Here is a 57,671-nt window from a genome sequence, read left to right on the forward strand (position 1 = left end):
GGGCTTTTGATATCGCGTCATCACGGATTTGTGCACCCGGATGACCTTTACCTAAATCCGCTGCATGGGCTGCAATTTTGTAGGTAATGATGCCGGTTTTGACGTCATCTTTATTTGGCAGACCGAGATGCTCTTTTGGCGTGACATAACACAGCATCGCCGTGCCAAACCAGCCAATCATGGCTGCACCGATACCAGAAGTAATATGGTCATAACCAGGTGCAATATCGGTCACCAGTGGACCCAAGGTGTAGAACGGTGCTTCATGACACCACTCCAATTGCAGATCCATATTTTCTTTGATCTTATGCATCGGAACATGACCCGGACCTTCGATCATGACTTGCACATCATGCTTCCAGGCAATCGTGGTCAATTCACCTAAGGTTTTTAATTCCGCCAGCTGGGCTTCATCATTCGCATCAGCCTGAGAACCGGGACGTAAACCATCCCCTAATGAAAATGACACGTCATAGGCTTTCATGATTTCGCAGATATCTTCGAAATGCGTGTAGAGGAAGCTCTCCTCATGGTGAGCCAGACACCACGCTGCCATAATCGAACCACCACGTGAAACGATACCTGTTGTGCGATTGACGGTCAGAGGAATATGAGACAAGCGAACACCCGCATGGATCGTGAAATAATCGACGCCCTGCTCAGCTTGTTCAATCAAAGTATCTCTGAACACTTCCCAAGTCAGATCTTCAGCCACGCCATTAACCTTTTCCAGTGCTTGGTAAATCGGCACAGTTCCTACTGGCACAGGTGAGTTACGGATGATCCACTCACGGGTTTGATGGATATGTTTACCTGTCGATAAATCCATAATGGTGTCACCACCCCAGCGGGTGCTCCACACCATTTTTTCGACTTCTTCCTCAATTGAGGAGGTAGTCGCTGAGTTACCAATATTGGCATTTATTTTTACCAGAAAATTACGGCCGATGATCATCGGTTCGGTTTCAGGGTGATTGATATTGGCTGGGATAATGGCGCGACCTTCTGCCACTTCTTTACGGACAAACTCTGCCGTAATGTAGTGTTCCATATTCTCAGGTAACTCACCACGCTGGGCTAACGCTTCACGTCCCATACTTTCACGAATAGCAATGTATTCCATTTCTGGTGTGATAATACCTTGGCGTGCATAGTGCATTTGGCTGACGTTTTTACCGGCTTTCGCTTTGCGTGGTAAGCGACGATGATCGAACAAAGGAATATCAAAGTCCTGAGCATCTTGCTCACGTGTGTAGGCTGAACTGAACTCGGCTAATTGTTCAGTATCATCACGCTCATCAATCCACGTTTGGCGAATGAGTGGCAATCCTTTTTCAATATCAATGGTTGCTTTGGGATCGGTGTATAAACCTGATGTGTCATATACGACAACAGGCTCGTTGGGAATAGCCGCCAATTCAGGATTGGCATTTGGTGTATCAGTCAAATGAATCTGACGAAATGGCACTAGTAAGTCGTCGCGACTACCTTTGATGTAAAACTTCTCACTCCCCGCCAAAGGCTCAGTCGTAATGCCGCTACGGTCTTTAATGTTAATAACTTTATTGGATTGTGTAGACACGTTTCTTCCCCTAAATGAAAACCACGACGGGGAAGATGAGATCGTTGCGCGAAAGCGAACAAGAAAACAGACACCAAACGAAAATGGATCTCGAGTGCAAAACAGGTGTCCTGCTTGTTTCCTACGGAGGTTCTAGCCTCTTCAGGTTCAACGGGTTTCATCTCAGCCTTTCCGGATTATTCCGGTCGGGCACCCCGACAAGTGCTTCGCATGGTAAATCAAAAAGGATTTTTTACACAAGCCTCATCTGGCACAATGGTCTACTATTTTTTCTCCAAACACGCAGGCAGCATCAGGTTCATGGCTAATAAAAAAGACGACTCTGAAGAAGATGAATTTGCATTATTCCGAGAGGAAATGCGCGATGCCATCCGTATACGCCAAAACCGTCTGATTCATAACAAACCGAAACCGGTTGCTAAAGCCATTCGCCAAAAAATCATGGATGATGAATATCAGGGAGAAACCTTCTCAGATATGTTTTCTCCAGAGACGGTTGGTAATGAAGAATATCTTGAATACCGTGGTCCAGGAATTCAACACAAACTGTTTAGTAAGCTTCGTAATGGCAAAGTCCATATCGAAGCAGAGTTAGATTTACATGGCATGACCATTGCCAAAGCCGAACCATCATTGTCTGAGTTTCTGGAGTTTTGCCAGCGACAACAAATCCGCTGTGTACGCATCATCCACGGAAAAGGCTGGGGTTCGCGTGATAATAAACCCGTCTTAAAAAGCAAACTGAATCATTGGCTGCGCCAAAGTGAGATTGTGCTTGCGTTCTGTAGTGCAACTATCGACGATGGCGGCACGGGCGCGTTGTATGTTCTTCTGAAAAGGTTGTTTCAAGAATAAGTAACCTAATAAGCCATACACAACAAAGGCATGAAAAATGGATTCATTGAGTACAGGCATCGGAAAAGTAGCACTTAGAACGGCTCTAGACAAAGTAATAAAAACTTATAGAAACAATAAGTTTGATAAATTAATTAAACGATTAGAGACAGGTGAAATAAATTTAACTGATAATGAACTCCAATCAGACGATTTTATTGCTTGTTTCATTAAAACCATTGATGCTATTGATAAAGCTATTTCAAAAGAAAAGGTAGCTATTTTAGAGAACTTGTTTATTAATGGCATCGAAACTCAAGTAATTCGAAATACACCCACGTTGTATGAAGAGACTCTTACTATCATTTCTGACTTATCTATTCGCGAAATAGAAATCCTATTCATTCTAAGTGAAGAGCTAAGCATCGAAGAAGCTCAAGAAGAATCAACCATTGTTCTTGAGCGTAATCAAAAAGCAAAAAAACGTATATGCCAACGCTATAATATTTCTGCTGTTTATACAGCGGCTTTGCTGCATCGACTAGAAAGAACAGGCTTGATTGTTGATGGCAATTTTATTGGTGGTCCTGAGTATTTTATGTCTCCTCTCTACCAAGAAATCAAAAAATTAATCCACTATGAAATCTGGCAAAGTTAAATAAATCATCTTTATTTATCTGATTGACTGGAAACAACAAAACAAGGCTGCTTGTTCTGCTTAAGAAACAGGCATAGTTTTTTTGCCTCAGGCTTAGCTGCAAAATTACCCAGTTGTAGACGATAAAAATCTGGCTTAACAGTATCTTCAACGGGTTCGGTAATGGTGGTTTGGTATGTTTGCCCTCTCAAAGCAGCTTTGTTTGTTAGTTGGGCCAAGGCGATATTAACCTGTTCTCTAGACTTAAATGCCCCTACCTGCACACGATAAACAGTCACTGCTTGCGGTTTGTCATCAGACACCTTTTGTTCGGCTTTAACTTTATGAGTCTTTTCGGGCTTTTCGGTTGTGAGCGTCGTTAATTTGTCAGGCGCTGTTTGAACAGTAGATCGTGCCATTACTTCTGCCGTTGGCTGAACGACCTTAATGTCAGATTTTTCTGTGATTTCAGGTAATCCCGGTGGCGCATCGTTAATCGAATGATTGTCACGGTTAGTTAACATCAAAGCATTCGCTTTTTCGATCTGGCTAGCGCTTAGATCATCTTTCAGTTGTGCTTGTTTCACAATAGCCTGTGGGTGGTTTTGTTGACTCGCCAAGCTAAACCAGGAATAGGCAGTAACGTTATCCTGCCTGACACCATCGCCACTTAGTAGCATTTCACCCAGTTGGTATTGCGCATGAGCATCGCCTTTTCTGGCGGCTTTTTCAAACCATTGAAAGGCTTGTTCTTTTTGCTGTTTTATGACTGTTTTTGAGGTTTGTTTGTCTCTGAATGCCGCCGTCAACATATCTGCTTTGGCTAGCTCTTCAACCGTTAATCGGTTTCGTATTGCTAGTCGATCAATGGAGGCTTGTTTATGTTTCTTTTCACTGGCTAGGGTTAACCAGGAATAGGCAGCGGCATTGTCTTGTTTCACTCCCTGGCCGTTTAATAACATAATACCTAACATCCATTGCGCCTCAGCGATATTCTGCTCTGCCGCTTTATGCCATGCTTGATAAGCAGTATGAAAATCTCTGTTTTTATATGCCGCAATGCCATCCTGAACGTCGTCTGCAAAAGCAACGCCAGTATAAAACGCAAGTAGCAGCAATACGCCAGAAATTGACCATCGTGTTCTTTGCAGAGATGTTTTCATTGTGATGTGAACCTTCTCAACTGGCTGCTGAATATGAGGGATAGCGTAAAGACTTTTTCAACTAGTGAGAAGACGTTATTATTCTGACAATCCATCTGGGCAGTGAAACGATGACACCTGAACAACTACAGCAGTACCTGTATCAACACATTCCTTTATCAGCAGCCATGCAGGTTTCTGTCACAAGCTTGGCAGATGACCATGTCACACTCCAAGCCCCCCTGACGCCCAATATTAACTACCATGAAACCGTATTCGGTGGCAGTGCCTCAACATTAGCCATCTTATCTGCATGGTCACTGTTAAATACACGACTCCATAACGCCGATTTGGACTGCACACTAGTCATTCAACGAAACTCGATGGAATATGAAAAGCCAATAACGGGCGAGTTTACTGCGACTGCGTACATACCCATCACTGAAAACTGGGAAAAGTTTTTACGTACTTTTGCAAGAATGGGAAAAGCACGAATTACTGTGGTATCGACACTAAGACTTGAGACTGACCGTGTGGGTTTGTTTCAGGGTGAATTTGTGGCTCTGCAACGCTAACCATTAACACCATCTACGAATAGATCAAGTACAATCGTCGATTTTTTATTCTCTATAATAAACAGAACTCATCATGGCTGACGCAAGACCGATTGGTATATTTGACTCTGGTATCGGCGGCTTGCCTATTGCCAAACAGATTAGAGAACGCATGCCTAACGAGCATCTCATCTATTTGGCTGATACGCTGCATGCACCCTACGGTGAAAAAAGCGAAGCCTACATCCTCGAGCGTTCCGTCACGATTACCGAAGAGTTACTCAGTCGGCAAGTCAAGGCCATTGTAGTCGCTTGTAATACGGCGACACTGGTCAGTATTAAAACTCTTCGGGAACGTTATTCATTGCCGTTTATCGGCGTGGAGCCAGGGTTACGCCCGGCTGCATTGAATACAAAAACGGGCGTCATCGGTGTGTTAGCCACGGCAAAAACACTCACCAGCCAGTCATTTCATGATTTAGCTGAGCGCGTCGCTATGGGTGCTCGGATTGAAATACAACCCTGCCCTGATCTGGTGATTTTAGTAGAAACATTAGCGTTAAGTTATAAGGACACATACAACACCATTCAGCGTTATATACAGCCATTACTGGATAAAGGTGCCGATACGCTTATCCTTGGTTGTACGCATTTCACTCATCTCAAAGCCGTTATACAACAGGTTGCCGGACCGAATATCACCATCATCAGCACGGAAGAGGCTGTCGCCCGCGAGGTCGATAGACGATTAACCATGGACAATCTTCACGCTGAAGTATCTGATCTGGGTTCGGTACTGATGTTAAGTAATAGCCATAAAACAGGTTTTGAAAAACAAGTGACAACGTTGTGGGGTAAGGCTGATATACAACTTTTTTAAAGGCTTCAATTCATTCTGCAGGTAATGTTAAGTCAGTGAAGACGTGATCAGCTGCTTGTCTCATAAACACATCTTCTCTAAAGTTATCTACAAAACAGGCGTTTAGCGTAACATCCTCATAAAGCCAATAGATATAGCCACTTTGTTCTACTCGGCGACGCCAATTATATCGACACTGCACCCATCCCTCTTCCAATGCTGAAATCAGCCTGGGTGCAGACTGTGCTGTTTTATATGCCAATGTCCGCTCAGTCAGAGAAAAATGAAAGCGGTCAATATAAAAATCCTCAGTGTCTAAATGAAACTGAATACGCTTATGCTGCTCAGGCTCACCATGCATATCCAGCACAATGCGTTCATCCGCTAGTGTATTTGCTGAAGCAAGACACACCAAGGCTCTGTCAGGCTGATGCAAACGCTGTCGTTTATCAGCTTCACTGCGCTGACTTTTATCCCACTGTGTCAAGAAAGTTTGTACGATAAGCATATGATGATTACGTTTTGGATAAATCCATCTCAGTCAAATGCCCTTTTGTAGCCAACGCTGATGTTTTTGCTGCAATTACTGACAATTTTTCACCATCAACAAGCCCGGTTTGACGAGCTTTAGGGGCTTTTCTGTATGGGCGTCTCATGTAAGCTTCTTGGCCAGGCGGTTATCAGGGCTTTTAATAATGTTGCCAGTGGAATGGCAAAGAAAACACCCCACACACCCCATATTCCACCAAAAAACAAAACGGCAAGAATGATAGAAACAGGATGCAAATTGACAGCTTCTGAAAATAAAACCGGCACTAACACATTGCCATCAAGCGCCTGAATAATACCGTAAGCAATCAATATATAAGCAAACTGTTCGGTGAGCCCGAATTGAAATCCCGCTACCGCTGCAACAGGTAATGTAGCGACAGCAGCACCAATAAATGGAATTAACACAGAGAAGCCCACCAAGACAGCCAACAGTGCGGTGTATTGCAAGCCAAAGAATGAGAATGTCGCATAACTCACCGTACCAACAATCGCAATCTCGACCACTTTGCCACGCACATAATTAGCAATTTGATCATCCATTTCACTCCAGATGCGGTTCATCAGCCCACGTTTTTCCGGCATGAATGACAGTACAAATCCAACCAGTTTTTCCCGATCTTTCAGCATAAAGAAAACCAGAATAGGCACTAATACCAGATAGATAATCAAACCAATCACATTACCCAGCGAAGCAATAGACAAAGACACCGCCCTTTGCCCATAAACCGTGAATTGTTTTGCGGTGCTGGAAATCCAGCTTTGAATTTCATCAGGTTTGATTAAATTAGGATAATGATAATGAAGGTTGACCAGCCAGTCCTCACCATTGGACAACATGTTAGGCGTTTCCTGCACCAGGTTAACCAACTGATTCCACAACAATGGCATTAATAAAAAGCCCAAAGCCAACATCAAACCGATAAACCCGAGGAAGACTATGGCTACCGCCACCATATTGGGTACACGCCTGCGGGTCAGCATATTCACGACCCCCTGTAACAGGAAAGCAATCACCAACGCCGTAAAAAATGGCGCCAACATCCCGCCCAACCAGATAACCACAGCAAAGCCCAGCACTAAAACAATGAGCAGAATAACGGCTTCTTCATCAGAGAAATAACGTTCTGTCCATTTGCGTAAAATTGATCGCAGTGTCATTGGTCGCTTTATCCTCAGCTATAATTGATTCGCAATAGCGATATTCTGTCACATCAGAACTTAACACGTTGAGAAGAAATCAGCGATGACATAGATATCGTTCATCTTGAACCATGGAGTAATTATGCACAGCCTGGGGAAGAATATAAGCTACATTGATGGTGATAGCGTCCGCTTTTATACCCTCCCATACACCACGCGAATGGTCGTCATTCGCTTAGCAGATGGTTCGCTATGGTTGCATAGTCCCATTCAATTCACGTCTGATTTAGCTAAACAAATAGATGCACTGGGTGAAGTACGTTATTTGGTTGCACCCAATAAATTACATCATTTATTTTTAAAAGACTGGCAACAGCATTATCCATCAGCCTTAGTATTTGGCACAGAACAAGTCTGCCAGAAACGCCCGGATATTCACTTCAATGGTGTACTTACTGCTGATTGGGTTCCACCATGGCGTGATGACATATCACAGCTCTTATTTACAGGCTCAAAGGTGATGCAGGAGTGTGTGTTTTTTCATCGCAGCAGCAGAACACTCATTGTGACCGATTTAATTGACAACTTTCAGGCACACTCTTTCACTCCTATCAAGCGCTTGCTCGCTAAAATCGCCGGTGTTTTAGCCCCTAACGGCAAGATGCCGATTGACTGGCGATTAACGTTTAAGAAGCCAATTGCCCGCCAGCATCTGCAGCAAATTATTGACTGGCAGCCAGAAAAAATTGTCATGGCCCATGGTGAAGTGATTGAGGAGCAAGCAGTGACATTTTTAAAATCCTCATTTAGCTGGTTAAATCTGAGTTCCAGTACTAAGTAATCATGACGCTGATGAGTGATAATTTGATGATGTTTATAGTGACATCGATAGTACTGGCCCTTGCACCTGGGCCGGATAATCTTTATGTCATCTCACAATCAGCATTATACGGGGCCAGAACTGGGCTCATCATCACGCTGGGCTTATGCAGCGGTTTGATTATTCACATTGCGGCGGTAGTGTTTGGCCTGGCTACCTGGTTAATCACTTCACCCATGACATTTGTATGGCTAAAAATCATTGGGGCTGGCTATTTGCTCTATCTAGCATGGCGTGCATTCAGGACACCAGTAATAACAGCTTTGACTGATACAAAGAGATTAGACACTTCACTCAGCTTGCTTAGAATCGGATTCTTAATGAATGTCAGCAATCCTAAAGTAGCGCTTTTTTTCCTGGCATTTTTACCACAATTTATTGATACATCAGGCGTATCTGTATCGTGGCAAATTGTCTATTTAGGGCTGATATTTATGCTGACTGCATTGATGATATTCAGCGTTATGGCATTGACTGCAGCCAGTATGGGTAGGTGGTTAATTGCTTCCAGTCGAGCTCAGCGCATCTTGCAGTCACTCACCGCCCTTATCTTTACCTTATTAGCGGCTCGATTACTGTTTTATCAGCTATAACTGTCTATCGTAGTGCCAACTTTGGTGTCCGATGTAGCTTCTGACGAATTGACCGTGGTGTTGGATGGCGTAGCAATGGCTTGATCTTTTTCTGCTGCTTTTTCTTGTTGTTTTTTCAAGGCTTCCAGCTGTTGAATTTGAAGCTGAAGTAATTGAATTTGTTGTTGTATGGCTTCTGCTTGCTTTTCGGAATCTTCACCAGGATTTTTCAACAATGCTTTGAGCTCATTAAACAAGTCCACCATCTTTTTCTTTAAAGCCGCTATACGCGCCTCCAGAGATGAGCCTGTTGAGGCAGCGTGTTTAGTCGTCCCATTGCTTCGAACAGATGACAGATCAATATTCATATATGACTCCCTACCATGCCTCATTAGCGTCCATTATGTTTTGCATCGACAACAACATGTATTTCTTTAACATTTGTTTGAAAAAAACGAAAACATCTCTTTCTGCCATACACGATTTATGTGACAAAAATAGGTCTTCATAACTGAAATTATTTGCTCTATATTGATAGCTGTCACACATTAAATAGTTCAATAAAGACTCATATCGACCACGCTTGAAAACCTTTCCGCTGAATGTCGTGCCGTTCATATCACTGATGATTTTTATATTGATAATCAATATGTTGATATGGTTATTTTCTATTTTAGTGTTACATAAACAAAGACGATGGGATGCTCGCGTCGGGATACAACCGTGCTAACGACAGCACTATTACATGCGCAATCAATAAAATTGATGCGCCAAAAAGCGACTGCGTTTATCACATTAACAATTAATCATCAGCGATTAAGGGATAGAAAATGAGTGGAAATGAATCTCGCCTGCAAGCGATTTCAAACATTACAAACCGTCAAAAAACAACTGTTCACAAATCTGAACCGATAGATAAAATCTGGGCGACAGATGTTTTCAATCTGGCAAAAATGGAGGAAGCATTAAATAAGTCTGCCTTCAAAGCCTTTAAACAGACTGTTCAAACAGGTGCCCCATTAGATCCAGCCGTTGCCGATGTTGTGGCTGCAGCCATGAAAAACTGGGCCTTGTCTAAAGGTGTGAAGTTTTTCTCTCATATTTTCTACCCGATGACCAATATCACCGCAGAAAAACACGATGGTTTTATTGTGACCAATGCTGAAGGCAATGCGATTACAGAATTTTCTGGCAGCTTATTGATTAAGGGCGAGCCTGATGGTTCGTCTTTCCCTAACGGTAGCTTACGCATGACCAATGCGGCTCGAGGCTATACTGCTTGGGATCCAACCAGCCCTGCGTTCATTATGCACACAGAAAACGGCTCTACGTTGATGATCCCAAGTGTTTTCATGTCATGGACCGGTGAAGCACTTGATAAGAAAATCCCATTACTACGGTCCATCTCAGCCATGGATCGTGCGGCCAGGAAAGTGCTGGCTTTAATGGGTGAAACCGAGATTGCGCCGCTTAACTCAAGCTGTGGCGCTGAGCAAGAATATTTCCTGGTCGATAGTAATTTTGCTCTAGCACGTCCTGACCTGCTTTTAGCTGGTCGAACATTATTTGGCGCTGCACCAGCTAAAGGCCAACAGTTTGATGACCATTACTTCGGTGCTATCCCGGAACGTGTCCAGGTCTTTATGCAAGACTTCGAAGACCAGTTATACCGCTTAGGTATTCCTGCCAAAACGCACCATAACGAAGTCGCTCCCGGTCAATTTGAGATAGCCCCTTATTTTGAGTCAGCCAATATTGCTGCAGACCATCAACAATTAATGATGACCTTGATGAAAGCCACAGCAAAAAAACATGGCTTCATGTGTCTGCTACATGAAAAACCTTTTGCTGGTGTTAATGGCTCAGGCAAACACGTTAACTGGTCGGTCAGCAATGCCACACAAGGTAATTTATTAGATCCAGGTAAAACACCGCATGATAATCTGAATTTCTTATTATTCTGTGGCGCAGTTATTCGTGGTGTACACAAATACGGCCCCTTGCTTCGTGCGGTGATTGCTTCTGCTTCAAACGATCATCGTTTGGGTGCTAATGAAGCGCCTCCAGCGATTTTATCAGTCTATCTTGGTGACCAGTTAGAAAAAGTATTCCAGGATATTAAAGCGGGTGATATTGCGACCTCGAAAAAAGGTGGCGAGATGGATCTGGGCCTGTCACAAATTCTAAAATTTGAACGTGATCCAGGTGATCGTAACCGTACATCCCCTTTTGCTTTCACTGGTAATCGCTTTGAGTTCCGTGCTGTGGGTTCATCTCAATCGGTATCTGGCCCCTTAGTGGCCATGAATACAATGCTGGCTGACTCGCTTGACTGGATTGCTGAGAAATTAAAAGCTGAATTAGATAGCGGCAAAGATCAAACCACCGCAGTACTGGCCGTTCTGAAAGAGTTAATGGAACAACACGGTAATGTGGTATTTGGTGGCGATGGCTATTCTGAAGAATGGCACAAAGCGGCGGTAGACGTGCGTGGTCTGAAAAACTTACCGACTTCTGCTGATGCTCTGCCTTACCTTCGTGATGAGGCTATCCGTGAGTTATTCTCTCGCACTGGTGTATTCACACCTGTCGAACTGGAAAGCCGCTTTGAGGTATACGCCGAGCAATATATTCTTTCTATTGAAGTGGAAGCCAAGCTCGTAGTTGAGATGGCAAAAACGCTGATTTACCCATCCGCATCGCAGTATCTGACAGAACTGTCCGTCACCCATACCAGTATGGCGGACATGGGAATAGAGATGAATAATTCCGTGGTGAGTCTAATTGCTCAGGAAACCAATGCTATGTTGGCCACGGTCAGCGAACTTGAAGCGGCTTTAAATAAGCATGACTTTGATTCAATTGAAGCACATATGAACTTCTGTGCAAATGATATCCGTCAGTTGATGGATAAAGTGCGTTTACATGTTGATACGCTTGAAGGTGAAGTGGCTGACGACTTATGGCCACTGCCTAAATATCGCGAGATGTTATTTATCAAATAACTGATGTCATTGCTATTAAGGCCGCTTTAAGCGGCCTTTTCTTTTAGTGGTGTCATATCGTTTCTACAGATACTGCCAGGAGAATTCCGGTGCCACATTGTATTATCGAATATTCAACGAAACTGGCTGACATCACTTCAGCTGAGACATTAGTGAATACTGTTCATCAGGCAGCGATAGATTCTCTTTTATTCAAACCTGAGCATATCAAAACACGCAGTATTGCTTACCAAACGTTTAGGCTCGGCGATCATCACACACACTTTTTGCACGTGACTGTCAGACTGCATCAAGGGCGCACCCTGGAGCAAAAGAAACGTTTAAATAATTTAATCGTTGAACGGCTTTGTACAACATTACCTTTATTCGATATCACTATCACCGCAGAAACGGTGGAGATGGACACAACCACATACGTAAAAACAACATTAGCCTAACCCAGCGTTATGAATGACGTAGTTTCATCATGCCGGCAGCAAAAGATATTGCAACGCGTTTATTGTTTGAATGTTAATCTTAAGTCATACAGTAGCCGTCATGATTAAGCTTTAAAGTAAACATGACTTCATACTCGGAATGACATCTAGAAAAAAGCCTATTTATGAACCAGCAACCTAACAACCCACTGCATGGCATCACCCTCGAAACCATTGTCACTGAACTGGTCGATCATTATGGCTGGGAAGGTTTCGCTCATAGAATTAACCTGAACTGTTTTAAAAACGACCCTTCTATTAAGTCGTCATTAAAATTTCTGCGTCGAACAGATTGGGCAAGGAAAAAAGTCGAGCAACTTTATATCACTACATTCAAAAGGTAAGTCAGTGCCACACTGGATATATCTCGCCATTGCCATCATCGCTGAGGTCATTGCGACCTCAGCGCTGAAAGCCAGCCACGAATTTACGCGACTTGTTCCGACACTTATCGTTGTTACGGGTTACCTGACTGCTTTTTATTTTCTGACATTGTCGTTAAGAGTGATTCCTGTCGGTATTGCTTATGCTATCTGGGCAGGCTTGGGCATTGTGCTCATCGCTATCATCTCGTGGATAGTATATGGGCAAAAACTCGATTTACCTGCCCTTCTCGGCATGGGCTTAATCATCTCAGGCGTACTTGTCATTAACTTATTTTCTAATACCGGCGGACACTGAATTTTTTATAAAAACATGCCGCCAGACGCCTCGATACGTTGACCCGTAACCCATGAACTGTCATCACTCACCAGCATGGCCAATGCCTTAGCAATATCATCGGGTAATCCCACTCTGCCTAATGCAGTTTGATTAGCGATACTGCGGTTCAACTCAGTGTTATCACGAACAGCACCACCGCCAAAATCAGTTTCAACTGCACCGGGCGCCAGCGTATTAACCCGAATCTGTTTAGTAGCGAGCTCTTTTGCCAGATAGCGCGTTAATACCTCCACTGCCCCTTTCATCGTGGCATAAGCCGTATAACCAGGCAGTGAGAAACGCGCCAGACCTGATGAAATATGAATGATTTGACCTTGAGGAGCGATCATAGGTAATAACAATTGGCTGAGAAAAAACGGCGCCTTCAGATGTGTATTCATTAAAATATCAAAGTCGGATTCGGTGGTGTCTTCAAAAGATTTATATATGCCCATACCTGCATTATGAATAATGACGTCCAGCTCTTTTCGACTAAACTCTGATTTAAGCTGAGTCTCTACAACATCAGCAAAGTGACTGAATGTATCTGTTTGGCTGACATCCAATGCCAACGCTGTCGCGCTTCGACCTATTTCTTTAATCCTGCTAACCACGTCATCAGCTGCGTCTTTATTTGAATGATAAGTGATAATGACATCACAACCTTTTTCAGCCAGATAAAGCGCACTTTCACGGCCTATCCCTCTGCTACCACCTGTAATTAATACTAATTTATTCATTGATTACCTCCTTTCCATTGAATGAGGTGACATCTTATGCCGCTATTAATTCATGATAAACAGACAAAATCCGATATCATTGTTCGTAAATAACTAACAGTAGAAGAAAAATGGATAAGTTTGAATCAATGAAGCGGTTTGTCACAGTGGCACAAGTCGGCAGTTTTACCCGAGCCGCCGAGATGCTTGGTTTACCGAAGTCCAGCGTATCGGCTTCAATAAAATCACTCGAACAACAAATCAATACACGCCTATTACAACGAAGTACCAGACAGATAAACCTCACACGTGATGGCGAGCGCTATCTCACAAAATGTCTTTCCATTCTGGAGCAGGTAGATAGTCTTGATAGCGAGTTTCAACAGCCTTCATTAATCTCTGGTTGCTTGCATGTTGACATGCCCAGCCGCTTTGCAGCCAATATTCTTCTGCCTCATTTAAACAGTTGGTACGAGCGTTATCCTGACGTCTCAATCAAGCTGCGTTGCAATGACCAACGGGCAGATTTGATCAAAGATGGTGTGGACTGTGTTATTCGTGCAGGTCACCTTGGCGATAGTGAATTAGTTGCCATGCCATTGACTCAGTTAACCGTGATTAACTGTGTTAGCGCTGATTATGCAGAGAAGTATGGTAAACCCCAATCAGTAAATGATTTAGCACACCATTACCTCATCGATTATGCACAAAACCTGCAAACACAGACCGCTGTATTTGAACATATTGCTCAACATCATCTTCAGCTAGTTGAGATGAAAAGCAGACTACAAGTCAACAATACGGATGCCTATTTATATGCTTGTTTATCCGGACTGGGTATCGCGCAACTACCCGCCATGAGTGCAGAGCCGTACCTTGCACGTGGGGAATTAGTCGAGATTTTGCCTGACTATCCCGCCCCGGTCATTCCTTTATCCATTATTTATGCCTCTCGTCGTCAAGTACCTAAACGTCTGAGTTTATTTATGGCTTGGTTACAAGAGTTAACAAACAATGCTGTCAAGACGAATTTGACCATGCTGGAGAGAAGCAGACAATCTGCGACAAAATAGACAGCCATTTTTTTCTGTGCTAAAACCATTTGAACATTACGTGTTTTCAACTAGATAATTGAAAACAGATAAAAAATGCTCACGAAATGGTTATGTAGAGAGGATTTTTGCGCTTGGATACAAACACGGTTTCATTACTCCCTAGCGAGCATGATGAAAAAATGGCATTGAAAGTCGATATCATCAATATGCTCTATAGCAGCAATCTTAAATCCGTTATCGTGGCCAGTCTTGTTGCCTTCACATTGGCTTTTGTTGAGTATGACCAGGTTAACAAGACAATCTTAATCGCTTGGTGTCTTATCTTTAGCGTTGTTTATGGATTACGTCTGTACTCCACCATTTATTTCAAACAACACAACACCAATAACTCAAACCCTGACACTTGGCTCAATATCTTCCGTTTATCCACTTTAGCTTGTGGCATGGCATGGGGGCTGGCTGGTTATTACTTTCTTTCAGAAACCAATGATGTCGCTCATAAAGCCTTTATCACACTCGTTATTGTCGGTGTCACAGGTGGTGCGATGGTCGTGTATTCAGTCGATGCGATAACATCGAAATTATTTTCCGGGAGTATCTATTTACTGTCATTACCCGGTTTTTTTAGCAATGAAACAGAATTATCACTGGCCATGGCGATTTTACTCGCCGTATATATTGTTTATATCTCTATTGCATCATCAAATCTGGGTAAAAAACTACATGAGAATATCTTGCTGCATCATGCGGCTATAAAACAACAAGCTGAAATTGAGAAGTTATCACAACATCAACGTATTCACTTAGACCACACACCGATGGGAGTAATTGAGTGGGACCTCGGCCTCCAGGTTGTGTCATGGAATGCTGCAGCTGAGCAAATATTTGGCTATCAACAAGATGAAGCAATTCATCAGCATGCCCGTTTCTTGTTGCCAATCGACATTCAGGATCATGTCATCCAAAAAATGGAGGAATTTATCGCTGAGGGAAGCTCCAGTCATTGTCAAAATGAAAATTTGACCAAGGAGGGTGACATTATTTTCTGCGAATGGACTTACACCGCTTTGCGTGACAATCATAACCATGTCGTTGGCTTGGCAACCTTGGTTCAAAATAAAACCGAGTTTAAAAAGAGTCAGGATGAAATCCAATATCTGGCTTACTATGACACGCTAACAGATTTGCCCAACCGACGTTTGCTGACCGATCGCGTCACACAGGCCATGCACACCAGTAGTCGCAACCAATCTCACTGTGCCGTGTTTTTTATTGATTTAGATAACTTCAAAAACATTAACGATCTTCATGGGCACTCAGTGGGTGACATGCTTCTCAAATCGGTATCCACTCGACTGAAAACCATTTTAAGAGATGAAGACACCATTGCCCGTTTTGGTGGAGATGAGTTTGTTATTTTGATCCAAAATATTGGTAACACCGCTAACAAAAGCAAAGAAATATCTGAAGTTATTGCCAACAAAATTATTAATGGTATCAGTGATATATATAATATTGGTAACGTGCAATATCGTACTTCATGCAGCATAGGCATTTGCACATTTCAGGGCGAAACCTTATCCGTTAATGAAGTATTTAAACGTGCTGATAACGCTATGTTTCAGGCCAAGTCAGATGGTCGTAGTTGTTTTCGATTTTTTGATGAAGCGCTTCAGCCCAGTATTGAATTCAAAGCCAGTCTGGAAAATGATCTAAGAGATGCCGTATTCAATCGCGACATTCTCCCCTATTTCCAACCCCAGGTGAACCACCGACATGAACCTATTGGTGCTGAAATTCTACTACGCTGGCAGCATCCTAAACATGGCATGATTTCACCGGCCGAATTCATTCCTATTGCAGAAGACTCAGACATTATTAACCGCATAGGCACTGAAGTACTTCAACATGCTTGTAGACAATTAGCTGTCTGGCAACAAGACCCGGCTACGGCTAATTTAGTTTTATCCGTCAACATCAGCGCTCGCCAATTTATGCAAAAGAATTTTGTTGATACGGTCTTATCCAGCATTGAAACACATCAGTGCTCCGGCTCACGTTTGCGACTGGAAATCACTGAAAGCCTAATGCTAAAGAACATTAATGAACTTGCTATAAAAATAGACAAATTACGGTCTCATGGCATCACTTTATCTCTGGATGACTTTGGGACAGGCTATTCATCACTCTCCATATTACGAAGTTTTCCACTGGATGAAATAAAGATCGATAAAAGTTTTGTGGATCATATGCTAAAAAATGCCAATGATGCTCATATCATTCGCACCGTTATCAATATGAGTAGTCACATGGGCATGACTGTCATCGCTGAGGGGGTCGAAACGGATGCTCAGGAAGCATTCCTAGCTAAACATGGTTGCCTGAATTATCAAGGTTATTTATTTGGCAAACCCATGCCAATGGAAGAGTTTAATAAATACATAAACCAACATGTGAATGTGGTTAAAACCTGATTTTACGTCTGAAGGTCCTAAAACACTGCTCTGTTTTCTCACTTGATAGTTGGCGCTTAACCCATTATCTAGATTTCATCTGTGCTTAACACACCCAAAGCACAATACAATCGTTTCCCTATGTCAGCCCTATCCCTCTCTGAAATCGGTTAATATATGCCCCCTTGTTCACCAGAAACCGCCTATCACAATGAAATCCTTACTCAGCTTAGCCACCTTGTTTAGTCTTTTATTCACGGTAAATAGTGTCAGCTCTGCTAATAATGAAGGCATAAATTGGCAGACAACATTTGCCCAATTAGAAAAAGAATATGGCGGGAGACTGGGCATTGCCGCTTATGACCTACAACACCAATTTCAACTGCATTATCGTGCTAATGAACGTTTTGCATTGTGTAGCACCTTCAAAGTTTTACTGGTTGCTAATGTCTTACACCGAATTGATCAGCATCAAGAAAGTCTGTCTCGTCCGATTCATTACGATCGTGCTGACATACTGGATTATGCCCCGGTCACCAAAACACATCTTGATGAAGGCGTCATGTCGGTAGCAGCGTTAAGCCAGGCGACATTACAACTCAGTGACAACACTGCGGCCAATTTACTATTAAAAACAATAGGTGGCCCAGAGGCATTAACCGACTATTTGCGTTCGATAGGCGATAACACCACAAGACTCGACAGAATAGAACCTGCTCTTAACAGCAACTTGGCAGGCGACCTTAGAGATACAACAACACCTGCAGCGATGTTGGCGACGCTGAACACCCTGTTGCTTGGTGATCATTTATCCGACGTATCCAAACAACGGCTTATTCAATGGCTAATAGGCAATCAAACAGGTGATGACAAAATACGTGCGGGCGTCCCGTCCACCTGGCTAGTAGGTGATAAAACGGGCTCTGGTCCTAACGGAGCCTTTAATGATGTAGCGATTATCTGGCCAGAAAAAGGTAAACCTTATTTACTGGTGATTTATTATTCTGAATCCACGCTGACGAAACAAAAAAAAGCTGAATTGCTCGCCAAGATAAGTGAGTCAGTTAGCAAAATCGTTTTCCCTGGTTTAAATCGATAATAAATAAAAACGTTATACAGACTTATCATCCACTGTTGATTGAGGATTCTCCTGCTGGTAATTGATTGCCCTGATAGGATAAGGAATCGTAATATTTTCTTCCTTAAAACGCTGATGTAAAGCCTTGATAAACTCAGATTTAATGAAGAAGCGATTGAAATATTCTTTCGCTCTTAACATGACCGTGAAATTAATACTCGAATTATCAAAAGTGTGAAAAATAACAAATGTCTGATAATCAGGCACACCCCACTTATGTGTTTTTAGGATATTGCGAGCCACTTCCAGCGTGACTCTTTCGACATGCTCTAAATCAGAATCATAATGCACACCGACTTCTACAGGTACTGAAAGCTGTTTTTCAGGCTAATAGTAGTTAATGATTTTTGACTGCGATAAAACACTATTTGGAATGATAATAAAGTTATTGGGTAACATCCTAATCCAGGTAGTGCGCCAGCCAATCTTCTCGACAAAGCCTTGCTCTCCCGAATCTAACTCGATAAAGTCACCAACACGTATTGGTTTGTCGATGACAAGCTGAACACCTGAAAAGAAGTTGGTTAATGTTGGTTGCAAAGCTAAAGCAACGGCCAGTGAAGTAATACCTAAAGAAGCAATGATAGGCGTGATGGTAATACCCATCGTGCCAAGGATAATCAACAAGCCGAGTCCAAGGATGATGGCACGGGTAATACCTTGCACAATAGAGCTACTATTTTTTAAGGTAGCCGTCTTATCGGCATAATGACCGACTGCACCCGTCAAAAAACCATCTATGAACAATACCAGTGCGGCGACGATCAATAGTTGTGCAGTAGCATGAAAAAATTTAAATTCTGTTTCTATATCAAATACTGAAGCGTGTGCTCTGCCAGTGTTATCGTTAATGCCAACAAGCACAATGTCAGAGGAAAACTCATTACTTTCACCACTAACTTGTCATAAAAAAAGCTTGTTCTAGCCGTGATTTTGCTGACTCTAAGCAAAATGAACTTTTTCATAATCAGCATGAGAATGAATAAACGTATGATAACCACAATAGCGACTGACCATTCTGGTAACGATGAAAAAATCTGATTCACTTTATCCATACTCATTCCTCAGAAGACACTCTTTTTTCATGCACATCTTATACCCATAAAAAAAGCCGGCAATGACCGGCTTTTTATAGTGGGTACTCAATAAATTTACATTGATTCCGCTTCTTTAATGGCTTTTTTGACAATTCGTCCGATACCACCAGAAACATCTTGAGCCTTAATCGCATCTAAGTTGGTTGGGTTACCAACAATGACCGCACCGCCCATGCCTGCACCAATATGCGGAGTGCATTTGTAAATGTAGATACCTTCTTTATCAAACGTATGTGTAACATCTTGACTCATGTCAGATTTAAAGGCTTCAGCACCTTCAGGAATCAAGTTATCGATCATTTCTACATTGTGTGTGCTCATATTGGTCCAGCTCACACTATCTCCAGGGGCCACTTTAACAACGAGCGGCGTATATTTCAGACCTTGTGCGGTAACAGTATGGTCAGCAGCAAAAGCATTCATTGACAAGAATAAACCTGCAATAGCAGCGCCAGATAAAACTTTTTTCATCATTTTCATAACTTCTCCTCTCTATGTATATGATTATTTCAACAAGTGACATGTGAAAATCATGCGAATATTGGTCAGATTAAGTTTGATATAGTTCTGATATAGATGGAAATTTATTTATGGGTGTGTCGTTTCTACCCTGTTTCTTCCGCATTCTTTTGCTATATACAAGGCTTTATCTGCATCACTTAACAACTGTTCTGATTCACTTCTACTTGGGGTTAAATCAGCGATCCCGATGGAAATGGTGATGCTGTCTATGTGTTTGCCGTTAAACACCATCTGTTTGTCGGCAACAATACGCCTTAATAGCTCGGCTTTTTCTGTCGCATCATCTATTGTCGCACCAGGCATAATCACAACAAATTCTTCACCACCATAACGACATGGTATATCCGTTTCACGGAAAAACTCATTCATCAATTGCGCTAATGTTTTCAGTACAAAATCACCGACTTCATGCCCGTATTCATCATTGAAATGTTTGAAATGATCGATATCACATATAAGGAGCGACAATGGGTTTTTCTGTCGGTTTGCCAGCTGAGTTTCTCTATGCAGTGCCAGATCAAAAAAACGTCGATTAGCAAGCCCTGTCAGCGCATCTTCAAATGAAAAACGATGCAGCTCTTCTTTTAACTTGATACTGCTAAGCGTCACACCTAAACGCAATTTAACCCGGTTGATGAAATCATTCAGATTGTCTTGTTTGATTAGTTTTTTTGAACTTAGATTATTTAAAACCAGATAAACAAATACGTTATAGCTGCCATCCAGCTCTTGCAGTTCTACTTGAGCCAATTGCCTCTCAAAAGATACGCCGTCAAATGATGTTGTTACGCTCAATTCTACAGGCATAAAAACGTCCGGAAGCTTTTTAATGAGTAAATGTCTTGCCTCAGTGAGATTGTCAACGGTTTGTAACCGACTGTTGAGTTCTTCTAATCTGGCTCCGAGCACATTCAGACGCTGCAGCTGTTCAGCACGTTCTTGTTCAGCTTCGGCATAAGCATGCAAGGAAGCTGTTCGTTCAGCCACCTTCACTTCTAGATGTTCATTCAGTTCTTTTAAGGCGCTTTGTACATGTGAATAATGACGTAAAGAAATAAGCATCAATACAAGCGCAAACAATAACGCGCCAACAGAAATATCCAAATGCATCCAGGGAAGAACACTATTAGCAATGCCCATATCCAATAAAAGAAACATGCCGTATACCGTAAAGGACAGCATGACTAGATGTTGATCGGAGGCCAACGAATATCGCTTACTGATGCCAAGCCCTATTATCAATAGTATCGTGATGGCGAATATGGCATCAAAAATAGGGAATGTAACAGCAAGCTCTATTAGGCCCGCTAAAGATAGGCCTATCACTGAAATAAGATAGATGAAATGGATGACAGCAATGTTTATTAACCATTTGTGTCGCCAGTCATCAAACCATGATGACAACAATAAACTCGTAATAACGGGTAATGCGTAATAGGAGATCGCTAATAAATAAACACGTACTAGAGGGTAATTAAAAACAAATTGAACAGCTGGATTCTCGGCCAGCAACATTACAGCAGAGGTCAGTGAAAATAAGGATAAATAGAGAAAATGTCGCTCCCCTCTATGCATCATCGAGAATGCCAAGGTAATAATAGCGACAAACAATGAGAATAAAGCGACCAGAACTTCAAAATACGCTTTTTCTAAAAGGTAAAACAGTAGATGTGTTTTCTCAAATAGTTTGACTTCACCCCACAAACCAATGTCTCGGTAGCTTGAAAAAACCCTGAAATAAATGGTTTTACCTGCATAATCATTTGGCAAATTAATCGAATGCCAAGGCCAACCATAAAACGACTTGTGCTGTTTATTGTTGAAGTCACCAAATTGATAAATCTTTTTATCTTCCAGGTAAACTTCAGCCATTAAGTCAATGCTGGTGACGTAAAGAACAGGATGCAAATAATCATGATCCGAATCAGGCAATGTTGCCTTAAACCAAACGGTATTATGTTGCCCCCGATCAGGCGGCATACCAGGGAAATCAATATCTTTCCAATCGCTACTATGTAGTTCAGGCGTGACAATCCACTCAGGCTCACCATTTACAAATTCGGAATCACCCCAGCGATATTGCCAGGCAGTAACCTGCTCGCTCTCATACTGCTGCATAGCAAAGACGGGAGGGAAGATAGTGAGCAACGACAAAAATACGACTAGCAAACCATAACTTGGCACAACCCTAGTCTGATACGGTGTAACTAAGTCCTTTATCAATCCAATCACTCACTGTCTAAAAAGAAAGAAACCCGAACTACTAGATATCCTTTCTAATCGTTGTAAATTTAGGTCAATCCAGGACCACATATTCCATTCATCACTTTACGGCAATAATGTCGATTACTTAAGTGGTAATTTATCACTCCAGAATACGTCATCAAATGACAGCCACTATTAACACCTTGTAATAGACGGCTTAGCAATAACAACTTGATATGCTCACTGTGGAGAGGCGACAAAGTCACTCATCATATACTAAAGAAAACGAACTATATGCCAATAACAATTTTAAATATCCATACAATTTAGGGTGACACTAATGAATCTGGCGACAAAACTCATGAATTCGCTAAGCTACCCCAAAAAAATGTCACTGATAACAGTGCTGCTGCTTATTCCTATCACGGTGACATTTTTGCTACTGATTCACCAATTAAACAACATCGTTAATGAAAGCCATAAAGAACAATCAGGCTTGGAATACATAAAAACCATCACACCACTCTATCAACAATTGCCTCAACATCGTGGCTTAACGAATGCCTATCTGAATGGCTCAGCAGAGTTCGAAGAAAAAATTCTCAGTAAACGGAAAGAGATTGATCAGAGTATTCAACAAATCAATATCATCAATGCTGAATATGGCGAGCACTTCGACACCAATCAACTATGGGACGAAATCAAACGTGACTGGACCAGTCTTATCAATACAGCAACAGAAACAGATCCCAATACCATTTTTACCGCGCATACTGAGTTAATTACAAAACTTAGACAACTCATGAATGCCGTGAATCATAATTCTGGACTCATACTCGATCCAGACCTCAACACCACATTCATTATTGAGACGATTGTCAGTTATATCCCAGTACTCGCTGAGAGTATCGGACAAACTCGCGGACTTGCTTCGGGCATCGCTGCCAATGAATCATTGACTACCAGTCAACGTATTAAACTGGCTTCATCATTTAGCAAGGTAAAACATGAAGCGGATACCACTCAACAAGCTATCGAACATATTATTACTCACAATCCGCAGTTGGCAGACGTTTTAAATAAGCTAGAGCTGGATAGAGAAAATGCACTCACAGAATTTCTCACTGTCATCGAAAAGGATATGCTCGAGAGTGAGAAAATTAACACCCAAGCAGCATTTATTTTCAGTCTGGGTACTGAAGCTATAGACACAAATTATGTGGTATATCATTATCTTGCTGACGCACTGGCTGAACTACTAGATAATCGTCTATCCATGCTACAGCTTGAGAAAAATGTGGTGATTGCCGTGATATTAATTGCCCTATCGCTGGCACTCTATTTATTCATTGGTTTTTATCGGTCTATCATCCAGGTAATCAACAATATTATTACCGCTACCAAGCGGATCGCCGAAGGTGATCTGACCGTCACCATCACCAGTCCAGCCAAAGATGAAACCGCTGATATCTTTATTGCACTTAACTCAATGACACAACATTTAAATGGCGTAGTGAATCAATTGAAACAAAACTCAACTGAATTAGCAGCTGCATCTGAAGAGTTATCCACTAATACAGTGCAATCTCAATCCAACTCACAAGAACAACAATCGCAATCTGAGCAAATAGCCACAGCGATGAATGAGATGTCGAGTACGATTAAAGAAATCGCCCGTAATGCTGAACTGTTAGCAGAAGAAGTACGTAATGCGAACAGTGAGTCAAAATCGGGACAAGACGTCATAAGTGAAACGGTAAAATCCATTAACTCTCTAACTGAAGACGTTGGAAATGCAGCGCGCACCATTGAAGAACTAAGTCAAAGTAGTGAGCAAATCGGTTCCGTGTTAACCGTTATTAAAGGGGTGGCTGAGCAGACCAATTTATTAGCCTTAAATGCGGCTATAGAAGCTGCACGAGCAGGAGATCATGGTCGAGGTTTTGCGGTAGTAGCTGATGAAGTTCGCTCACTGGCCAACCGTACTCAGGAATCGGCAGAACAAATTCAAGTCATGGTCGACAATTTACAACAGAAAACAAAAGAAGCTGTCGCCGTGATGGAAAAAGAAAAAGCCAATGCCGCTGGTATGGTTGGTTACACTGACTCAGCCACACAATCGATATTAAACATTGTTAATTCGATGACACAAATCGCTGATATGAGTACACATGTTGCCAGTGCTGCTGAAGAGCAAGGTTTGGTCTCAGAAGAAATCAATCGTAACATTACACGCGTATCAGACTTATCTGAAAATAACATGCATAGCAGCGAAGAAATTGCTACTGCTAGTCAAAACTTGGCGACACTCGCCACGCAGCTCAATATGATTGCACAACGTTTTAAAGTATAGCTCTCTTTACGTTAGCCATAAAAAAAGGACCTTTCGGTCCTTTTTTACATACAAGGTTAGTTCACCCAGCATCGCGCATTTTGGAACAATCTTGCCCACGGACCATCTTTGCCCCAGTCATCAGGGTGCCATGAATGCTGAACTGTGCGCGTTACACGCTCAGGGTGAGGCATCATGATCGTTACCCGACCATCGGTTGTTGTCAGTGCCGTCACGCCATTAATCGATCCATTTGGGTTCATTGGGTAAGCTTCCGTAGCTTGACCATAATGATCAACATAACGCATGGCCACTAGCGCATGCTCTTCAGAACCCGTCTCGGCATAGTCAACACGTCCTTCGCCGTGAGCCACAACGATAGGCATCACAGAACCGGCCATTCCTCTCAATAACACTGAAGGTGACTCTACAATCTCTACCAGTGAGAAACGTGCTTCAAACTGTTCAGACAGGTTACGAGAGAATCGAGGCCAATGCTCACTGCCAGGTATCAACTCTTTTAACTGCGACAACATCTGACAGCCATTACAGACACCCAACGCAAACGTATCTTCACGATGGAAAAATGCTGAGAACTGTTGACGGGCAGTGTCATTATGCAAAATGGTGCTGGCCCAACCGCGTCCTGCACCTAAAACATCACCATATGAGAACCCACCACACGCAACCAAGCCAACAAAATCATTCAGATCAATACGCCCTTCCAGCACATCACTCATGTGCACATCAATAGCATTAAAGCCTGCATGATCAAATGACGCTGCCATTTCAACCTGACCATTTACCCCTTGCTCACGCAGAATGGCAACCTTGGGACGATGACCACTCACGATCAGAGAGCTGGCAATATTTTCTGCCGGATTAAATGATTGTTTGGCAAATAAACCAGGATCACTTGCATCCAATAACGCATCAAACTCTTGTTTTGCACAGTCAGGATTATCACGCATTGACTGCATCTGGTAACTGGTCTCAGCCCAGAAACGTTGCAACGTTACACGAGACTCATCAATAACCAGTTCCTGCTCAACATGGATGCGTATTTGCTGCTGCTCAGTCACTTTACCAATGGCAAATGACATGGAGGTCAAATTATAGTCTTTAAGAATATTCATGACATGATTCAAATCAGCATGAGGCACTTGGATAACCGCGCCTAATTCTTCATTGAACAATACCGGCAAGGCTTCACCAAGACCATTCAAGTGAATATCCAGACCACAATGACCGGCAAAAGCCATCTCAGCTAAGGTAACAGCGAGGCCGCCATCACTTCTGTCATGATAGGCCAGCAATAAATCTTCATTCTTCAGTCGTTGGATAGCGTTAAAGAAGTTTTTTAAATGTGTCGCATCTTCGATATCCGGAGCTGTGTTACCCACTTGTTTGAATACTTGAGCTAAAGCGGAAGCACCCAAACGGTTGTGATTTTGCCCCAGATCGATATAAATCAAATCAGTATCACCACGATCAGTACGTAATTGCGGTGTGGTCGTTGCGCTGGCATCAGTGACAGGCGCAAAGGCGCTGATAATCAGAGATAAAGGTGAAGTAACCGCTTTGGTTTCGCCCTTATCTTCCCATACCGTTTTCATGGACAAAGAGTCCTTACCGACGGGAATAGCAATACCTAACTCAGGACAGAGATCCATACCAATCGCTTTGACGGTATCGTATAACAGTGCATCTTCACCAGGGTGACCACATGCTGCCATCCAGTTAGCTGATAATTTAATGTCGCCCAACTTTTCAATTTTGGCAGCGGCAATATTGGTGATGGCCTCACCTACTGCCATTCGACCTGAGGCAGGTGCATTGATCAGTGCAATCGGTGCACGCTCACCCATCGACATCGCTTCGCCTAACACATCATGATGATCGGCTAAAGTGACAGCACAATCCGCTACCGGCACTTGCCATGGACCTACCATCTGATCACGCGCGACCAAACCTGTGACACTTCTATCACCGATGGTAATTAGGAAGTTCTTACTGGCTACCGTTGGCAATTTAAGTACACGTTCCAGAGCCATTCTGGGTGAAACACCCGCAAAATCAAGATCTGGATACCCGTGTTGTGTATGTTTCACGTCACGCAGCATTTTAGGTGGTTTACCTAACAATAATGAGAGTGGCATGTCGATCGGTGATGTTTCATTATCGGCATCACCGAGTAATAAATGTTCTTCTTCAGTGGTCTCCCCCACAACAGCCCACGGGCAACGCTCACGTTCACAAATGGCTTTGAATTCATCAATACGGTCAGGATGTACACCCAACACATAACGCTCTTGAGACTCATTACACCAGATTTCCATGGGTGACATGCTGGGTTCATCATTAGGAATCACACGCAGTTCAAAACGACCACCACGACCACTGTCATCGACCAGTTCAGGGAAAGCATTGGAGAGTCCGCCGGCACCGACATCGTGAATGGCAATAATCGGGTTTTGATCGCCTAAGGCTACACAGCGATCAATCACTTCCTGACAGCGGCGTTCCATTTCAGGATTACCACGTTGAACTGAGGCAAAATCCAGTCCCTCATCACTGGCACCGGAATTGACTGAAGAAGCAGCACTTCCTCCCAGACCAATTAACATTGCCGGACCGCCCAGTACAATCAATTGCACACCTGGATCCATGATGCCTTTTTCAACGTGTTGTGGACGGATAGAGCCCATGCCGCCAGCCACCATAATAGGTTTGTGATAGCCCCGCACTTCAAAGCCATTATCTGTTGGTACTTGAACTTCAAAAGTACGGAAATAACCGCATAAATTCGGACGACCAAATTCATTATTGAAGGCCGCACCACCGAGAGGGCCATCGATCATAATCTCACGAGCAGAGGCCATACGCGCCGGTTTGCCATAAGGTGTTTCCCAAGGTTGTTCAAACCCTGGGATTTCCAGATTCGACACAGAAAACCCCGTTAAACCCGCTTTTGGTTTTGAACCACGTCCAGTTGCACCTTCGTCACGAATTTCGCCACCAGCCCCAGTTGAAGCACCAGGAAAGGGAGAAATCGCTGTTGGATGGTTATGGGTTTCCACCTTCATCAGGATATGCTGGATTTCACCTTCATAGTGATATTGCCCTGTCGCCATATCCACCTGGAATCGATGACTTCTCGGACCTTCAATCACTGATGAGTTATCACTATAAGCTTTGACGACCCCATCAGGGTTCAGGTCATGCGTATTACGAATCATGTTAAACAGCGTGTGAGACTGCGTTTCACCATCAATAATCCAGTCGGCACGGAAAATTTTATGACGGCAATGCTCCGAGTTAGCCTGAGCAAACATCATTAACTCAATGTCATTTGGGTTACGCTCAAGCAAACTGAAATTCTCAAAAAGATAATCAATTTCGTCTTCAGCCAGTGCCAGCCCCATTTGCTGATTGGCCGTGACTAAGGCTTCACGTCCACCGTTGAGGATATCCACACTCACCAGTTCACGTGATTTACCATGCATGAATAAACGGTCTGTCTCATCCACTGTTTCAAACACAGTTTCAATCATGCGGTCATGTAATAAACTACGAACAATGGATTTCTGATGCTGAGTCAGTGTTTCGTTGGCTTCAATAAAAAAAGCTACGCCACGCTCAACACGTTCGATGTCTTTTACACCACTATTGACCGCGATATCGGTGGCTTTGCTTGACCAGGGTGAAATCGTTCCCGGTCTGGGTGTGACTAAGAAAAAGGTTTCGTTTTCTTTGGCGTCACTATCACGCATTTCTGCTTCAAGTAGTGTTTCGATAACCTGGTGTTCTGCTGCTGGCAAAACACACTCACCTTCTATTTCAACAAAATAACGAAACTCTGTTCTAACAGCTGTAACAGCAGGCACTTCGGCCTGAATGCTGTTTAGTAATTTCTCCAGACGGAAAGCAGAAAAAGCCGGACGGCCAATCAATTGCAGCATGCGGATCCCAATTCAAGATAAACTAAAGCGATAATGATACTTTATGTAAGGTTTAACGCCCAAATAAAATCCATTGGAAATTGATAATGAGTGTAGTTATTCACAAGCGACCTGGTCCAATTCGCCAGATAATGGCGATGATTTATGACTTTTTACTTTTACTGTCCGCCTTATTATTTGCTGCCATTATTCCGGTTGCGCTAAATAGCGGAGAAGCCATTACACCAGGCAATGTGTTTTTTCTACTTTATTTACTGTCAGTGTGTTTTTTATTTTACGGCTGGTTCTGGACCCATGGTGGACAAACGCTGGGGATGAGAGCATGGAAAATAAAGCTGATTAGCTCAACCTCGCCGACTATCTCATGGAAACAGGCGGCTGTGCGATTTATCTTTGGGCTTATTTCCTGGCTTTGTCTCGGTTTAGGATTCTGGTGGCAGTGGCTCAGTAAAAACAAACAAAGTTGGTACAACCAGGCAGCAAAAACCCAGCTTGTTTTTGTCAAAGAATAACTTATTTAACATAAAGAAAGTTTTAACGTGGCTTTTTTTTGAATTCATGCCTAGAATTGAGCTTAACACGGCTTAAGGAACAAGGCTGATGACATGGATAAGCATCAGAGTCCTCATCACTTTATTGCTCCTGGTATCGCAAGATTTACCAGCTCAAACTCTCATTGCCAACGAACAGGTTGAGATAAAGCAATTAAGCAAAACCACTGCTCGCTCTATCTTTGCTATGCGAGTTCATGAGTGGCCAAATGGCACGCCAATCACCGTCTATGTTCTTCAAGATCAAGACCCTACGCATAATCAGTTTTGTAAGTCTGTATTGGGTATGTTTCCATACCAGCTAAGACGGATCTGGGACAGACAGGTCTTCTCTGGCACAGGTACTGCCCCTATCGTCGTTAACTCGGAGCAAGAAATGCTTGATGCTGTCGCCAACACCAAAGGGGCGATTGGGTACATCAGTGAAGATGATGCTGATACACACAAACGTATTCAAATTATTAAGGTGGATTTATGAGAGCGAGTTTACTTTCCATCTTACTTGTTATTCCAACAATGGCATTGGCCGAAGACAAAGCATGGTATGAACGCATTGCCCTGCATGGTTTTGCATCTCAAGCTTACATACATACTACTGACAATCATTTTTATGGGCCAAGTGATGATGGCAGTTTCGAATTTACTGAAGTCGGCATTAATGGTAGTTTCAGAATCAGCCCTAAGCTCAGGCTTTCTGCACAACTATTATCCAGACAAGCCGGCAGATTTGATAACGGATCACCAAGACTCGATTATGGCTTAGTGGATGTTTCTCTCTATGCCGATGCGCGTTACGCTACGGGTATGTACATTGGCAGAATCAAAAACGAAATCGGCTTATATAACGAAACTCGTGACGTCGCCCACACCAGAAGCGCTATCTTTCTTCCTCAGGTGATTTACTTTGATAAAGTCAGAAATACCATTATGGCCGCTGATGGTATACACCTTTACAACAATATTAACTTAGACAGTGGCACACTGTTTATGGAAGTGGGTACTGGTTATACCCTGGCCGATAAAAACGTTGAATATGCCTATCTGGGTGATGACTGGGCTGGCGCCATTCATAACGATAAGCTAGGGATATTCGGAAAAATTCTATACGAGCATAACGGTGGAGAGTGGATTTACTCCATAACTGGAACAAGAGTCACACTTGATTTTGATGCAGGTGCAAGTGACCGTGTGCTCTTCCCTTTTGGTCCAGGAATGAATTCGGGTGAAATTGATATCGATTACACCGTTTTATCTGCCCAATATAACGGTGAGAAATGGCAATTTACAGGCGAAGTGGCTTTTGAAAATGTTGATTATGTTGACATCGGTGGACCCGTCTCACAGATGAATATTAATTCGATCGGTTATTACTTACAGGCAAGTTATAATTTCACACCGGCCTGGCAAGCATTCATCCGTTATGAAGAGTTCCAGTTAAACAAACACGACTGGAATGGAAAAGAAGCTGCCAGACAAAATCGCATCAATAGCCAGCAGCTCGCCTCATTGGGGATTAATCAAGCCCCTGTGCCGGCTCATGAATATTATTCTAAAAGCTGGGTGTTAGGGGGACGCTGGCATGTGACACATAATGTAATGCTTCGTGCCGAATATCACATCGTCGAGGGTGTGGCCACATTATCGCCGCGTGAAAACACCGTTACTGACACCAGCAAAAGATGGGATATGTTCGCTATGTCCCTGTCTTATCGGTTTTAGTTCTGACGATGAGTATTCAGCCCCCATTTTTAAGTATCCGCTGGAAAGCGGGCTTATTTTTTAGTTTCATTCTGTTAATTTTTCTATTGATCTTTCATGTCATTATTTACTGGAACGTCCAACAAAAATTTGTTTTGTTCCGTTCTCAATTACAAGAGCAATATCATCAACAACTACTCGGACAAATCACGACCACACGAGATCAACTACAACGTCTTGCTGAATTACTCATCTCACCGGACGCCACACAGCAAGGTTCAGCACTTAAACAAAATGAGATATTAGATCGTATTCATCGCTACCGCAGTGATCTAGAGTTGAATTGGGATGTATCCCAAGTGCAGTTGTTTGATAGTAGTGGTCGGAACCTAGGTGGCTGGGGCCCGCCCACCCCAAAAGTCATTAAAGATAATATTACGCTGACCGCAGAAACTGAACTCGCCCAAAGTCAACTTAATTGCGAGGTCAGCTGCAAGCAATATCAACTGTTACCTATTTTGGCTGATAGTGAGACAAACTATGTATTGGTGCTTGGCTATAATCTGACACAATCATTATTAGATTTTCAGACACAAACTGGCGCGGACATTGCCATCATTTCCGATCAATCCAACACACAAGAGTTACGTCAAGCCGACTCATCACTCTGGGACCGTCATCTCAATGTGCTCACGTCATTTAATAACAATATCGCTTATTTGAGATTCTTAGCAAAACACTACCGTTTTCAAGACATTGACCAAGATAAGCTGATATTACGTGATTCAAATTTACCCGTTGAATTTCAATTTATTAAGCTAAGACAAGTTGATAATGTGGTGCTGGTTATCATAGATAACATTGCCAAACAGCAACAAGAGCTTAACAGCCTCACATACAGAACAATTATCTGGTCACTCATTGGCTTGATTGTGATTGGTGGCAGTCTGTTTTTATTATTATCAGCACCACTCAAACGTTTATCCAAAGTCTCTAAAGCGCTGCCCTTATTAGCCGAAAAAAAATACCTGCAAGTCAGAAACACTCTGAATCATGCCTCCCCGAAGCGTTATCTTGACGAGCTGAATATCCTTGAACAATCGGCTGTAGTCTTATCGGAACAACTAGAAGATCTTGAGAATTCGGTCAGCAAACAAACAGATTCACTTAACAAACGGACACAAGAACTCATACAAGAAAGAGATTTTGTTAGTAATCTGATAGAGACCGCCCAATTAATTATTATCACACTGGATAAAAACTACTGCATTTCCAGCTTTAATGAGCTTGCCACAAATATCACAGGCTATGAGGCCAATAACGTTATCAGTCACCCATTCGAGCAATTTTTTCATCCATCTGACTGGCAAAATATTCATCAATCATTACAACGACTATCTCATTATGATGAAAATATTGTTCATATGGAGTCAGATATTATTTCAGCTGATGGTCAAATTCATACCATCTCATGGATACATTCGAGTTTCCAAATACCCACCAATAATGCTGTGATTCTCTCTGTCGGTATCGATATAACAGAAAAAAAACAAAATGAAACCGAATTACGCTGGCTCGCCAGCCATGATCCATTAACCGAACTCTATAACCGAAAGAAACTGAAGAGCCAGTTTGAACACATTCTAAAACAGGCTATTTTCAATGATCGGCAAGGTATTTTACTGGTGCTGGATTTAGACCATTTTAAAGATATCAATGACAGTTGCGGTCATAACGTCGGTGACCAGTTACTGAAAAACGTAGCAAAAGCACTGACAGAAATCAGTCGTGACAATGATGTATTAGCCCGATTAGGTGGTGATGAATTTGCCATTATTCTTCCAGAAACCGACTTAAATATAGCCATTGATGTCTGTGAAAAAATCAGTGATCGATTGCATGGTTTGCATTTTGAATTTGAGCAGGTTCGCTACAGCATTTCTTCCAGCATTGGTATCGTGCCCTTCCCACTCAATGAATTCAGTGTAGATCGTCTTCTAAGCAGCGCCGATTTGGCGATGTATCAGGCCAAGTCACATGGTAAGGATACCTGGCATCTCTTTACTTTTGACGACATGCTTGGCAAACAGCTGCAAGAACGTATGCGTTGGAAACAGAAAATAGAAGATGCTCTGTCAGAGGATCGCTTTGTCCTGTATTTCCAACCCATCATGCAGATTCAAAAGCAGACCGTGAGTCACTATGAAGTACTGCTGCGTATGCAGGATGAGGATGGTCAAATACATAGCCCAGCGATGTTTATAGAAGTGGCTGAACAGTCGGGCTTGATTCATCGAATTGATCATTATGTATTAGAGAAAGGCATTGCCAAACTTGCTGAACTCGAGCAACAAGAACAAACCATCACCTTATCATTGAATTTATCTGCACATGCCATGCTGGATGCTGATCTCATCCCGCTACTCAAACGTCTTTTAAAACATTATCGTGCTAGTCCGGAACATCTACTGTTTGAGTTAACAGAAACAGCAGCCGTCGCCGATATTAATCAGGCACGTCAATTGATGCGAGAAATGCGTGATTTAGGCTGTCGCTTCTCAATTGATGACTTTGGTTCAGGCTTTGCTTCGTTTCGTTATTTACGAGAATTACCTGTCGATGTGGTGAAAATCGATGGCATGTTTATCACCCATATCACAGAAAATAATGACGATAAATTATTTGTGGAAGCCTTAGTTTCTGTTGCGAAAGGCATGGGCAAGAGCACAGTAGCAGAATTTGTTGAAAGTGCTGAGATTCTCGCCGTTTTAGCTGAACTGGGTGTGGACTATGCCCAAGGGTATTATATTGGAAAGCCGCAAGATAGATTGCTTGATAGTCCGCTTCAATTAGACTAATCGGATAAACGCGTTATGCCGATCAGTTTGTTATTGTTATCAAATTCGATAGAAAACAGGCCATTGACACCGGAGCTATCAATAAAGCGACGAATATGTTCAGCCGGAAAACTCACCCTTTGCCCTGTTTCAGCCGTCACAATGACTGTTCTCGCCATGCCTTGATAATAACGAAGCGCTTGTTCAGGAGAAAGAGTCATTCGAAAGCGTAATCGTGTCATGCGTCGTCTTTCTAGATCAAATAATCACCTAAAGCGTAGGTCAACTGTGACATCATCGCTTTTTTTGCTATTTCCGAGTAAGGCTCTGCTTGGCCTACTCCCCATACAGGTTTTGGCCAGGTCGCATCTGTTTTAAATCGGGCAATATGGTGAATGTGTAATTGCTCAACCATATTACCTAATGCAGCAATATTCATCTTATCGGCTGAAAATAAAGTTGACATAGCATGGCTAAGAAAACTGGACTCGTTGAGTAATCGTTGCTGTTCAGACTCTGTCAGCTGATAAATCTCGGTTTTATTTTCACGCTTAGGCACCAGAATAATCCATGGATAGCGGACATCATTCATTAATAAAACATTACACAATTCAAATTCACCAATATGAATAGTATCTTGTTTAAGTTGTGGATGAAGCGCGAACATTATTTTTCAGCCAGGTATTTGGTGACAATTTCATACACATCTGCTGACAATTCTTTTTCAGCAGCAATATGTTCCAGCGATGCTTTCATGAGTTGTTGTCGTTCTGCATCATAATGCCGCCATGAGTTGAGTGCCCCTAACATTCTTGCTGCGACCTGTGGATTGAGCTTATCTAGTTTCAGTATTTGCTCTGCCAGGAAACGATAACCCGAACCATCTTTAGCATGAAAATGTACAGGGTTATTGCGGCAAAACTGACCAATCAAAGCACGCACATTATTGGGATTTTTGATACTGAAAGCTTCATGAGTCATCAAGGCCTTAACGCGCAGCAAGGTATCAGGAAGCTTAGATACCGCCTGCACTGATAACCATTTATCAACGACTTGACGATCATGTTTCCATTGCTCATAGAACGCACGTAATGCATGTTCACGTTCTGGCCCGGCTTGATCGACCATCAAACGTAAACCGGCTAATAATTCCGTCATATTGTCAGTCACTTTCATCTGACGCAGACAACGCTGAAGCTGAAGGGGATCATGACTTGCCACCAGATAGGACAAACACAAGTTTTTCAAACTACGTGCCGCCATATCATCGGCATTGAACTCATATTTTTTGGTCTGACTCAGGCTTTCGTACCGTTTGTTAAATAAGCGTTTCAAAGAAATCGCTATCTGCTGTTTTGCAAATTCACGAGCCTGATGAATCGCATCGACATCAGCAACTTGCATCTGGGCAGCCAGGTAGTTTTCACTTGGTAATGTCAGCATTTTTGCGATAAGCGCTGGATCAAGTTGCTTATCCTGCAAAATAGCTTCCAGTTGTGACAGCAGCAATGGTGACATAGCCAGTTTATTTTGCTTCTGAATGTCATCAACAATGTCTAGCAACACATTAATCATCAGTTGCTGGCCAGCATCCCAACGATTAAAACTGTCAGTGTCATGGGCCATTAAAAAGGCCAGTTGGGTATTACTAAGATCATATTTCAGTTTCACCGGTGCTGAAAACCCACGTAAAACTGAAGCAACAGGCTCTTCGCTCACATGAATAAACTCAAACTGTTGCTGAGTATCGGTCAAAGATAAAACACGCGTGTCACCGTGATAGACAGTGCTCTCTCCCTGCAATTGCATAGGCATATTTTTACCTTGACTATCTAATAAACCGACAGCAACAGGAATATGAAAATCTGCCTTGTTATCCTGACCAGGCGTAGCAGGACAAAATTGACTGAGAGTCAGTGTAAAACGTTGATTGATGGGATCATAGTGCGTTTTAACAGAAAGCTCGGGAGTGCCAGCCTGCTCATACCAACGTTTGAACTGACTCAAATCAACGTTATTGGCATCCTCAATCGCTTTAACGAAATCATCCGTGGTAACAGCCTGACCATCATGTCTGTCAAAATAGAGATCCGTGCCTTTTCTAAAGCCTTCCTCGCCAACCAACGTCTTGATCATGCGCACGACTTCTGCACCTTTCTCGTATATGGTGAATGTGTAGAAATTACTGATCTCAATATACGAGTCTGGTCGCACAGGATGCGCCATCGGGCCAGCATCTTCTGCAAATTGCATACTGCGTAAACCATTTACATCATCAATACGTTGAACAGCGGCTGAATTGAGATCAGCACTAAAGCTCTGATCACGCATGACGGTGAAGCCCTCTTTCAGGCTGAGCTGAAACCAATCCCGACAAGTCACACGGTTGCCAGACCAGTTATGGAAGTATTCATGAGCGACGATACTTTGAATCGTATAAAAATCATCATCTGTGGCTGTTTCAGGCGTGGCCAGAACACAGGCGGCATTGAAAATATTTAACCCTTTATTTTCCATTGCCCCCATATTGAAGTCATTGACGGCAACAATCATAAAGACATCCAGATCGTATTCACGACCATAGACTTCTTCGTCCCACTTCATAGACTGTTTTAAGGACACCAGAGCATGATCACATTTATGTTTGTTTTCAGGGTCCACATAAATACGTAGGCTGACTTCACGTCCACTCATGGTGGTGAACTGATCCTGCTGGCAATATAAATCACCCGCCACTAAGGCAAATAAATAGCTGGGTTTTGGGTGTGGATCATGCCAGCGTACCCAATGACGGCCATCATTGAACTGGCCTTGTTCTTCCAGGTTGCCGTTTGAGAGCATGACCGGCCAGGCTTTCGCATCAGCCACAATCGTTACAGTGAAGATAGACATCACATCAGGACGATCAGGGTAATAGGTGATACGTCTAAACCCTTGTGCTTCGCATTGCGTACATAAAAGTCGGCCTGAATGATAAAGCCCTTCCAGAGCAGTATTCTGATCAGGATGAATCTCCGTAATGACTTCAAGTTCGAACTTGTCTGGCACTTCGGAAATAACTAGAGACTTATCACTAAGCTGATAATCCGTCTCTTCGAGTTCTTTTCCATTTAATTTGATGCTGACTAAGTCCAGTGACTCACCATCTAATACACATTCTCCTGCAGATGATTCGGGATTTAGCCGCATTTTTAATGTACTGATAACACGTGTTTTTGATTTATCCAGATCAAAATGAAGCAAGGCTTCATCCACCAGGTAACGGGGCACCTGATAGTTAGCCAGTAAAGTCATTTTGGGTGATTGTTCTGTGCTCGCAAGATCCATCATATTTCTCTATTTAAAGTCATCCAGTGTCAATACAGACCAGACTTCATACGCAGGGGTTTCATAAGGGTGTGAAGAAAGTAACGCGTTTAAGACAGGCTTTATTTGTTGGGCGGGACAAACCGTTTCTACCCGGTATTCAGCCACATATTCCACCTGGCCCTGCTGCCCAATATAAGGCTGACTGCCATCTAATGGGCGGAATTGCCCTGTTCCTTGTGACTCCCAACAACAACTGTCATAACCATCATAACGGCCGGCACCGGCAGCAAAAATGGCCTGTTTTACGGCTTCTTTATGTGATTCAGGAACAAAAAAAACCAATTTTAATAAGCTATCAGCCATACCTTATCTAATACGCCATTTTTGGCCTAAACCATTACCTAATTCACTAAAGATGTAACGGCCATCACGACTAAACGCTAACGCTTGTATGACTACACCAGGTTTTAAAGCGTCTTTTCGTGGTGTTAACCAACAGCCCAGAGCCTGTCCATTTTGTGCACGCCAGACACACAGCTCACGGTTGGGGTGGCCAGTCACGACATATTTACCATCGGAAGAATAGGCAATCGCGCTGGTTGTGGTTTTAAATACAGGAAAGTCACCCCAGATACCGTCTACGTCTACAGGTGATGTCGTGAGTACCGCGACTTGTTTACCACTTTTGACATTCCAGATACGTGTTTGTGCATTGCCAGCCGAACTGATCACAAACCCACCCATGGGATCAAAAGAAACCAAACTAACACCATTATTATGTTGCCATATCCGAAGTTGTTGTCCGGTTTCCAGGTTCCACATTCTTGCTGTGTGGTCATCTCCGCCCGTTAAGCCATATTTACCATTAGGTGAAATATCAACTGTGTTAATAAGCTGATCGATAGGTGAATTAACGGCTTTACCATCATGTTTCAGAATTTGGACGACGCGATTACCTATCACATCAAAATACACCGCTGTTCTGTCTTGCAACGCTAATAGCAGGTGGTCACCTTTAGGCGATAAAGCAATATCTTTTATCGTAACTGGAAACTCAAGACGAATCATCGGTTCACCGTTTTCCATATTCCATAAAACGATAACTTTGGATTCTACCGTGGCGGCCACTTTACTATCGTCAGAAAAAGCCACATCTGTCGTCGTACCGGCATCATTTGGTGTGTTTTGCCAGGTATATTTCACCTTATTCGTTTGAAGGTCCCAGAGTTTTGCTGGCAAATCAATATCGCCTACCAGCACGTAACGACCATCAGGTGAAAAGCTGGAAGCATAACTACCATTTTCGCTGTGTTTCCAGGATTCTGTCGGTGTTCTTTCTTCTGTACAGGCTGACAATGAAAGCAATACCAATGCAGCACTGAGCGTTCGGATTACATGGCGGGAGAATACAGACATCGGCATCAGGAACGAGGAAGAGTTACACCAGACTGGCCTTGATATTTACCACCGCGATCGGCGTAAGATGTCTCACACACTTCATCAGACTCGAAGAACAACATTTGTGCCACACCTTCATTCGCGTAGATTTTTGCCGGTAAGGGAGTGGTGTTTGAAAACTCTAGTGTCACCTGACCTTCCCATTCAGGTTCCAATGGGGTGACATTCACAATAATGCCACAGCGAGCATAAGTGGATTTGCCAAGACACACTGTCAGAACATTTCGTGGAATTCTGAAGGTTTCGACGGTTCTGGCCAGTGCAAATGAATTCGGTGGAATAATACACACATCAGAGGTCACATCTACAAAACTGCTTTCATCAAAATTCTTCGGGTCTACAACGGCTGAATTAATATTGGTGAATATTTTAAATTCATTTGAGCAGCGAACATCGTAACCATAGCTTGACGTGCCATAAGAGATAATGCGGTTATCATCACGATATCGAACTTGTCCCGGCTCGAAAGGTGAAATCATGCCCTGCTCCGCCATACGACGAATCCATTTATCTGACTTAATCATAATTGCTCGGTCATACCTTTTTATAATTGTTCAATCACAAGCCTATTAAAACACATCTTGAATAAGCTTTATTATGTGTTGACTAAACATTAGTCATTTTTAATCACAATGTTCGGGAACGCTGCAGAATAATCTTTACTTTGCATGGCTAATCTGGCGCCGACACGGCGAGCAATGTGGCGATAAGCCATTGAAATATCAGCGTCAGGATCAGTGACAACACTAGGTTTACCAGAGTCTGCATCCTCACGAATTTTTATATCCAGAGGTAAACTACCCAGCAAATTAAGATTGTACTGCTCGGCCATGCGCTTGCCACCGCCTTCACCAAAAATATGCTCTTCATGACCGCATTTGCTACAAATATGTGTGCTCATATTTTCGACAATGCCTAGAACAGGTACTTTGACTTTTTCAAACATCTTGTAGGCTTTTCGCGCATCAAGCAGTGATATGTCTTGTGGCGTAGTGACAATAACGGCACCACTCACTGGCACTTTTTGTGACAAGGTTAATTGAATATCGCCTGTGCCCGGTGGCAGGTCAATAATCAGGTAATCCAGATCTTTCCAGTTAGTTTCACCGAGCAACTGTTGTAGGGCTTGTGTCACCATCGGTCCACGCCAAATCATCGGTTCCTCTTCATCAATAAGGAACCCAATCGACATAGTTTGAATGCCATAACTGTCTACTGGGTTCATGCTCTTGCCATCAGGCGATTCTGGCCGACGATTGGCACCGAGCATGCGAGGTTGGCTTGGTCCGTAAATATCAGCATCCAGCACCCCCACAGTTGCGCCTTCTACAGCGAGCGCCAGCGCCAGGTTGGCTGAGGTTGTGGATTTACCCACACCACCTTTGCCCGATCCAACAGCAATGATGTTTTTGATATTATCCAGTGCCTGCACACCCTGCTGAACTTTGTGCTTGATGATTTCACTTGAGACAACAACATTGACATTGTCAGCCCCGGCTTGCTGTAGAGCTGATGTTAATGACTGATTAAGTTCATCAATATAACCTTTGACCGGATAACGCAGAACCACAGAGACGATTTGTTTTCCTGACTCCTCTGCGACCATAATCCCTAGATTGGTCTCCCCTAGTTTTATCTCGGTTGATGGGTCCTGAAAGTCATTAATAATCTGCTTAATCTGTGCATTATCTAACATGGCTCACTCCGGTCTATTCAGTGCGTAATCGACACAGACTCGCACTTTTTCTGTTTTTTGTATCAGACGCTAAATTCGTATTGTCTGACTAAACTGATAACTAAAAAAAACGCCATCTGTAAGACGGCGTTCGTTATCAATCTAATTTGGGGCCTCGCAACGTATTTTGCAAGGGCCAATCGCGATAATTAAATACTTGTCCCTGCTGGCGTACACGAGCTATCTCATTCACATCCAAATCGGCATACACCCATTGTGCTGTATCAGCTGAACCTTCAGCCAAAATACCATTATCAGGAAAGCCGTAATCAACCGGGGTGTAAATGCTGGCACGACCGGTGTTCACATCAACAGCTTCTGACCACAAGGCTTCACCAAATGTCGGCGATTGTAGTACGTAACACTGATTTTCCAACGCCCTAGCCTGACAACCAATTCTGACACGATAAAAGCCGGCTTGTGTATCAGTACAACTTGGTACTAAGACCACATCAGCACCCGCCAGCACTTGTTGATGGGCAATCAATGGAAACTCACTGTCATAACAAATATTAATAGCAAGACGACCAATATCGGTATCAATCACCTTAATATCCTGACCAGCATGAATCAGCCACTGTTCGTTCTCGAAGCGAGTCATGATGAGTTTATCCTGATAATCAATCAGTCCCTCAACACCGTATAGATTAGCTCGATTTCTAAAGCTACCATCCGACTGTATTACTGGGAAAGAGCTCGCCAGAATCATGACATCAAATTGCTTCGCCAGCTGGGCGTATAAAGCCTCGTAGTCGGCATATATATCTTGCATGGAATGCAACTGCTTGCCCAAGTCTTTATAAACCGACTCCCCAAAAAGTGAAGCGAGTTCCATACTGCCATATTCAGGAAAGACCAGTAATTTGGCACCATTTTTAGCTGCGTGACTTACCCATTGGGTCAACTTATCTTCAAACTCAAACCACTGTGCGAAAAAGCCAATATCATATTGGGCTACCGCTACTTTCACTTTGCTCATTTATTTTTCCACGGGCATTGCACAAAAAGAGTCCGCAAGTCAGCACTCTCTTCGCACAAAAAGATTAGATTTTTTTCATCCAGAATGTCATTGGCTTTGGTGACTCAAGCGCTTCATCCACTTCTTTCCAACTGAATGTGGTATTCAATTCTGGATGTTTTTCATAGCCGCGTTTACGCCAAAAATTATCAAGAGGCTGATAGTCAGCGGGTCTCAATGGATGATCCTCAGGGCGTTGAACCCCACAAAAACAGCTGTAATCGAAACCACCTATCTCATGAGCATGGGCTTCACGCTCATCGAAAAATGCCACACCTGCACCTTGCCCGCGGTATTGAGACAATAAAACGGATTCACCGCAGTAAAAGATCTTGTCAATATCATAGCCAGCGGCGATAAAAGGCGCTTTGACTTCGTCGGTTTCATATTTCAGCGGAATACCGGTAGAGGCACCCACGACATGGTCACCATCAAAAGCCAGCACAATCACGCTATCAGGCGCTTCAATATAAGTTTGAAGATACTTTTCTTCGTATGTCAGATCCCCATCATAAAGATAAGGAAAGTCACGAAAAACACGAATCCGGAGCTCAGCAAGCTCCGGAATGTATTGATTGAGCTTATCGCCAGACAGTCTTTCCAGTCTTAACATCGCACACCTCTTAGCCTGCGACTTGGGCGATCCAGTCTTCTAAGTTGTAGTAATTAGTAATACGAGCGACTTTACCGTCACGCACCACGAAAAATGCGCCTGCGGGTAAACGGTATGTTTGACCAGCGGCTTCAGGCAGACCTTCATCAGTTGACATATATTCACCTAATACTGTGAACTCAACCGCTGCACGATCGCCAGCATCATTGGTGGTGATAGAAATATCAACGATGTTTTCTTTGTAGTGCGCATTCATACGATCCATAAACTTCTTGAATGCTTCTTTACCAATTTCACGACCACTTTGGTTTACATCATGAATCACGTCGTCTGTCAGCATATTAAGAAATGCATCCATATCACCGCGGTTAAATGCATTGTAGTAGTCTTCCAACAGTTTTACTGTAGCTTGATTCATGATGAAAAATCCCAAAGAGTAGAAAAAGGCCGAATTTTATCTGTTTCATGGAATGAGGAAAAGACTTAATTTCTTCATTGCCTCATATCCTTAGCCTACAAACAGGCCATTTGATTCATTCGTTTTTGAGTCGCGCACTCGTCCCGTTGATTAATGACGATTTCGTTGTACGATGCCCATCAATTTATAAGTGAGTAAAGACGCAGAAAAATCATAAGCATGGAACCCTTCAATGGGCGCAAATTCCATGATGTCAAAACCGATAATTTCACGCTGTTTGGCTACCGACTCGAATAAATTGAGTGTCTGATACCAGTCCAGCCCACCTGGCACTGGCGTTCCTGTTGAAGGAAAAACAGAAGGATCCATGCCATCAATATCCAGTGTGAAAAACACTTTTTGTGGAAAATCCTCTGGCAACTCGATTGACTGAATGCGGTTGGGTACTAACTCATCCGCATCCTGATATAACACACCGAATTCGTCACGAAATGCCATCTCTTCTTCACAATAAGCACGTATACCGAGTTGGTAAAGAGGAATCCCCATATCCACAGCACGCTTCATCACAGAGGCATGACTAAGAAAATCACCTTCATACGCCTGACGCAAATCAGCATGTGCATCAATCTGCACAATGCCAAAATCATCGATACCCGCGTCTCGCAAGCCTTTAATCACACCATAAGTCACCGTATGCTCACCACCAAGTACAACCGGCATGGCGCCAGCTTTAATGATATCGGTTGTCGCTTTAGCAATATTATCAATAACTTGCTGAGGGGTGACACTGCAATCCACTGGTTCACAGGTATAAATACCTTTATCGCAAGGTTTGCTTTTGCCATCCCACTCTTCCAGTTGCCAGGAAGCTTGCAAAATAGCATTAGGACCTAAAGCGGTACCACCGCCATATGACACGCTCTTTTCATAGGGCACGGGTAATACATGAAACATCGCTTTGTCTGGTTCTGGCTGTTCAATTTCTGAACCGAGAAAAATTGGATACTCTTCCATATGACTTAACTCAAGATAATCTGTGTTTAAAATCGTCGTAGCCGAACTCTTTCACAATGCGTAAGGCATCGGTTCCTGAGTTCCACAACGCAATGGCTGGTAATTTTGTGCCATTGAATGTGGTGGTTTTGACCATGGTGTAATGTGCCATATCTTCAAAAATCAGCCGTTGTCCGACTTCCAATGGTTGTTTGAAGCTGTAATCATCAATCACATCCCCAGCCAGACAAGTTAAACCGCCTAGACGATAGGTATATTCAAACTCATCCGCTTCACCCGCACCATGAATATCGGGACGATATGGCATTTCCAGCGTATCCGGCATATGACAAGTGGCGGACGTATCAAGAATCGCCTGGTTCAGTTTATTCCAGGTGATATCCAGCACTTCACAGCTCAAAATACCAGTACCGATCGCCATGGCTTCACCTGGCTCAAGATAGACCTGCACATCGTGACGAGATTGGAATGCCTGGATTAATTCGACCAACCCATTAATATCATAGCCATCAGCGGTAATATGATGACCACCGCCAAAGTTGACCCATTTCATTTGTGGCAAGATATGACCAAACTTTGATTCAACTGCTGCCACTGTTCGCTCAAGTGGCTCAAAGCCTTGTTCACATAAGGTATGAAAATGTAGCCCGCTAATGCCTGCTAATGCGCTTTCATCAAGCTGAGACAGCGTGATGCCCAAGCGTGATCCCGGTGAACAAGGGTCATAAATTGGCACAGCCCCTTCAGAGTGTTCTGGATTAATCCTCAGACCAAACTCCAGATCAGGTCGTTGTGTCTGCGCAGCAAGACATTGCTCCCGAAACCGTAACCACTGGCTGCAAGAGTTAAACACGATGTGATTAGCGAATGTGAGCAGCTCATCAATATCCGCTTGACTAAAAGCAGCAGCAAACACATGTACTTCGCCACCGTACTCTTCATATCCCAAACGAGCTTCATGCAAGCCACTGGCGCAAGTGCCATTGAGATATTTTTGTGTTAAGTCACCCAGCGACCACATAGAAAAGGCTTTTAGGGCACCAAGTACTTTTGCACCACTCGCGACCGCCACACCATGCAGAATGCGTAGATTACGTTCTACGGCAACTTCATCAACCACAAAACACGGTGATGGCAAACGAGATAAATCCAGTTTGCCAAAATCAGTAAACTGCATCGAAATTAGTCGTCCAGATTAAAGTTATCAAGTTCAATCACATTCCACGGCAAGCCATATTTATTCATGTCTTCCATAAATGGATCAGGATCAAACTGTTCAATATTCCAAACACCCGGCTGTTTCCATTTGCCTTCTAACATCATTTTGGCACCAATCATGGCTGGCACACCTGTGGTGTATGAAATCGCTTGAGACTGGACTTCCTGATAACAATCCTGATGATCTTTGATGTTATACAGGTAAACAATTTTTTCTTTGCCGTCTTTAATGCCTTTCACCACGCAACCAATACAGGTTTTACCTTTGGTTCTTGGGCCTAAAGTTGAAGGGTCAGGGAGTAAAGCTTTCAAAAACTGAATCGGTACAATTTTCTGGCCGTTATAGTCAATCGGCTCAATACCGGTCATACCGACATTACCCAATACTTCCAGATGCTTCAGGTAGCTCTCACCAAAACTCATCCAGAACTGAGCGCGTTTCAGAGTCGGGAAATTTTTGGTTAATGATTCCAATTCCTCATGATACATACGGTAAATATTGTAGGTACCGACTTCTTCTGGGCAGGTAAATGTCGCTTTTTTTGACATCGCAGGCGTTTCAATAAACTCACCATTTTCCCAGTGACGACACTCAGCAGTCACTTCGCGGATATTAATTTCCGGATTAAAGTTGGTAGCAAATGGATAACCGTGATCACCACCATTGACATCGATAATGTCTAACTCGTGGATTTCATCAAAGTAATGCTTGGCAATATAGGCCGTGAACACATTGGTCGCACCGGGATCAAAACCACTACCCAGCAATGCTGTTAAGCCCGCTTCTTTAAATTTATCCTGATAAGCCCATTGCCATTTGTATTCAAACTTGGCTGTATCCAGTGGTTCATAGTTAGCCGTATCCAGATAATCCACCCCGGCTGCCAGACAGGCATCCATGATCGTCAGATCCTGATACGGTAAGGCCACATTAATGACTAAATCGGGTTTTTCTTGTTCCAATAACGTGGTCAATTCAGCGACATTATCCGCATCAACCTTTGCTGTTTTGATAGGTCGCTCTAATTGGGCTGCGATCGCTTTGCATTTTTCTTCTGTTCGGCTTGCCAATACAATTTCAGAGAATACTTCTGGTAACTGTGCACATTTATGTGTGACTACGCCACCGACACCGCCGGCACCAATAATCAGGACTTTAGACATTGCTGAATTCCTTTAACTCGTCTCAATTAACGTTCAAAAAAAGTATAGCCATGCATACTTTCTTTGAAAGCATGCAACATTTTTTGGCGCATAGGCACCGAAATACGTCCGTCTCGCACAGCTTCTTCAGCGATACGACGGAATTGTTCTAACATGTGTTTAGGATCGTACTCAACGTAGCTTAATACGTCGGCGATGCTGTCACCATGGAATTCACGACGGAAATCAAAACCCCCTTCCTCGTTGATATGCACGCTGACGACATTGGTATCACCAAACAGATTGTGTAAGTCACCCAAGGTTTCCTGATACGCACCGACCAGGAAAACACTTAAATAATATTCCTCACCATGTTTCAGTTCGTGTAGCGGTAGTGTTTTTTTCACTCCGGTTGGTGAGATGAAGTTATCGATCTTACCGTCACAGTCACAGGTCATATCCGCTAAAACTGCATCTCTGACCGGCGCTTCGTTTAAGCGATGTATGGGCATAATCGGGAAAAGCTGATCAATTGCCCAGATATCCGGTAATGACTGGAATAAGCTGAAATTGCCATAGTAAATATCAGACAGCAATTCGGGTAATGCTTCCAGCTCCTGAGACACGCGTCTTGCCTGTGGCAGCAGATTAGAAATCTTTTCCAGAATAGCGAGTGCCAGGTTTTCTGCTAATGCTCGTTCACGAATGGTCGCTTGTCCATGATGAAATAACTCACGCATTTCATCACGGTAATACAAAGAGTCGTTATAGCACTCTTGTAAGTTTTCTGGACTCACATAGTCAAGCACACTGAATAAGTTAATGATGTGATCGTGACTGTCTTCAGGCGCTTCAGCTGGGAGCGGTTCCGCTTTGTGCTCTCGCACTTCCAATACATTAAAAAGCAGCATCGATGAGTACGCCACCAACGCACGACCAGACTCAGAAATAATGACCGGATGCGGAATATCGAGTGGGTCCAGGCTTTCCTGTAAAGCTTCAACGATGTTGTAGCAATATTCATCCAGACCATAGTTCATGCTGTGTGTGCTGTTACTTCTGGCCCCTTCATAGTCAACAGCCAGACCACCGCCCATATCGATGTAGCCCATTGGGGCACCTTCTTCGATTAGGCCCGCGTAAAACCGACACGCTTCCATAACACCGGTACGGATATTACGAATGTTAGGGATTTGAGAACCGAGATGGCTGTGCAATAACTGCAAGCAATGCAGCATATTCGCTTGCTTGAGTTTATCAACCACACCTAATAAAGCACTGGTGGATAAACCAAAGATAGATCGATCACCACTGTCTTCATTCCAGTGACCTTCCACCATAGAAGCCAAACGAATGCGAACCCCAATCAGAGGGTCAATCCCCAGAGCACGACTACGCTCAAGGATAATATCCAGCTCCATCGCCGTTTCCAAAACAAAGAAACACTTGATCCCCATTTGACGGGCATACAAACCAAGCTCGATGAACTCTTCGTCTTTGTAACCATTACAAACAATCAGACTGTCGTGATCACGTAGCTGTGAGAGAGCGATAATTAATTCAGCCTTACTGCCGGCCTCCAGACCATGATGATAACGGCTACCGTAATCTGCAATCTCTTCAATAACGTGACATTGCTGATTAACCTTGATTGGAAAAACACCACGATAATGATTTTTGTACTCCGCTTCTTCTATTGCACGTGAAAAGGCTTCATTAAGCTGAGTAATACGCTGATCGAGCAGATTTTCAATGCGTAAAACGGCCGGCATATCCAGCCCACGTTCACGCATGCCATTGACGATATCGATGATGGGCACTTGTATGGTTTTCTCACCAAACTGCACGCTGACAACCGCATTGCCATCTTCAGATACATCAAAATAGTCACTTCCCCAGTCCCTGACTCCATATAAACGAGCACTATGTTCAGCACTCCATTCAGTACTTAAATCCAGCTCGTTATCGATAGTAGGAAAAGGCGTTTTCTGCATTGACGATTATTCCCGTCTTGGTTAGTTAAAGGGCGCGATTTTCACTAGTTTGCAATGAAAAAGCAAAGAATTATTTCAATTATTACATCGGCGAGATGACATCAAAGTGACACCTGCTCAAATTATCGGTAATTCATCAGGCACTGCGGTATCTGTTGCTGGATCCAAATCCGTATGAAAAGCCAGCACACTATCAGCCACTTCGTCCGGTTTGTTAAACCTTGCGATATGAAACAAGGCCTCTCCCTCATTCACTAGTGGAATATTGGTACGGCCGATGACGATACCTGAACTACTCGCCAGCACCTCTGTTTCAGAATCCCCTTTACCATAGGGAGCAGCCACCATGCCTAATAAATCTCCTTTGTTCACACTGGCGCCCATGGGCACCAGCATTCTGAAGATGCCACTTTCCGGCGCTCTGACCCAAACACTGCTTCGAGCGACAAATGGCTCGTGTTGACGTTTTTTGTGTCGCGTCGTTGCCAACATACCAATGTGACGCATCACAGCCAAGACGCCTTTCACACCAGCCCTGATTGCCATTTCATTAAATCGTAAAGCTTCACCAGCTTCATACACAATTACTGGCACATCATATGAAGCGGCCGCATAACGTAGTGACCCCTGAATCAGACTCGAGTTCACTACCACAGGCGCATCAAAAGCATGAGCCATCATTTCTACGTCAGGATTGGATAAGTCAGCTCGTATCTGAGGTAAATTATCGCGATGAATGGCAGCGGTATGGAGATCGATACCATGCGTACACTGACTGACGACTTCTTTCATAAATGAGTCAGCTAATCGGGCAGCCAGCGAGCCTTCATCTGAACCAGGAAAACAGCGATTCAGATCGCGTCTGTCTGGTAAGTACCGGGATTGATTGAGAAAGCCATACACATTAACCACGGGAATCGCGATGATGGTGCCTTTCAGACCTTTTAAACTCTTACTTTTTACCAACCTGCGAATAATTTCAACGCCATTGATTTCGTCACCATGCACGGCGGCTGATACAAACAGAATCGGGCCTTTGCGACGCCCACGTATGACGTGCACAGGCATGCTCAACGCAGTCTGCATATAAAGGTCAGGCAAAGGCACATCGATAATCTTACTTTGCCCTAATCTGACTTCCTCGCCAGCCAGAACTAAAACGTCAGACATGCGCTTAGCCTCGACCCCGGGTTTTTGTTTTACCAGAACGGGCATTTCTCTCGATAAAATCGATGATCATGCTGGCAATATCTTTACCGGTGGCGTTCTCAATACCTTCCAGTCCCGGTGATGAATTCACTTCCATCACAACCGGACCGTGATTTGAACGCAGTAAATCAACACCACAGACATTCAAGCCCATAGTTTTCGCAGCACGCACAGCCGTGGCTCGCTCTAAGGGTGAAATACGGATCAAGTTAGCACTACCACCACGATGCAGATTAGAACGAAACTCGCCTTCCTTACCCTGGCGTTTCATGGATGCAACGACTTTATCCCCCACCACAAAACAGCGAATATCGGCGCCGCCCGCTTCCTTAATAAATTCCTGCACCAGGATATTGGCTTTCATGCCCATGAAGGCTTCAATAACACTTTCCGCGGCTTTTTCAGTTTCGGCCAGTACCACACCAATACCTTGTGTCCCCTCCAGCAACTTAATCACCAAAGGCGCGCCACCGACCATTTTTATTAAGTCGTCTACATCATCCGGACGATGCGCAAAGCCTGTCACAGGCAAACCAATGCCTTTTCTGGATAATAATTGAAGCGCGCGCAATTTATCTCGTGAGCGGCTGATAGCCACTGACTCATTAAGCGGATAAACATTCATCATTTCAAATTGACGAAGCACCGCTGTGCCATAAAAAGTGACGGATGCACCAATTCGTGGAATGACAGCATCATAACCTGTCAGAATTTCCCCTTTGTAATGCACTTCAGGTTTTAGCGAGGTAATGTTCATGTAGCATCGAAGTACGTCCAATACATGAACTTCATGACCTCGCGCCTCTGCTGCCTCAACCAGTCTACGCGTTGAATATAACTTGGGGTTACGAGAAAGAACGGCGATTTTCATCAGCTTTCTCCATCAAAAAATTCTTTAACAGGCTGTTCATCATGCTCCTGAACACTTTGGCCAGTCATAAATGACATGGCAGGATTGACAATAAGATTGCCGGCGGTCATAGCGGTTCGACCCAACAGCATTCTAAACAGCATATTATCGCGGTTTGTCAGAGTGACTTCTATAGGCCATTGTTGATTGCCCAGAGATACCTCAGTCTGAATCACATAACGTTTTTCAGTATGCCCTCCAGAATCCGTCACATTGCGCTGATCAATGACTATCGCTTCACACCATTTAATAGTGTCAGTATCACCTTGATTAGGATGAACGCCAAATCGCACCCACAGTTGCTGCTCTTGCTCAAATTCTTCTACTGAGAAGGCGTGGATGGCAGACGTTCTGGCCCCCGTGTCCACTTTCGCTTTAATTCGATTCAAACCAAGTTGAGGTAAACTAAGCCACTCTCGCCAACCTACAATGATAGGGTCGTTGGCGATAGGTTCGTTTTTATCTTCTGTCATCAGATATCAGCCGTTTGTTTAGCGAGGATTAATGATAGCACTGGGCAGAATGCGTCAACGATTCTGATAAAGCAGACGGTTCATTGTGGTAATAGCGCTGACCTTGATCTCTTTAGGGCAAACACGCTCACATTCTCGATAGTTACTACAACTACCAAAACCTTCTTCTTCCATTGCGTGCAATAATTTTGCGGGACGTTGTTTGTCCATTTGTCCTTGAGGCAAAACCGACAAATGTGCAATTTTTGCTGCTACAAATAATGTAGCTGAGGCATTTGGACAGACTGCGACACAAGCACCACAGCCAATGCAGGTAGCTGCATCAAATGCCTCATCGGCAACGTGCTTCTCTATGGGTAAAGTATTCGCTTCACAGGCCGAACCTGTCCGGATAGGAATATAACCGCCAGCCTGAATAATACGATCAAAGGCACTTCTATCGACGATGAGATCTTTGATAATGGGGAAAGCAGTGGCTCGCCAGGGCTCAATCCACAGTTCTTTTTCATCTTTGTAATCCCGCATGTATTGCTGACAGGTTGTTGTTGCCTGTTGTTTACCATGCGGTGTGCCATTGATAACAAGATTGCAGGATCCACAAATCCCTTCCCGGCAATCAAAGTCGAATGCCACGGGATCTTCACCTTGTAGTGTCAGCTTATCATTTAGTGCATCCATCATTTCCAGAAACGAGGAGTCTTCACTCGCCTCAATTTCATACGATTTGAAATCACCCTTTTTATCGGGTCCGGATTGTCGCCAGATATTCAGTTTAAAAATCATTGGTAATTTCTTATGCTGGGTCGAACAAAATCAAAATGCAGATATTCACGATAAAGCGTTGGGTGACTGACATCACCACTATACTGCCAGGCCGCCACGTAGGAGTAATCCATATCGTTTCGTTTGGCCTCACCCTCCTCTGTCAGATGTTCTTCACGTGCATGGCAGCCGCAGGATTCTTCCCTGTCCAGAGCATCAATACACATCAACTCCGTCAATTCAAAAAAGTCGGCCACACGGCCTGCGCGCTCTAAGGTTTGGTTTACCCCCTCTTCCGAGCCTGATATTTTGACTTTTTGCCAGAATTGCTGACGCAGTTCTTGTATGGCTTTAATCGCTTGTTCCAGTGAAGACTTGGTTCGCGCCATGCCACAGGCATGCCAGAGAATCTGACCAAGTTGCCGATGAAATTCATCAGGCGTGATTGATGGTTCCGGCGCATTCATCAAACGGCTGATACGAGTTTTGGCTGACGCCATCGCTTCATCTATCTGACTGGAATACTGCTCTGCCTTGATCGGTTTCTGTTTCGCTAAAAAATCCGCTACCGTGGTCGGCAAAATAAAATAACCATCCGCCAGCCCCTGCATCAGTGCACTTGCGCCCAACCTGTTCGCACCGTGATCTGAGAAATTCGCTTCGCCACCGGCAAACAAGCCATTAACCGTTGTCATTAAGTTATAGTCCACCCACAATCCGCCCATTGTGTAGTGCACGGCGGGATAGATACGCATCGGGGTTTCATAGGGATTTTCAGCAGTTATACGCTGATACATTTCAAACAGATTGCCGTATTTTTCTTCAACTGCGGCTAGCCCCTGTTTCTTGATTGCCTGAGCAAAATCAAGATAGACACCAAGTTTTTTCCCTTCAATTTCAAAGCCGACGCCACGACCTTCATCGCAGATTAACTTCACTGCACGAGAGGCTATGTCCCGTGGTACCAAATTACCAAACGACGGATACATTCGTTCGAGAAAGTAATCGCGATCCTCTTCAGGAATGTCTTCTGGCCTTTTATCACAGTCCGCTTTGTTTTTTGGTGCCCACACACGACCATCATTGCGTAGCGATTCACTCATCAATGTCAGTTTGGACTGTAACTCACCATGTTGTGGAATACAGGTGGGATGAATCTGAGTAAAACAAGGATTAGCGAACAAAGCGCCTTTTTTATGGGCTCGCCAAATCGCCGATGTGTTACAACCTTTGGCATTAGTGGATAAATAAAAAGCATTACTATAGCCACCGGTACAGAGCACCACACAATCAGCAAGATGACTTTCCAATTCACCTGTCACCAAATCACGGGTCACGATACCAATCGCTCTGTCACCATCCATAATGAGCTCCTGCATTTCGCAGCGAGAATGGTGGGTAATGGTGCCTTCGGCAATCTGTCTGCTCATCGCCTGATACGCTCCGAGCAAGAGTTGCTGACCCGTTTGTCCTCTGGCATAGAAGGTCCGTGACACCTGAGCGCCACCAAAGGAACGATTGGCTAAATATCCCGAATATTCACGGGCAAACGGCACGCCCTGAGCCACGGCTTGATCAATGATCGCCGTGCTCAATTCGGCTAGACGAAAAACATTGGATTCTCTGGCTCTGAAGTCGCCGCCTTTAATGGTGTCGTAGAACAGACGCCAGACACTGTCGCCATCATTCTGATAATTTTTGGCCGCATTAATACCACCCTGAGCAGCAATACTATGAGCACGACGCGGGCTATCCTGAAAACAAAAGGTTTTTACATTAAAACCCATTTCGCCTAATGAGGCAGAAGCAGAAGCCCCAGCCAATCCCGTTCCAACCACGATGACTGTATATTTTTTGCGGTTGGCCGGACTGACAACGCGAGAGTTATATTTATGTTGCTTCCATCTGTCCTGTAATGGCCCTTTAGGTGCATGACTATCTAATTCAAACTCATTCATCACACTAACCACACATAAACAGGAATAGAAACAAAACCCAGTGCCAACACAGCCACTGCCGAATGAATAGCAATATGGTGCATTTTGGATGAAATCCCTAAGGTTTGAAGAACATTAATCAATGAATGCTGTAAATGCATCGTTAATATAAACACGCCCATCAGATAAAACAGTGTGATGAATGGAGAGCTGAACCAGTCAAGCACAGACGCTCTAACATCAAAGGGATTGACATACAAAGACTGCAGAATGTGAACGATAATAAATAGGAATAATAGGATAATGCTTAAGGTCACCAGGGAAGCGGGTATATGAAACTTATCGTGTTTTCTATAAGCAACTTGCCTGGCATGACTGTTTTTTCGGCGTATATTGACTGCTGCCCGAACATGAACCCACAAACAAATCAATACGATGGCTAACACTGGCCAACGTATCCAGGCTGAATTATAAATCTGATAAAACTGGTTAAAGCTATCACCAAAAAAGAAACTGAGATTGGACAACATATGAAACAGGAGATAAACACTTAATACCGTTCCTGCAATGGTCATGGTGCGTTTTTGTATCTGTAATAACGTCATGCTCAGCTTTCCATATCCAGTCTGGCATCCTTGCTGTCAGGTCGCGGTTTCAGGTTTTCTTTTTCAATGGTTCGGATACAGCTATTCCAACGTAGTGTGGCCTCATCATTATGTTCCGGCCTAATTTTTTCTGCCTTCTGATAAAACTGTAGCGCTTCGATAAAATAATCATAGGCGAATACTCTGGCCATACTTTGAGTCAGCATAAATCGTGCGCGGCGCTCATGAAGCAGTCCCGTGTAATAAAACTGTTGATAGCGACTTTGTAACTTTTCAATGGCTTCTTCAATCGACTTTACTTGCGTCTTTTTACCGGCATGATGCAGCTGGTCACTTAAGGCCAGTATGTAGAGTACGATGGCTTTTTGGTTATCAGGCTCGATATGCAAAATATCCAGACAAATACTTTCGGCAATCTCAGGCTCAGCAAGTGAACGATATTGGCGTGCTTTTTCCAGTGCCAGCTCAACCGAATCAGCATGAATATTATGTAGATGAAGATCCATTAATTACCCCGAAATGGCAGACGTAACACAAGCAGTGTTAACTCCAATCTAATGCAAAGACTGATGCATTTCAATATTACGATGAAACAGCGAGAGAAAGCGGATGTTTACATGGTGTAAACACCCTAATTCTGGTATCTTTTATGGCTTTTATCACGGTTAATTTCGGTTCACTCATGCAAAGAAAAATTCTGGTCACCAGCGCTCTTCCCTACGCCAATGGTTCAATTCATCTGGGCCACATGGTGGAATACATCCAAACTGACGTCTGGGTTCGTTTCCAGAAAATGCGTGGCAATCAATGTTATTACGTCTGCGCAGATGATGCGCATGGCACACCGATTATGCTGCGTGCACAAAATGAAGGTATTTCGCCTGAACAGCTGATTAGCGATGTCAGTAAAGAGCACCAGGCTGACTTTTCTGAGTTCAATATTGGTTTTGATAACTTTCATAGTACCCACAGTGACGAAAACCGAGCCTTAGCCAGTCAGATTTATTTAGCTAACCGAGATGCGGGTCATATTGAAGCCAGAACCATTAGCCAAGCCTACGATCCAGAAAAAGAAATGTTCTTACCCGATCGGTTTATTCGAGGCGAATGCCCAAAATGTGGTGCAGCGGATCAATATGGTGATAACTGTGAAGTCTGTGGTGCCACTTATGAACCCACTGAACTCAAAAATCCGGTGTCTGCTGTATCAGGTGCCACCCCTATTACCAAAGAATCAGAACACTATTTTTTCAAACTCGGTAACTTTGAAAAAACACTAAAAGAATGGACTAATAGCGACCATCTACAGCCTGAAGTCACACGTAAACTCAGCGAATGGTTTGATAGTGGTTTGCAAGACTGGGACATTTCACGTGATGCCCCCTACTTCGGTTTTGAAATTCCAGATACGGATAATAAATTCTTTTACGTATGGATGGATGCACCGATTGGTTATTTAGCCAGTTTCAAAAACTTCTGTGATCGTACAGGTGTGGATTTTGATGAGTTTATGAAGCCCGGCAACAACACTGAGATGGTGCACTTCATTGGTAAAGATATTATCTATTTCCACGCCCTATTCTGGCCTGCCATGTTAGAAGGCGCGGGTTTCCGTCAGCCGGATAATATCTATGCGCATGGGTTCCTGACTGTCGATGGCAAAAAAATGTCGAAATCTCGGGGTACCTTCATTAAAGCACGTACCTATTTGAATCATCTGGATCCAGAATATTTACGTTATTATTTTGCAGCCAAACTCGGTAGTGGCATTGATGATATCGATTTAAGTCTGGAAGACTTCCAAACCCGAATTAATGCTGACTTAGTCGGTAAAGTCGTCAATATTGCCAGTCGCTGTGCGGGTTATCTGAGTAAAAAATGTGATGGTCAGTTAACTGATTCATTGGCTGATGTAGCCTTGTTTGAAAGCTTCACCAATCAAGCTGAGTTGATAGCAGAACGCTATGAAAAACGTGAGTTTGGTCAGGCCATGCGTGAAATTATGGCTTTAGCTGATCGGGCTAACCAATATATCGATGAAATGAAGCCGTGGGCGCTGGCCAAAGAAGAAGGCAAAGAACAAGAAGTCCAGGCCATTTACAGCATGGGCATTAATTTATTCCGTGTGTTAATCGCTTATTTAAAACCAGTATTACCAAAAACGGCTGAACAAGCTGAAGCCTTCCTTAATATCGAACCATTGAACTGGACTGATATTGCATCGCCACTGCTTGGTCATACGATAAATAAATTCACACCGTTGATGACACGTATCGAAAAAGAAAAAATCAATGCGATCATTGAAGAATCAAAAGAAAATATGACAGAAACAAAACCAGCAGAAAAGCAAACTACAAGCAATACGAATATTGATCCGATAGCTGATGAAATCCAATTTGATGATTTCGCCAAGATCGATTTACGCATTGCCAAAATCGTCAATGCAGAGCATGTGGAAGGTGCAGATAAATTGCTTAAACTCACCTTAGATATTGGCTTAGGTGAACGTCAGGTGTTTGCAGGCATTAAATCAGCCTATTCTCCAGAAGACCTTATCGGTAAATTAACCGTGATGGTCGCCAATCTAGCGCCACGTAAAATGCGTTTTGGTTTATCAGAAGGGATGGTCTTGGCTGCAGGACCAGGTGGAAAGGATTTATTTATCTTAAATCCAGATAATGGCGCTCAGCCTGGGATGAGAGTGAAGTAATCTCACTTAGTACAGACGAAAAAAAGCCCCGCATTGCGGGGCTTTTTTAAGTCAGCTTAGTGAAGCTATTAACATAACTCGGCTCTCGCACAAACAGTAGTCCAAGTAGTTGTTCCATTAGCAAAGTTACCAGTCATAGTAAACGTATCTGCAGCAGTAATACCACCCACTGCATTAGGTGTCACAACAATTGTTCCTGCACCATTATTCCAAACAACATTGTCAACCATTTGAGTAGGGTCTGTACCAGCAGCCATGTTAGCAGGAACACCATTACTACCAGCCGCACAGCTAGCAAAACCATTATTGACTTGAGCACATGTTTCAACAGCTGTTTTAACAGCAGTAGCTGCCATGACTACTTCCGTGTAACGTGCTTTTTGCGTGTACTGTTGATAAGCAGGTAATGCAATTGCAGCCAAAATACCAATAATCGCAATGACGATCATCAACTCAATTAATGTAAAACCTTGTTGGACTTTTTTCATGTTTTATCTCCGTATCTTTTGATGTAAGCACTACGCTTAAACTTCACTAATACAGTTATTGTGCCAACTGTACTTCCATTGATTTTTCATACACTTATAGAAATAGATTGAATTACTTATTTATTACATATGTTAGCCAGTGTCAGAAAGTGACACTTTATGTCACTTTCTTGAGCAGGTTGCTAAATATTTCTTTAAGCCACCATTCCATGGATAAATCTTTAATGCACGTTCAGCAACTAAACAACTTTGTTGTTTAGCCTCTAACGCCTCAAAGCCGTTAATGACATCTTCAAATAGTTTTAAGTCAGGATTAATATCTAATTCCTGTTGAAACTGATTGAGTAGTTGGGTGATTTTCTGTTTATCGTCATTTTTAATTGCATAGTAGAGCACGCTACGGTTCGCCATCGCTCTGGCATCAGCTTGAAAATAAGGATTTATCAATGCCTGCTGAAGTGGCTTATCAGTTGAGCGACCATAGACATAATCAGTGATATCTTTTTGTGCCGAGGCTGTTTGTAATAAAAATATTAATGAAGTAAGGCCAAATACAAATGTAATACCCCGGATAGAATGCTTTGCCTTCTGACTAAGTTGATTACTTTTATCAGTAGATATGGCTTTTAGTGCAACAAAAATAAGAAATAACCACACGAACCAGTGTAATGATGAAATATAAAATGGCAGTTCAAGCATGTTATGCGTAGATATGGGTAACAACAATGAAAAATAGGCGAAACTTGTTAACCCATAAAACCTTGCTACAGACCATAGTGTTGAAACTAACGCTATCAGAATACCAATAACGGCTATCGCCCCCCCCTCAATCGCCCACATCAGAATTTCATTGTGTGGGTGGCCAAGCGTGTATGGCATATGCTCAACATTTGGATACTTTGGATACAACTCAGCTGAATGATTTAACCACTCACTTTTATAACTCCCGATACCATGCCCAAAAACAGGTGATGATTGAATGGAATCCAGAGCAGCACCATAGATAACCACCCTAGCTTCTGAGTTGTTTGCCTTAACTAAGCCATATGTCTTATCAACAGTTTTATTCAAGCCAGACGGACCAGAAAACAATACATATGATGTTACTGAGCCCACTGACAACAAGACAATCACGCCAAGGAGTTTTGTT

At 43.2% G+C, this 57,671-nt stretch carries 54 protein-coding genes and 1 riboswitch (2 of these 55 cut by a window edge); of the genes, 19 read left to right on the forward strand and 35 right to left on the reverse strand.

Annotation, left to right across the window (positions count from 1 at the left end; genetic code table 11):
• Positions 1-1,582: the 5' portion of a phosphomethylpyrimidine synthase ThiC gene (gene thiC / locus B3014_RS04125; protein WP_289244749.1), read on the reverse strand. It extends 230 nt beyond the left edge of the window; only the first 1,582 of its 1,812 coding nucleotides appear in the window; the start codon lies at positions 1,580-1,582; its stop codon lies off the left edge, out of view.
• Positions 1,583-1,683: 101 nt separating this feature from the next.
• Positions 1,684-1,789, reverse strand: a riboswitch (TPP riboswitch).
• Positions 1,790-1,882: 93 nt separating this feature from the next.
• Here thiC and B3014_RS04130 point away from each other — a divergent pair.
• On the forward strand, positions 1,883-2,437 hold the full coding sequence (locus tag B3014_RS04130) for a Smr/MutS family protein (protein WP_289244748.1): 555 nt from the start codon (positions 1,883-1,885) through the stop codon (positions 2,435-2,437).
• Positions 2,438-2,474: 37 nt separating this feature from the next.
• Entirely contained in the window at positions 2,475-3,074 is a 600-nt protein-coding gene (locus tag B3014_RS04135; RefSeq protein ID WP_289244747.1) for a hypothetical protein, read from the forward strand.
• 11 nt (positions 3,075-3,085) lie between these two features.
• Here the strand turns inward: B3014_RS04135 and B3014_RS04140 are convergent, their stop codons facing one another.
• The gene (locus tag B3014_RS04140) at positions 3,086-4,216 is read right to left on the reverse strand and encodes an SPOR domain-containing protein (RefSeq protein ID WP_289244746.1); all 1,131 of its coding nucleotides are present in this window, start codon (positions 4,214-4,216) and stop codon (positions 3,086-3,088) included.
• A gap of 110 nt (positions 4,217-4,326) precedes the next feature.
• Here B3014_RS04140 and B3014_RS04145 point away from each other — a divergent pair, with 110 nt between their 5' ends.
• Both B3014_RS04145 and murI read left to right on the forward strand, forming a co-directional pair.
• Positions 4,327-4,770 (forward strand): YiiD C-terminal domain-containing protein, encoded by a 444-nt coding sequence (locus tag B3014_RS04145; protein WP_289244745.1) that lies wholly within the window; start codon positions 4,327-4,329, stop codon positions 4,768-4,770.
• A 73-nt stretch (positions 4,771-4,843) separates the two neighbouring features.
• The gene (gene murI / locus B3014_RS04150; RefSeq protein WP_289244744.1) at positions 4,844-5,629 is read left to right on the forward strand and encodes a glutamate racemase; all 786 of its coding nucleotides are present in this window, start codon (positions 4,844-4,846) and stop codon (positions 5,627-5,629) included.
• Between the two features lie 10 nt (positions 5,630-5,639).
• Here the strand turns inward: murI and B3014_RS04155 are convergent, their stop codons facing one another.
• Positions 5,640-6,116: a hypothetical protein gene (locus tag B3014_RS04155; RefSeq protein WP_286304425.1), complete on the reverse strand. Its 477-nt coding sequence runs from the start codon at positions 6,114-6,116 to the stop codon at positions 5,640-5,642.
• 119 nt (positions 6,117-6,235) lie between these two features.
• Positions 6,236-7,318 (reverse strand): AI-2E family transporter, encoded by a 1,083-nt coding sequence (locus B3014_RS04160; RefSeq protein ID WP_286304424.1) that lies wholly within the window; start codon positions 7,316-7,318, stop codon positions 6,236-6,238.
• A 124-nt stretch (positions 7,319-7,442) separates the two neighbouring features.
• Between B3014_RS04160 and B3014_RS04165 the strand changes: the two genes are divergently transcribed.
• Positions 7,443-8,141 (forward strand): DUF4336 domain-containing protein, encoded by a 699-nt coding sequence (locus B3014_RS04165; protein WP_289244743.1) that lies wholly within the window; start codon positions 7,443-7,445, stop codon positions 8,139-8,141.
• Between the two features lie 11 nt (positions 8,142-8,152).
• The gene (locus tag B3014_RS04170) at positions 8,153-8,773 is read left to right on the forward strand and encodes a LysE family translocator (RefSeq protein ID WP_289244742.1); all 621 of its coding nucleotides are present in this window, start codon (positions 8,153-8,155) and stop codon (positions 8,771-8,773) included.
• On the opposite strand, the gene B3014_RS04175 is transcribed toward B3014_RS04170, so the two are convergent.
• Complete coding sequence (locus tag B3014_RS04175; RefSeq protein ID WP_289244741.1) at positions 8,764-9,120, reverse strand: FlxA-like family protein; 357 nt, start codon at positions 9,118-9,120, stop codon at positions 8,764-8,766. The genes B3014_RS04170 and B3014_RS04175 overlap by 10 nt on opposite strands.
• 462 nt (positions 9,121-9,582) lie before the next feature.
• Here B3014_RS04175 and B3014_RS04180 point away from each other — a divergent pair, with 462 nt between their 5' ends.
• From B3014_RS04180 to B3014_RS04195, 4 genes are all read left to right on the forward strand, one after another.
• The gene (locus tag B3014_RS04180) at positions 9,583-11,757 is read left to right on the forward strand and encodes a glutamine synthetase III (protein ID WP_289244740.1); all 2,175 of its coding nucleotides are present in this window, start codon (positions 9,583-9,585) and stop codon (positions 11,755-11,757) included.
• A gap of 89 nt (positions 11,758-11,846) precedes the next feature.
• A complete protein-coding gene (locus tag B3014_RS04185; RefSeq protein WP_289244739.1) occupies positions 11,847-12,194 on the forward strand; it encodes a 5-carboxymethyl-2-hydroxymuconate Delta-isomerase in 348 nt (115 codons plus the stop codon).
• 164 nt (positions 12,195-12,358) lie between these two features.
• The gene (locus tag B3014_RS04190; RefSeq protein ID WP_289244738.1) at positions 12,359-12,577 is read left to right on the forward strand and encodes a VF530 family protein; all 219 of its coding nucleotides are present in this window, start codon (positions 12,359-12,361) and stop codon (positions 12,575-12,577) included.
• 4 nt (positions 12,578-12,581) lie between these two features.
• Positions 12,582-12,914, forward strand: a complete 333-nt coding sequence (locus B3014_RS04195; protein ID WP_289244737.1) for a DMT family transporter — start codon at positions 12,582-12,584, stop codon at positions 12,912-12,914.
• Between the two features lie 5 nt (positions 12,915-12,919).
• Here the strand turns inward: B3014_RS04195 and B3014_RS04200 are convergent, their stop codons facing one another.
• The gene (locus B3014_RS04200; RefSeq protein WP_289244736.1) at positions 12,920-13,675 is read right to left on the reverse strand and encodes an SDR family NAD(P)-dependent oxidoreductase; all 756 of its coding nucleotides are present in this window, start codon (positions 13,673-13,675) and stop codon (positions 12,920-12,922) included.
• A gap of 110 nt (positions 13,676-13,785) precedes the next feature.
• Here B3014_RS04200 and B3014_RS04205 point away from each other — a divergent pair, with 110 nt between their 5' ends.
• The 3 genes from B3014_RS04205 (at position 13,786) to bla (ending at position 18,261) form a co-directional block, all read left to right on the forward strand.
• Positions 13,786-14,727, forward strand: a complete 942-nt coding sequence (locus B3014_RS04205) for a LysR family transcriptional regulator (RefSeq protein ID WP_289244735.1) — start codon at positions 13,786-13,788, stop codon at positions 14,725-14,727.
• A gap of 113 nt (positions 14,728-14,840) precedes the next feature.
• Positions 14,841-17,183 carry a putative bifunctional diguanylate cyclase/phosphodiesterase gene (locus B3014_RS04210; RefSeq protein WP_289244734.1) on the forward strand — a complete coding sequence of 781 codons (2,343 nt, stop codon included), beginning with the start codon at positions 14,841-14,843 and terminating at the stop codon, positions 17,181-17,183.
• Between the two features lie 190 nt (positions 17,184-17,373).
• On the forward strand, positions 17,374-18,261 hold the full coding sequence (bla, locus tag B3014_RS04215) for a class A beta-lactamase (RefSeq protein ID WP_289244733.1): 888 nt from the start codon (positions 17,374-17,376) through the stop codon (positions 18,259-18,261).
• A gap of 12 nt (positions 18,262-18,273) precedes the next feature.
• On the opposite strand, the gene B3014_RS15015 is transcribed toward bla, so the two are convergent.
• From B3014_RS15015 to B3014_RS04235, 5 genes are all read right to left on the reverse strand, one after another.
• Positions 18,274-18,591, reverse strand: a complete 318-nt coding sequence (locus B3014_RS15015; protein WP_349675864.1) for a hypothetical protein — start codon at positions 18,589-18,591, stop codon at positions 18,274-18,276.
• A gap of 36 nt (positions 18,592-18,627) precedes the next feature.
• Complete coding sequence (locus tag B3014_RS15020; protein ID WP_349675865.1) at positions 18,628-19,029, reverse strand: mechanosensitive ion channel family protein; 402 nt, start codon at positions 19,027-19,029, stop codon at positions 18,628-18,630.
• 77 nt (positions 19,030-19,106) lie between these two features.
• Positions 19,107-19,355 carry a hypothetical protein gene (locus B3014_RS04225; protein WP_289244732.1) on the reverse strand — a complete coding sequence of 83 codons (249 nt, stop codon included), beginning with the start codon at positions 19,353-19,355 and terminating at the stop codon, positions 19,107-19,109.
• Positions 19,356-19,451: 96 nt separating this feature from the next.
• Complete coding sequence (locus tag B3014_RS04230; RefSeq protein WP_289244731.1) at positions 19,452-19,877, reverse strand: plastocyanin/azurin family copper-binding protein; 426 nt, start codon at positions 19,875-19,877, stop codon at positions 19,452-19,454.
• A 108-nt stretch (positions 19,878-19,985) separates the two neighbouring features.
• Complete coding sequence (locus B3014_RS04235) at positions 19,986-22,151, reverse strand: sensor domain-containing diguanylate cyclase (protein ID WP_289244730.1); 2,166 nt, start codon at positions 22,149-22,151, stop codon at positions 19,986-19,988.
• Positions 22,152-22,464: 313 nt separating this feature from the next.
• Between B3014_RS04235 and B3014_RS04240 the strand changes: the two genes are divergently transcribed.
• Positions 22,465-24,477 (forward strand): methyl-accepting chemotaxis protein, encoded by a 2,013-nt coding sequence (locus B3014_RS04240; protein ID WP_289244729.1) that lies wholly within the window; start codon positions 22,465-22,467, stop codon positions 24,475-24,477.
• A 56-nt stretch (positions 24,478-24,533) separates the two neighbouring features.
• On the opposite strand, the gene purL is transcribed toward B3014_RS04240, so the two are convergent.
• On the reverse strand, positions 24,534-28,418 hold the full coding sequence (purL, locus tag B3014_RS04245) for a phosphoribosylformylglycinamidine synthase (RefSeq protein ID WP_289244728.1): 3,885 nt from the start codon (positions 28,416-28,418) through the stop codon (positions 24,534-24,536).
• Between the two features lie 86 nt (positions 28,419-28,504).
• On the opposite strand from purL, the gene B3014_RS04250 reads away from it, so the two are divergent.
• The 4 genes from B3014_RS04250 to B3014_RS04265 all read left to right on the forward strand — a co-directional run bounded on the left by B3014_RS04250 (position 28,505) and on the right by B3014_RS04265 (position 33,525).
• Positions 28,505-28,930, forward strand: coding sequence for an RDD family protein (locus tag B3014_RS04250; RefSeq protein ID WP_289244727.1), 426 nt, complete (start codon positions 28,505-28,507; stop codon positions 28,928-28,930).
• Between the two features lie 88 nt (positions 28,931-29,018).
• A complete protein-coding gene (locus B3014_RS04255) occupies positions 29,019-29,447 on the forward strand; it encodes a hypothetical protein (protein ID WP_289244726.1) in 429 nt (142 codons plus the stop codon).
• Positions 29,444-30,688, forward strand: coding sequence for a hypothetical protein (locus B3014_RS04260; RefSeq protein WP_289244725.1), 1,245 nt, complete (start codon positions 29,444-29,446; stop codon positions 30,686-30,688). Before B3014_RS04255 ends, B3014_RS04260 begins: the two co-directional genes overlap by 4 nt.
• Before the next feature lie 8 nt (positions 30,689-30,696).
• Entirely contained in the window at positions 30,697-33,525 is a 2,829-nt protein-coding gene (locus tag B3014_RS04265) for a bifunctional diguanylate cyclase/phosphodiesterase (protein WP_289244724.1), read from the forward strand.
• Here B3014_RS04265 and B3014_RS04270 read toward each other — a convergent pair.
• The 21 genes from B3014_RS04270 to B3014_RS04370 all read right to left on the reverse strand — a co-directional run bounded on the left by B3014_RS04270 (position 33,522) and on the right by B3014_RS04370 (position 53,829).
• Entirely contained in the window at positions 33,522-33,746 is a 225-nt protein-coding gene (locus B3014_RS04270) for a DUF2835 domain-containing protein (protein WP_286304402.1), read from the reverse strand. The genes B3014_RS04265 and B3014_RS04270 overlap by 4 nt on opposite strands.
• A gap of 11 nt (positions 33,747-33,757) precedes the next feature.
• On the reverse strand, positions 33,758-34,171 hold the full coding sequence (locus B3014_RS04275) for an HIT domain-containing protein (protein WP_289244723.1): 414 nt from the start codon (positions 34,169-34,171) through the stop codon (positions 33,758-33,760).
• Positions 34,171-36,831, reverse strand: coding sequence for an aminopeptidase N (pepN, locus tag B3014_RS04280; RefSeq protein WP_289244792.1), 2,661 nt, complete (start codon positions 36,829-36,831; stop codon positions 34,171-34,173). The genes B3014_RS04275 and pepN overlap by 1 nt, the downstream gene beginning before the upstream one ends.
• A 9-nt stretch (positions 36,832-36,840) precedes the next feature.
• Entirely contained in the window at positions 36,841-37,176 is a 336-nt protein-coding gene (locus tag B3014_RS04285; protein WP_289244722.1) for a YqfO family protein, read from the reverse strand.
• Between the two features lie 3 nt (positions 37,177-37,179).
• A complete protein-coding gene (locus B3014_RS04290; protein ID WP_289244721.1) occupies positions 37,180-38,229 on the reverse strand; it encodes a WD40 repeat domain-containing protein in 1,050 nt (349 codons plus the stop codon).
• Positions 38,230-38,234: 5 nt separating this feature from the next.
• Positions 38,235-38,798: a dCTP deaminase gene (gene dcd, locus B3014_RS04295; protein ID WP_286306127.1), complete on the reverse strand. Its 564-nt coding sequence runs from the start codon at positions 38,796-38,798 to the stop codon at positions 38,235-38,237.
• An 86-nt stretch (positions 38,799-38,884) separates the two neighbouring features.
• Entirely contained in the window at positions 38,885-39,967 is a 1,083-nt protein-coding gene (gene apbC, locus B3014_RS04300) for an iron-sulfur cluster carrier protein ApbC (protein ID WP_289244720.1), read from the reverse strand.
• 136 nt (positions 39,968-40,103) lie between these two features.
• Positions 40,104-40,985 carry a carbon-nitrogen hydrolase family protein gene (locus B3014_RS04305; RefSeq protein ID WP_289244719.1) on the reverse strand — a complete coding sequence of 294 codons (882 nt, stop codon included), beginning with the start codon at positions 40,983-40,985 and terminating at the stop codon, positions 40,104-40,106.
• 64 nt (positions 40,986-41,049) lie between these two features.
• Positions 41,050-41,637, reverse strand: a complete 588-nt coding sequence (locus B3014_RS04310) for a GNAT family N-acetyltransferase (RefSeq protein WP_286304396.1) — start codon at positions 41,635-41,637, stop codon at positions 41,050-41,052.
• 10 nt (positions 41,638-41,647) lie between these two features.
• Complete coding sequence (locus B3014_RS04315) at positions 41,648-42,055, reverse strand: ketosteroid isomerase-related protein (RefSeq protein WP_286304395.1); 408 nt, start codon at positions 42,053-42,055, stop codon at positions 41,648-41,650.
• A gap of 150 nt (positions 42,056-42,205) precedes the next feature.
• Complete coding sequence (gene speB, locus B3014_RS04320) at positions 42,206-43,072, reverse strand: agmatinase (RefSeq protein WP_289244718.1); 867 nt, start codon at positions 43,070-43,072, stop codon at positions 42,206-42,208.
• 10 nt (positions 43,073-43,082) lie between these two features.
• The gene (nspC, locus tag B3014_RS04325) at positions 43,083-44,249 is read right to left on the reverse strand and encodes a carboxynorspermidine decarboxylase (RefSeq protein ID WP_289244717.1); all 1,167 of its coding nucleotides are present in this window, start codon (positions 44,247-44,249) and stop codon (positions 43,083-43,085) included.
• A gap of 5 nt (positions 44,250-44,254) precedes the next feature.
• Positions 44,255-45,454 (reverse strand): saccharopine dehydrogenase family protein, encoded by a 1,200-nt coding sequence (locus B3014_RS04330; RefSeq protein WP_289244716.1) that lies wholly within the window; start codon positions 45,452-45,454, stop codon positions 44,255-44,257.
• Positions 45,455-45,480: 26 nt separating this feature from the next.
• Positions 45,481-47,427: a biosynthetic arginine decarboxylase gene (speA, locus tag B3014_RS04335; protein ID WP_289244715.1), complete on the reverse strand. Its 1,947-nt coding sequence runs from the start codon at positions 47,425-47,427 to the stop codon at positions 45,481-45,483.
• 117 nt (positions 47,428-47,544) lie between these two features.
• On the reverse strand, positions 47,545-48,597 hold the full coding sequence (locus B3014_RS04340; RefSeq protein WP_289244714.1) for a succinylglutamate desuccinylase/aspartoacylase family protein: 1,053 nt from the start codon (positions 48,595-48,597) through the stop codon (positions 47,545-47,547).
• A 4-nt stretch (positions 48,598-48,601) separates the two neighbouring features.
• On the reverse strand, positions 48,602-49,507 hold the full coding sequence (gene rimK / locus B3014_RS04345; protein WP_286304388.1) for a 30S ribosomal protein S6--L-glutamate ligase: 906 nt from the start codon (positions 49,505-49,507) through the stop codon (positions 48,602-48,604).
• The gene (locus B3014_RS04350) at positions 49,507-50,019 is read right to left on the reverse strand and encodes an ATP-dependent zinc protease (RefSeq protein WP_286304387.1); all 513 of its coding nucleotides are present in this window, start codon (positions 50,017-50,019) and stop codon (positions 49,507-49,509) included. The genes rimK and B3014_RS04350 overlap by 1 nt, the downstream gene beginning before the upstream one ends.
• Before the next feature lie 54 nt (positions 50,020-50,073).
• Positions 50,074-50,802 carry a succinate dehydrogenase/fumarate reductase iron-sulfur subunit gene (locus tag B3014_RS04355; RefSeq protein WP_289244713.1) on the reverse strand — a complete coding sequence of 243 codons (729 nt, stop codon included), beginning with the start codon at positions 50,800-50,802 and terminating at the stop codon, positions 50,074-50,076.
• Entirely contained in the window at positions 50,799-52,739 is a 1,941-nt protein-coding gene (locus B3014_RS04360) for a fumarate reductase/succinate dehydrogenase flavoprotein subunit (RefSeq protein ID WP_289244712.1), read from the reverse strand. Before B3014_RS04360 ends, B3014_RS04355 begins: the two co-directional genes overlap by 4 nt.
• Entirely contained in the window at positions 52,739-53,323 is a 585-nt protein-coding gene (locus B3014_RS04365) for a succinate dehydrogenase (protein ID WP_289244711.1), read from the reverse strand. The genes B3014_RS04360 and B3014_RS04365 overlap by 1 nt, the downstream gene beginning before the upstream one ends.
• A 2-nt stretch (positions 53,324-53,325) precedes the next feature.
• Positions 53,326-53,829, reverse strand: a complete 504-nt coding sequence (locus tag B3014_RS04370; RefSeq protein ID WP_286304383.1) for a hypothetical protein — start codon at positions 53,827-53,829, stop codon at positions 53,326-53,328.
• A gap of 176 nt (positions 53,830-54,005) precedes the next feature.
• Between B3014_RS04370 and metG the strand changes: the two genes are divergently transcribed.
• On the forward strand, positions 54,006-56,033 hold the full coding sequence (metG, locus tag B3014_RS04375; RefSeq protein WP_289244791.1) for a methionine--tRNA ligase: 2,028 nt from the start codon (positions 54,006-54,008) through the stop codon (positions 56,031-56,033).
• Between the two features lie 68 nt (positions 56,034-56,101).
• Here the strand turns inward: metG and B3014_RS04380 are convergent, their stop codons facing one another.
• Positions 56,102-56,521 (reverse strand): pilin, encoded by a 420-nt coding sequence (locus B3014_RS04380; protein ID WP_289244710.1) that lies wholly within the window; start codon positions 56,519-56,521, stop codon positions 56,102-56,104.
• Between the two features lie 162 nt (positions 56,522-56,683).
• Positions 56,684-57,671, reverse strand: the 3' portion of a protein-coding gene (locus B3014_RS04385) for a PglL family O-oligosaccharyltransferase (RefSeq protein ID WP_289244709.1). Its footprint extends 731 nt past the window's final position; only the last 988 of its 1,719 coding nucleotides appear in the window; its start codon lies beyond the right edge, outside the window — the gene reads right to left on this strand; it ends in the stop codon at positions 56,684-56,686.

The sequence above is a fragment of the Methylophaga sp. UBA678 genome, assembly GCF_002299105.1.
GTDB lineage: Bacteria > Pseudomonadota > Gammaproteobacteria > Nitrosococcales > Methylophagaceae > Methylophaga > Methylophaga marina.

Bases quoted from the DNA above. Each gene is read 5' to 3' on its own strand.
- B3014_RS04130 (WP_289244748.1), top strand. From the start codon at position 1,883: ATGGCTAATAAAAAAGACGACTCTGAAGAAGATGAATTTGCATTATTC.
- B3014_RS04135 (WP_289244747.1), top strand. From the start codon at position 2,475: ATGGATTCATTGAGTACAGGCATCGGAAAAGTAGCACTTAGAACGGCT.
- B3014_RS04140 (WP_289244746.1), bottom strand. From the start codon at position 4,216: ATGAAAACATCTCTGCAAAGAACACGATGGTCAATTTCTGGCGTATTG.
- B3014_RS04145 (WP_289244745.1), top strand. From the start codon at position 4,327: ATGACACCTGAACAACTACAGCAGTACCTGTATCAACACATTCCTTTA.
- murI (WP_289244744.1), top strand. From the start codon at position 4,844: ATGGCTGACGCAAGACCGATTGGTATATTTGACTCTGGTATCGGCGGC.
- B3014_RS04155 (WP_286304425.1), bottom strand. From the start codon at position 6,116: ATGCTTATCGTACAAACTTTCTTGACACAGTGGGATAAAAGTCAGCGC.
- B3014_RS04160 (WP_286304424.1), bottom strand. From the start codon at position 7,318: ATGACACTGCGATCAATTTTACGCAAATGGACAGAACGTTATTTCTCT.
- B3014_RS04165 (WP_289244743.1), top strand. From the start codon at position 7,443: ATGCACAGCCTGGGGAAGAATATAAGCTACATTGATGGTGATAGCGTC.
- B3014_RS04170 (WP_289244742.1), top strand. From the start codon at position 8,153: ATGAGTGATAATTTGATGATGTTTATAGTGACATCGATAGTACTGGCC.
- B3014_RS04175 (WP_289244741.1), bottom strand. From the start codon at position 9,120: ATGAATATTGATCTGTCATCTGTTCGAAGCAATGGGACGACTAAACAC.
- B3014_RS04180 (WP_289244740.1), top strand. From the start codon at position 9,583: ATGAGTGGAAATGAATCTCGCCTGCAAGCGATTTCAAACATTACAAAC.
- B3014_RS04190 (WP_289244738.1), top strand. From the start codon at position 12,359: ATGAACCAGCAACCTAACAACCCACTGCATGGCATCACCCTCGAAACC.
- B3014_RS04200 (WP_289244736.1), bottom strand. From the start codon at position 13,675: ATGAATAAATTAGTATTAATTACAGGTGGTAGCAGAGGGATAGGCCGT.
- B3014_RS04205 (WP_289244735.1), top strand. From the start codon at position 13,786: ATGGATAAGTTTGAATCAATGAAGCGGTTTGTCACAGTGGCACAAGTC.
- bla (WP_289244733.1), top strand. From the start codon at position 17,374: ATGAAATCCTTACTCAGCTTAGCCACCTTGTTTAGTCTTTTATTCACG.
- B3014_RS04225 (WP_289244732.1), bottom strand. From the start codon at position 19,355: ATGGATAAAGTGAATCAGATTTTTTCATCGTTACCAGAATGGTCAGTC.
- B3014_RS04230 (WP_289244731.1), bottom strand. From the start codon at position 19,877: ATGAAAATGATGAAAAAAGTTTTATCTGGCGCTGCTATTGCAGGTTTA.
- B3014_RS04240 (WP_289244729.1), top strand. From the start codon at position 22,465: ATGAATCTGGCGACAAAACTCATGAATTCGCTAAGCTACCCCAAAAAA.
- purL (WP_289244728.1), bottom strand. From the start codon at position 28,418: ATGCTGCAATTGATTGGCCGTCCGGCTTTTTCTGCTTTCCGTCTGGAG.
- B3014_RS04250 (WP_289244727.1), top strand. From the start codon at position 28,505: ATGAGTGTAGTTATTCACAAGCGACCTGGTCCAATTCGCCAGATAATG.
- B3014_RS04255 (WP_289244726.1), top strand. From the start codon at position 29,019: ATGACATGGATAAGCATCAGAGTCCTCATCACTTTATTGCTCCTGGTA.
- B3014_RS04260 (WP_289244725.1), top strand. From the start codon at position 29,444: ATGAGAGCGAGTTTACTTTCCATCTTACTTGTTATTCCAACAATGGCA.
- B3014_RS04265 (WP_289244724.1), top strand. From the start codon at position 30,697: ATGAGTATTCAGCCCCCATTTTTAAGTATCCGCTGGAAAGCGGGCTTA.
- B3014_RS04270 (WP_286304402.1), bottom strand. From the start codon at position 33,746: ATGACACGATTACGCTTTCGAATGACTCTTTCTCCTGAACAAGCGCTT.
- B3014_RS04275 (WP_289244723.1), bottom strand. From the start codon at position 34,171: ATGTTCGCGCTTCATCCACAACTTAAACAAGATACTATTCATATTGGT.
- pepN (WP_289244792.1), bottom strand. From the start codon at position 36,831: ATGGATCTTGCGAGCACAGAACAATCACCCAAAATGACTTTACTGGCT.
- B3014_RS04285 (WP_289244722.1), bottom strand. From the start codon at position 37,176: ATGGCTGATAGCTTATTAAAATTGGTTTTTTTTGTTCCTGAATCACAT.
- B3014_RS04290 (WP_289244721.1), bottom strand. From the start codon at position 38,229: ATGTCTGTATTCTCCCGCCATGTAATCCGAACGCTCAGTGCTGCATTG.
- apbC (WP_289244720.1), bottom strand. From the start codon at position 39,967: ATGTTAGATAATGCACAGATTAAGCAGATTATTAATGACTTTCAGGAC.
- B3014_RS04305 (WP_289244719.1), bottom strand. From the start codon at position 40,985: ATGAGCAAAGTGAAAGTAGCGGTAGCCCAATATGATATTGGCTTTTTC.
- B3014_RS04310 (WP_286304396.1), bottom strand. From the start codon at position 41,637: ATGTTAAGACTGGAAAGACTGTCTGGCGATAAGCTCAATCAATACATT.
- B3014_RS04315 (WP_286304395.1), bottom strand. From the start codon at position 42,055: ATGAATCAAGCTACAGTAAAACTGTTGGAAGACTACTACAATGCATTT.
- speB (WP_289244718.1), bottom strand. From the start codon at position 43,072: ATGGAAGAGTATCCAATTTTTCTCGGTTCAGAAATTGAACAGCCAGAA.
- nspC (WP_289244717.1), bottom strand. From the start codon at position 44,249: ATGCAGTTTACTGATTTTGGCAAACTGGATTTATCTCGTTTGCCATCA.
- B3014_RS04330 (WP_289244716.1), bottom strand. From the start codon at position 45,454: ATGTCTAAAGTCCTGATTATTGGTGCCGGCGGTGTCGGTGGCGTAGTC.
- speA (WP_289244715.1), bottom strand. From the start codon at position 47,427: ATGCAGAAAACGCCTTTTCCTACTATCGATAACGAGCTGGATTTAAGT.
- B3014_RS04340 (WP_289244714.1), bottom strand. From the start codon at position 48,597: ATGTCTGACGTTTTAGTTCTGGCTGGCGAGGAAGTCAGATTAGGGCAA.
- rimK (WP_286304388.1), bottom strand. From the start codon at position 49,507: ATGAAAATCGCCGTTCTTTCTCGTAACCCCAAGTTATATTCAACGCGT.
- B3014_RS04350 (WP_286304387.1), bottom strand. From the start codon at position 50,019: ATGACAGAAGATAAAAACGAACCTATCGCCAACGACCCTATCATTGTA.
- B3014_RS04355 (WP_289244713.1), bottom strand. From the start codon at position 50,802: ATGATTTTTAAACTGAATATCTGGCGACAATCCGGACCCGATAAAAAG.
- B3014_RS04360 (WP_289244712.1), bottom strand. From the start codon at position 52,739: ATGAATGAGTTTGAATTAGATAGTCATGCACCTAAAGGGCCATTACAG.
- B3014_RS04365 (WP_289244711.1), bottom strand. From the start codon at position 53,323: ATGACGTTATTACAGATACAAAAACGCACCATGACCATTGCAGGAACG.
- B3014_RS04370 (WP_286304383.1), bottom strand. From the start codon at position 53,829: ATGGATCTTCATCTACATAATATTCATGCTGATTCGGTTGAGCTGGCA.
- metG (WP_289244791.1), top strand. From the start codon at position 54,006: ATGCAAAGAAAAATTCTGGTCACCAGCGCTCTTCCCTACGCCAATGGT.
- B3014_RS04380 (WP_289244710.1), bottom strand. From the start codon at position 56,521: ATGAAAAAAGTCCAACAAGGTTTTACATTAATTGAGTTGATGATCGTC.